Here is a 57,671-nt window from a genome sequence, read left to right as displayed (position 1 = left end):
TGGGGAAAAGAGTTTGTGTGGAGAGATTGAAAGATAAACAAACTATCTTACTTTTTTAATTCTGCTAAACAATTTTTGCAGATGTTTTTACCTTTGTAGTTAACAACATCTCTTGCATCACCACAGAATATGCAAGCTGGTTCATATTTCTTTAATATAATTTGTTCACCATCAACATATATTTCTAAAGCATCTTTTTCCGCAATATCAAGAGTTCTTCTTAACTCTATTGGGATAACGATTCTTCCTAATTCATCTACTCTTCTTACTACACCTGTTGATTTCATAATTTTTCCTCCTCATTTTACATCCTTCGACATATTTCTACTTAATACTAGCAAAGTTGTAATTTAAAGTCAATACTTTTCTGTATTAAATTCGCTCAAATTACAAATTTCTTACTTAATTAGCATCTAATATAAATATAATACCATTTAATTGAAATGTCAATAGTGTATTTTACTAAAAAATGTCAATAATAATGATATTAGGAAAAAGAGTCGTAATTGAAATAATGCCGCTAAATCGCTATGTTAAGCGATTTTCATAGAGTATAACATAGAAGGTGTGGGGTAAACGGTGATGATGAAAAAAATGTAACCATTTTACAATAAGAAGAAAAACATTGTCGAATTATTATAGTTATATCCATGAAATATCATATATATGAATTTCGATTATATTTTTGCCTAAAAACTAATGCGATATATTTTTTAAATTTGTTATAAAAGAAAAAAATGAAAATATTTAGTAATAATTCATTAAAAATTATTGACAATAAATACCTTAATATTAAATACATTTTACTAAAAATAAAATTTAAATAAATATCAACATAAAAAAGAAAAAAGTTGTAGTTATAATATGAATATTATAATATTTAAAGGTAATATTTTGTATGTAATAATATGAAATAATTAGTCACATGAATTCCACAGATAATAAACAAGTTAATAACAGCTAAAATGTTAATAATGTGGATAATTCTAAAATTTATAAAAATAAATCCACATTTTTCATAAACTTATCCACAATATATGTTGATAACCTGTGAAAAAATGTGGATTACCCTTTCAGGTATTATTTTCTAATAGGTTAGTAAATTAATAAAATATTAAAAAATATGTGATAACTTGTAAAGGGTTTAGCATTACTATATAATAAAATTGAAAGTGGAGATAATTATAAAATCGAGGTGTTTATATGAATAGTAACAAATATGATGATCAGTATATGATGTCATTAGCTCAGGAGATGTCAAAAAACAATATGGTTTCTTATGAAGAGTTCCCTAAATATGATTTGTTTTTATCACAGGTTATAGACTACTTAAATGATAAATTTACTGAAGATAAATATACAAACAATATAGTACAAAATTATGTTAAAAGTGAAGTAATATCTAAACCAGAAGATGGTAAGAAAAGAGGATATACAAAAGTACATTTAGCACAGCTTGTTCTACTAAGCTATATGAGACCAGTTTTAACAACAGAGGAGATTAAAAAAGTATTTAAGTTAGCATTTAATGAAATAAATGTAAGAACAGATGATATTATTTCTTGGGAGGATGCTTATAAGATTTTCTCAGATATTCAAAAAGAAAGTTTTAATGAGTTGATTACAGGGCCATTACTAAAAGATTCTAAATTGGATGGTATTATAAAAGATTTAAATTTAGAAGAAAAGGATGAAGAAAGAATTAAATTATTTTTACAAGTTATTTCCCTAATAGCACAGGCTAGTGTTATTAAGAAACTTGTTCAAAGATTAGTAAATGAATATAATGAGTAGAATAGTTGTTATAATATGGTTATTTATGTAATAAGTTATGTAAAAAATGAAGTTGAAAATATGTTATATATTTATTTATTGTAGAAAGTAAATCTTAAATGAGAAATTTAAGATTTACTTTTTTTTTAGATACAGTATTATTTTAAAGTATAGGCTAATTTAATTTTATAAATTTTGTTCACAAAACTATTAGTTAGATGTAGGGTTTGCATGATGAAATGATGAGGATGGATTTTAAAATGTTAAGGAATTATAAAAATGATGGGAAGTGATGAGAATAAATATGAAAAGAATTGACAAAATATATAATTATATTTTAGAAGAATCTAAAGCCTATACAATTGAAGATTTTAAGAGAATAAAAGGTTTTTCTGCTATAGAGATATCGGAAAAATTAGGGATACTTAGGAATAATGTAAGTAAAGAACTTAATGAACTGCATAAACAAGATTTGGTTATAAAAATAAAAGAGAGACCTGTTAGATACTTTAGCAAAAAGAGGCTTGAAGAAATGCTCAACCTTAACATAAAGGAAAAGCAATTAGAGATTAGAGATGTTTACAATCTTTTTGATAATGAAAGCAATGTGATATCGTCTCCATTTGATTATCTGATAGGGGCAGATGGTAGTTTGAAACAAGCTATTAATCAATCTAAAGCAGCAATAATGTATCCACCAAATGGATTACATACTTTGATCTTAGGTGAAACTGGTGTTGGTAAAACTTTATTTGCTAATATGATGTTTAACTATGCTAAGTTCTCAGGTAAATATAGAGAGGATGCACCTTTTATAGTATTTAATTGTGCTGACTATGGGAATAATCCTCAACTGCTTTTATCTCATATATTTGGACATACAAAAGGAGCATTTACTGGTGCAGATACCGAAAGAGATGGGATTGTTCAAAAGGCAAATGGAGGAATTTTGTTTCTTGATGAAATTCATAGACTAAGTCCAGAAGGACAAGAAATGATATTTTATTTTATGGATACAGGAACGTTTAATAAACTTGGTGAAAATGAAAGAAAAAGAGAAGCTAATGTATTGATTATTGGAGCAACAACTGAAGATCCAAAGTCTTCATTGTTAGCAACCTTCTTAAGAAGAATTCCTGTAACTATTACTATTCCTTCATTACAACAACGTCCGCTAGAAGAAAGAGTTCAATTAATAAAGCATATGTTTACAGCAGAGGCAAGCAGAGTTGATAAAAACATTAGTGTTTCTAGGGAAGTAATAAAAGCATTAATAGGTAGTTCCTATATGGGAAACATAGGAAAGTTAAAATCTAATATTCAGTTGATATGCGCTACTGCGTTTTTGAATTCATTGGATACTAAAGAGACTATAAGAATAGACCTGAATGATATTCCAGAGAGTATTCAAAAAGGTCTATTTGCGATATCTAATAATAGAAGAGAATTTGAAGAGTTATCTCAAGTTCTTGATAAAAAAGTTGTAGTAAGCCCACAAGGTGAAGTTAACTTGCTTCAAAATGATGATTATGAATTACCATTTAATTTATATAAAATAATTAAGGATAAATCGGCTATATTAACAAATGAAGGAATGAATAAAGAAGTTATTCATGACTTAGTTATGAAGGATATTGATGCTCAACTTAAAACTTTCTATAAGAAGATAAGAAAAGATAGTACTGTAAAAGAAAAGTTATTATCAGTAGTGGATAATGAAATCTTTGAATTTGTAAAGCATATCAAAGAATACACTGAAAAAAGTTTGGATATCAAATATGGTGAGAGATTTACTTATGCAATGAGTCTTCATTTAAGCGTATTTTTAAAACAGAGAGCAGATGATAATCTTACAAAAGAGAAAATAGAAAGAATGGGATATGTGATAAATGAAAAAAGTGATGAATATGAAGTAGCTGAAAAAATAGCTTTAAAGATTGAAAAAAAGTTTAAGGTAAAAGTTCCTAAAATAGAAATTGAATATTTGGCTATACTATTAGTGAATTTAGAGGAAGAAAATACTGTCGGAAAAGATGATAAAGTTGCTATTCTGGTTGTGGCTCATGGGAGTAGTACCGCCTTAAGTATGGTAAATGTCGCAATTGATTTATTAGGAAAAGAAGGTCCGATAGATGCTGTAGATATGCCGCTAGATGTTAGTCCCCAAAGTATTTTAGAAGATGTGACAGAAAAAGTAATTGAAATGGATCAAGGCAAAGGAGTTCTTCTAATGGTGGATATGGGATCTCTAGCTACTTTCGGAAAGATAATACAAGAAAAAACAAATATTAAAACTAGAACGTTAGAAATGGTAACTACGCCTTTGGTTATAGAAGCTGTCAGAAAGGGACATTTATTTTCAGAGGAACTAGATGAAATCTATTATTCATTAAGGGATTTCTCGGGTTACTCTAATATTGAGGATAACAAAAGTGATAGTCTGGATAAAGCAGTAATAACTATATGTTCTTCAGGACAAGGGACCGCTGAAAAATTGAAAGAAATAGTTAAAAATATCATAGATGATATAACAGTGGAAAATATCGAGGTAATACCTATTGGAATAAGAGGAGCCGAAGAGAAAGTAAAGTATCTGCAGGGGAATAAGAAAGTTCTTGCAATAGTTGGAGTTAAAAATGTTTCTCAAGAAATTCCGTTTATATCTCTAGAATCATTCATTGGAGGAAATGGAGCTAATGTACTTCGAGGAATTATATCAGGAGTTGAAGTTGAAGAAGAAGAAAGTAGGAATTTAGTTGTAAGAGAATTGTGTGAAGAAAGTTTGGAAGAATATTTAACCTTTCTAAATCCTAAAAAAGTTATTGGACTCCTTATGGAGTTTATAAGTGTATTAGAAAAGCAGTTGAATAAAAGATATAACAATGGTGAACAACTGAGATTGATTGTCCATGTAGCTTGTGCATTGGAAAGAATGGTGCAAAAACAAGGCTTAATCTATAGAGGAGAAGAGAATTTTGCAGAAGAAAGTGTAATGGCAATTGAAAGTGCTGCTGAAATATTCCAAAAAAGTATTAATATTAAACTGTCAAAAGATGAAGTGTATCATATTTGTGAAATAATTTGATACTGTATCAAAAATAAGTTTAATACTGTATCAAAACAATAAGTAAAGTGTATCAAAAATGCAGAATAAAATTAATTAAAGTATCAGAAAATAAAAATATTATCAATGAAATGGCTTACATTCATTGATACACTTTTTTTGGCATGATACTTGCTATAAGATATAGTGTCAGAAAAAACCAACGGAAATATTAAAGGAGGAGTTTAAATGACAGCAGTAATAGTTGCAACACATGGTAAATTTTCTGAAGAGGTTGTGAAATCCTCAGAAATGATTTTTGGAAAACAAGAAAATGTAGAGTATGTAACCTTCGTACCAGGTGAAGGCACTGAAGATTTAATAAGAAAATATAATGAAGCTATTGAAAAGTTAGATACAAATGAGGGAGTTTTATTCCTAGTAGATTTATTTGGAGGAAGTCCATTTAATGCTGCAAGTACCTTAGCTATAGCAAATGAAAAGATGGATATAGTTACAGGTGTAAATCTACCAATGCTTCTTGAAGTATATGGAGCTAGAATGATGTCTGATTTTGAAGAAGTAGTTAAAGCTGCACAAAATGCAGGTAAAGATGCTGTTAAGGCTTTCAAGGAAGGTCTTGCAATAAATAAAAATAACGACCTAGATGATGAGGAGGTATTATAAATGAAAATTGTATTAGCAAGAATTGATGACAGATTAATACATGGTCAAGTAGCTACAGTTTGGTCTAAAGTTTCTGGCTGTGAAAGAATAATAGTAGTAAGTGATGAGGTGGCAAAGGATGAGTTAAGAAGTACTTTATTAGTGCAAGTTGCTCCTCCAGGAATAAAAGCACACGTACTAAATATTGAAAAAGCCATTAGAGTATATAATAATCCAAAGAATGATTTTAAAGCATTGTTATTATTCACAAACCCTACTGACGTATTAAGATTAGTAGAAGGTGGAGTTAAGATTGAATCAGTTAACATCGGTGGAATGTCATTTAAAGAAGGTAAAAGACAGGTTACTGGAACTATTTCTGTAAATGAACAAGATGAGAATGCATTCAAAGAACTTAATAAAAGAGGAATAGAATTAGAAATAAGAGTTGTTGCATCAGACTCTAAGGTTCTATTAAAAGATAAATTGCCATTATAAAATTCTTATTAAAAGGGAGGAATAAACAATGAACGCATTACAAATTATATTAGTTGTAATTTGGGCATCTATTTCTGGTATTGGATCAGTACTAGATGAATTCCAAACACACAGACCATTAATATCATGTACAATTATAGGACTTATTTTAGGAGATATCAAAACAGGTATTATATTAGGCGGTACTTTAGAACTTATGGCTTTAGGATGGATGAATATAGGAGCAGCAATGGCACCAGATGCAGCAATTGCCAGCTGTATTTCTACAATCCTAGTAATCGTTTCACATCAAACAGTTGCAGAAGGAATAGCAATTGCAATCCCTCTAGCAGCAGCAGGACAGGTTTTAACAATATTCGCAAGAACATTATCAGTTGGTTTACAACATAGAGCAGACAAGTATGCTGAACAAGCAAACTTTACAGGAGTAGATCTTTGTCACTTAGGTGGTTTAGTAATTCAAGCACTTCGTGTAGCTATTCCAGTTTTAATAGTTGCAATGTTTGCAGGAACAGATCAAGTTAACAATATGTTAAACGCTATTCCAGACGTTGTTACAAAAGGACTTCAAGTTGCTGGTGGATTCATAGTTGTAGTTGGATACGCAATGGTTATCAATATGATGGGAGCAAAACACTTAATGCCTATGTTCTTCTTAGGATTCGTAGTTGCTTCATTCTCAACTTATAACCTAGTTGCTTTAGGTATATTAGGAACTATATTAGCTATCCTTTACCTACAATTATCACCAAAATATAATGGTGTAGTAACTTCAGCAGGCGCAGCATCTGACGATCTAGATGACGACGTATTAGATTAGTAAAGAGGAGGAAATAGCAATGAGTGAACAAAAAAAATTAACTAGAAAAGACCTAGTAAGTGTATTCCTTCGTTCAAACTTCCACCAAGGTTCTTGGAACTTTGAAAGAATGCAAGCTATAGGATATGCATATGCAATGAATCCAGTTCTTAAGAAATTATATACAACTAAAGAAGAACAAGTAGATGCTTTAAAGAGACATCTTGAATTCTTCAATACTCATCCTTATGTAACTGCACCTATATTAGGAGTTACATGTGCAATGGAAGAACAAAGAGCTAATGGAGCTGACATAGATAATGGAGCTATCAATGGAGTTAAGGTTGGTTTAATGGGACCTTTAGCTGGAGTTGGTGACCCAATATTCTGGGGTACACTAAGACCTGTTCTTGCAGCATTAGGTGCTTCTATAGCAACTGGTGGTAGTGTATTAGGACCAATATTATTCTTCGTATTATGGAATGTAATTCGTTTAGGATTCAGATGGACTACTCAATTCTATGGATATAAAGTTGGAGCTAATATCGTTAAAGATTTAGCTGGAAACAAACTTCAAAAATTAACAGAAGGAGCTTCAATCCTTGGATTATTCATTATGGGTGCATTAGTTGCTAGATGGACTTCAATAAAAGTTCCGTTTGTACTTTCAACTGTAACTAACGCTCAAGGTAAAGAAGTTACTACAACTGTACAAAGTGTTTTGGATTCATTATTACCTGGATTACTAGCATTAGGATTAACTTTCCTTTGCATGAGATTGTTAAGAAAGAAAGTAAGCCCAATAACACTTATATTTGGACTATTTGCTTTAGGTATCATCGGATATGCTATAGGTTTATTAGGACTATAGAATTTAATAAATATGTCAAATTAATCCCTGAGAATTCACCTCAATATGGTGGAGTCTCTCAGGGATTTTTTTATTAACTGATTTCAAATGAAACAATATTGATTTCATTTGAAAGAGAGTGTATAATTATATTAAAAATATAGCCAAGTGAGGTGATGTTATTTTGAATGAAAGAAGAAGCGAAATATTTAATATAATTTCAATAGAACCAAAGGTATCAGTAAAAGAATTATCAAATATTCTTGGGGTATCAGAGGTTACAATAAGAAAAGATCTTTCTGCATTAGAAGAAGAAGGGGTATTAAAAAGGACCCATGGTGGAGCAGTGCAAATGGCTTCAAGCTCTATTGAAAAAAGACTATTATTTAGACAAAATGAGAAGCAAAGAATAGCACAAGAAGCCTCAAAGTTAGTCCTACCTGGTGAGACTATATTATTAGAAGCAAGTTCTACAAATACGGTGTTAGCAAAAGAAGTTTCAAAAAAATCAGGCGTTCATATAATAACTAATTCTCTATATATTACCTATATGCTTAAAGACATCCTTCAAGTTAAGGTAACATTATTAGGCGGAGAATTACAAAAAGATTCAGAAGCAATGGTAGGTCCACTTACAAATTTAAGTTTAAGTAGAATTGCAGTTAATAAGGCTTTTATAGGAATGGATGGTTTCTCTGAAAAGTTAGGTTTTACCTGCGGAGATTTTTTTAGAGCTGAAGTTGGAAAGGAAATGTGCAAAAGAGCAGAAAAAACCATTGTTTTAGCTGATTCATCGAAATTTGATAATATAGGAGCTACTCCTGTTGTAGAACTCGATGATGTTTATATGGTAATTACAGATAAAGATATAACAAAAGAAAAGTTAGGTATTTTAAAGAAACATAATGTGAACACTATCATAGTCTAGTATGAAAAGGAGAGGATTAATATGAGTAAAACAGTAAATGTAGGGTTGATTGGTTATGGGGTTGCAGGGCAAGTATTTCATGCACCTATGGTATATAGCGTAGACGGGTTAAGGTTATATAAAATATATGATGGAAGAGTAGAGAATGAAGAAAAAATAAATTCTAAATATAAAGACGTTTTATTTACTACTAATATTGATGAAATATATAATGATGGAAATATAGATTTAGTTATAGTAGCAACGCCTAATACAGCCCATTATGAACTTGCAAAAAGAGCATTAGAAGCTGGGAAAAATGTACTTGTAGAGAAGCCGTTTACAGTAACTTCAGAAGAGGCTGATAAGCTAATCCAATTGGCTAAGGAAAAGAATAAACTCTTGACTGTTCATCATAATAGAAGATGGGATAGTGATTTTAAGACTATAAAGAGAGTAATTAATGGTGGGATACTAGGAGAACTTGCAGAATATGAAGCTCATTATGATAGATTTAGAAACTTTTTTAAGGAAAATGCTTGGAGAGAACAGAATACTCCAGGAGCAGGAATACTTTATGATTTAGGTTCTCATTTAATAGATCAAGCTCAAGACTTATTTGGGCTTCCAGAGGAAGTCTTTGGAGACTTGAACATACAAAGAAAAGGTGGAGAGACAATAGATAATTTTGAAGTAATATTAAAGTATCCTAATTTAAAGGTTACATTAAAGGCAGGAATGCTAGTAAAAGAAGATAGTCCACATTTTGTTTTATATGGGAATAAGGGAAGTTTTGTTAAGTACGGTATGGATGTACAAGAAGGAAACTTAAGAAAAGATTTAATACCAAAGTATACCCAAGAATGGGGAAAAGAATCGCAAGAACTATGGGGGACACTAAATACTGAGCTTAACGGACTTAATTTTAGAGGAAAAGTTGAAAGTGAAAGCGGAGATTATAGAGCATTATATGAAAATATATATAGAACAATAATTGGTGAAGAAGATATAATTGTAAAACCACAAGAGGCTAGAAATACTATAAGAATTATAGAACTAGTAGAGGAAAGTAATAATAAAAAAGCATGGGTAAAATTTAGTTAATTATTTGGGGGTATTTATGGATGCTAATGAATTAAAAAAAGAGAGTGCTAAAAGGGCATTAGGTTATATAAAGGATGGAATGATAGTTGGATTAGGAGCAGGAGGGAGCGTAGCATATCTTGTGGATTATTTAAGCGATGAGGTAAAGAATGGATTTGATGTGAGAATCGTGACTCCCTCTCGTTCGACTAAGTTATTATGTCATGAGAAAGGATTAAATGTATTAGATACTTCACTTGTAAGTAGTATTGATGTAGCCTTTGATGGATGCGATGAGGTAGATGCAAAATTAAATGCACTTAAAAGTGGAGGTGGGGTTCATACAAAAGAGAAACTAATTGGAACTATGGCGAAAAACTATATACTCTTAGTTGATGAAAGTAAATTTTCTAATACACTTACTTTTAAAGTACCAGTAGTATTAGAAATAATAGAAGAAGCACTGAGTTATATAATTGACGAGGTAAAGAAAATTGGTGGAGCACCTAAGCTTAGAAGTTCAAAAGAAAAGGATGGTTTTGTAATAACAGATAACGGAAACCTTTTACTTGACGTAAATTTTAAAAATGTTAATAACATTGAAAGCTTAGATAAAGCTTTAAAAGATATAAGAGGGGTTGTAGAAACTTCATTATTTGTAAATGTTGTGACAAAAGCTATAGTAGCATCTGAAAATGAAATAAAGGTCATTGAATAGTATAAACTCCGAAGCCTAAGTATTGTGCTTCGGAGTTTAGTTTATTATTTAAATGTCCATATCTTATTAATTATAAAATTGGCTGCAAAACCCAAAATGATAGCAGGTATTTGAGCGAGTGTTTTATTTGCACCAAGTAAGTGAACAAAGAACCAAAGAGTGGAACTATTAATTATAAACGATATAACATTGGTTATTAGAAATTTTACGCCTGTATCCACAGATGCTTTTTTCTTAAATACAAAGTTACTACTTAAAATAAAGCCATTTATGGTTCCTGCAACATAACCAATGGCATTAGCAATTAAGTAATTAACGTTTATATATATTAATAAATTATAAATAATAAAGGTAATTAATGTGTTAAGTACACCAACCACTGAAAACTTTAAAAGCTTATCCATTATTAAATACATCCTTCCTGGAATATTATTATATTTTGGACTTCATAATTTATATTATAACAATATAAAATGGTGATTCAATGGATATTATATGTGAATTTTATGGGATAACTCACATAATTAGCGGTAAAGATGCTTATAAAAAATAGTTCTAAGTAAATTTAGAACTATTTTTCAAAAGGTATGAGTACTTGAAGCTAAAAATCTTCTAATGGTATGTCTAAAATAGGATAATTATCAGCTTCAGAATCATCATAATGCCACCATTCAGTTTCTATGGTATCAAATCCATTCTTCTCCATTACTGAAGTGAGTAATTCAAGATTTTTTTTAGCAGTATCTGAGATGTTTGTATTAGTTCTGTAGGCACTCGTATTAAATTCATCGAATCCAGTAGGCATTTCAAGTTCTTTACCAGTACTATCCACTAGCGTGATGTCTACAGCTGCACCTCTATTATGTCTTGAACCACTAACATATGGAGAAGCAATAAATCGCCTATCTTTAACTAAATTCCACAGATTAACTTGTACAGAAGCTGGTCTATAGGCATCCCAAATTTTAATCTTATAACCAAGTTTCTTAAAATCATTATTAGCATTTATTAATTTATCTAAAGTTCCTTTTTGTAATAAGCAAGTGTCTACAGGATATATTTTTTTGCCAGTAAAATTATTAGTTGTTGAATATCTTAAATCTATTACGAAACTTTCATCATAATCGAGTACTGGTACTAATCCACTTTGGTCAGAAGTAGTATCTTTTGACATAAGGTACTTTTCACCAGCCAGATTAATAACAGATGTAGTGGTTGGAGTACCTTTGCTCTGTGAAAAAAAGGCACCAGCTCCAAGACCAGTTCCAATTCCTGCAGAAAATATTAATGCTAATATTATAAAAGTCAATAAATTTTCTTTCTTCACTAAAAGGCTCCTTTCTACAAACATACTAGTTACTAATTATTATTTCGGTTAAAATAGTAATTAGTTAATATTATACTATATAATTCACATAACGAGGTTTTAATATTTAGTAAAGATTTTTAAGTTCAACTAATAATTTATTCATGCCTGAAAATGTCCAGAAACTGATATTTTCAATCAAGAATAAATTAAGTTTCCTATAAAAAATCCTATAACAAATTAAATAAGAAATTATTTTTAGAAAGCTTAATGAGGTTCAAAATGGACAATGGAGGAATAAGAATTTCTGTTAGAAACTTAATAGAATTTATATTAAGAAGAGGAAGTATTGATAGTAGTTATATGGGTAACAAGAGAGCTCAAGAGGGAACAAGAGCGCATCAATATCTTCAAAAAGAGAATTCTAAGATTTATGAAGAATATAAAAAAGAAGTTTATTTTAAACATATTTTTGAAAGAGAAAGTATGTCAATTTCTGTTGAAGGAAGAGCAGATGGCATTATAAAAATAGATGACAGAATAATAATTGAGGAAATAAAAAGCACAACAAAAGAACTATTACTTATAGAAGAAGATAATAATATGCTTCATTGGGCACAAGTGAAATTTTATGGATATATGTATCTAATAGAAAATGATGAGAACTCCATAGAGTTGCAGCTAACATATATTCATCTAGATAGCAATGAAACAAAAAAATTTAATAAAGTTTTTGAATTACAAGAATTAGAGGAATTCGTTAACTTTGTAGTAGATGAATATATAAAATGGGCTCTTTTTACCTTGGACTGGGTAAAAGAAAGAAATGATTCAATAAAGAGTTTAGAATTTCCATTTGAAAGATATAGAAAAGGACAGAGAGAATTTGCAGTAGTGGTATATAACACAATTAAATCAAAAGGAATGCTATTCGCACAGGCACCAACGGGTATAGGTAAAACTATATCAACATTATTTCCAGCAATAAAATCCTTAGGAGAAGAATTATCAGACAGGATATTTTATTTAACAGCAAAAACTATAACAAGAACTGTGGCAGAAGAATCTCTAAGATTAATTAGAGATAAGAAAGTTAGAATAAAAAGTATAACTTTAACTGCAAAAGATAAAATATGCTTTAATAGTGGTTCTAGCTGTAGTGCAGAGGAGTGTCCTTATGCACAAGGGTATTATGATAAGGTGAATGAAGCTCTTTTTGATATTATAAATAATGAAGATGAATTTACAAGAGAAAAGATAGAAACCTATAGTAAAAGATATGGGATATGTCCATTTGAGTTTTCGCTTGAAATATCTAACTGGAGTGATGTTATTATTGGTGATTATAACTACGTATTTGATCCAAGAGTTTATTTAAAGAGATTCTTTGATGAAAGTTCAGAAAAATATACCTTTCTAATAGATGAAGCTCATAATCTAGTGTCTAGGGGAAGAGAAATGTTTTCTGCAACTTTGGAAAAGAGAGCTATACTAAACGCAAAAAAAATATTAAAAGGTGAAAAAAAATTAATTAAGTATTTAAATAAGATAAATACATACTTAATATCATTAAAAAAAGATGCTCAAGATAAAACTGTAAAGGAAATAATAGTAGATGAGCCAACAGTACTTTATGAATATATAAGAGGATACCTAAAAGAATGTGATGAATTCCTTGTAACTCATAAGGATTTTCCAGAGTATGAGCAGATATTAGATTTATATTTTCAATTAAATACATTTATAAATATTAGTGGGTTTTATGACGAAAATTATTTGACTATAGTTAAGTTAGATGGGGAAGAACTGATTTTAAAGTTATTTTGTATAAATCCAAGTAAAAATTTAAGGGAAGGGATGAACAGATCAAATAGCAAAATAGTATTTTCTGCGACACTTTCCCCGGGAAATTATTTTATAGAATTGTTGGGAGGAAGCGAGGAAAGTTATAAAATGAGTCTTCCATCACCTTTTCCAGAGAAAAATCTTTTGACATTAATTGCGCCAATATCCACGAGATATAAGCATAGAGAAGCAACTATAAATAAAGTAATTTCTATGATAATAGAATTTGTGAAGGCTAAAAGAGGAAATTATATGTGCTTTTTTCCATCATATAAATACATGAAGCTAGCTCAAGAAATTTTGGAAGCTAGAGGCGAAGATATAATATTTATTATGCAAAAGGACAATATGAGTGAGGAGGATAAAGAGGAATTCTTGAAAGAATTTAAAGAACCAAAAGATAAAAGTCAACTAGGCTTATGTGTTATGGGAGGAGTATTCTCTGAGGGAATAGATTTGACAGGAGATTCGTTAATAGGTGCAATAATTGTTGGGGTGGGCTTGCCTCAAATATCCTTTGAACAAGATCTGATAAAGGATTTTTTTAAGGAAAAGGGAGAAGGATATGATTATGCATATACTTATCCAGGAATAAACAAAGTTATGCAAGCAGTAGGAAGAGTTATCAGAAGAGAAGAGGATAAGGGAGCTGCGTTACTTATAGATGATAGATTTATTAGTAATAAATATTTGAGATTGATACCAGAAAATTGGAGAGATTTGAAAATAGTTAGAGATAAAAAAGATATAACTAAGGAAATGGATGATTTCTGGAACTAATTATAAATACTTAGGAAAGTACCATATTAAAGGTTATATGGTACTTTTTTCAGGACTTCAATCGTTACTATTGAAGTATATTAATTGATGATATATAGTTATATGTATTACTTAAAAATAGCCTAAGGGGGGGAAGGAATGTTCAATAAGTTTAATATATATAAGGGTCTACCAACAACTATATATATAGTATTTGCAGTGCAAATAATTAATAGATTTGGCGATTTTGTTATGCCATTTATGACGTTATTCTTAACTAAAAAATTAGGTATGTCATTAGGCCTAGTTGGTGTAATAGTAATGGTAACATCATTAATTACAATACCGGGATCTATGCTCGGAGGGATTTTCGCAGATAAATTAGGAAGAAAAAAGACGTATATATTTGCACAAACTGCATCAGCATTATTTCTCGTGCCTTGTGCATTCTTAGGCACATCATATATAGTAGTAGCATTTCTTATGATATCAACGTTCTTTAATGGAGCAGTAAGGCCAGCCTTGCATGCAATAATTGCAGATGTTTTGCCACCAGAAAAAAGACAAGCAGGGTATTCTCTGCAATACTTAGGAATAAATATTGGAGTAGCAATTGGTCCTATTGTAGCAGGGTTCTTATTTAATAATTTCCTTCCGATGCTTTTTATAGGAGATTCATTAACATCATTTATTGCATTAGGACTAGCATATATTTATATAAAAGAAACTAAACCTAATCTTACAAAAGGGGAAAATAATCCTAAAGAAAAGCCTAAAAATGATAATATGATAAAGATTTTATTAGGAAAACCAGAAATATTAATGTTTTTAACTATCTATATTGTATTTACAGTAGTATCAACTCAAAGTACTTTTGCATTACCACTGATGATTGATAAGGTATTTTCTATAGATGGCGCAGAAAAATATGGGGTTCTAATGAGTGTTAATGCAATTACTGTTATATTTTTCACAGTTTTTATTACACGATTAACAAGGAGAATACATTCATTAATTAATATTTTGATTGCAATAATGCTTTATGGAATTGGACTTGGAATGATAGGTATTATAAGGTCATATACACTATTTGTTATATCCACTGTAATATGGACTATAGGAGAAATTCTTATAGTTACAAATTTTGGGGTTTACTTGGCTAATAAAAGTCCTTCAGACTATAGAGCGAGATTTAGTGCTATCGGAAGCTTGAGTTGGGCGATTGGGGCTTCAATGGGTACTTCATTAGGAGGAAAATATATTCAAAAACAAGGAATTATAGAAGTATGGCCTTTAGCATTTGTTTTATGTTCTTTTTCAGCCTTTTTAATGTTTCTTCTTTATTTGCGAAGTACTAAAACAGAGGAAGTTAGAGCGGAATCATAAAAAATATAATTAAGAAGTAATTTATTTATTTCGGCAGAGTAGATTAGCTACCTGCCGATTTTTTTACATATTTTTATATTCATAGGGGATAATAAATTTTACAGTTAGAAAAATAAGGAGTGTGTGGAATGTTCTATATTTATATAATTCTTATATTATTCATAGCCATACTTGGGTTTTATCTATTTTTTAAATATAAAGGCAATGAAGAAAATAATTTAATGGAGGATGTTCCATCCATAAGTGTAAGTCAAGAAGACTTAGAAAAACATGCATTAGAAATATCTCAGCACTTTAATTTAGTAACAACTAGATCTAATTCTAGAAGAAAACTTTTGAAGAGCTTAGATAGAAGTTATAGGAATATTATCGAAACATATGAGTTTATAGATAATGAAGTGAAATATAAAAAAGAGGTTGTGGCAGCAGCAGAATGGATGCTCGATAACCTTTATTTAATTGAAAAAGAATATAAAGATATAAAATATAATATGCCTAATTCTTATTACAAGGGGTTACCTGTAATAAAAAAAGGAATAATGAAAGGATATCCTAGGATATACCATATAGCGGTAGAACTTATTTCCCATACAGATGGAAGAATATATGAAGATACAATAGAAACATTTATAAATGCGTATCAGAAAAACACAATACTTTCAATGGGAGAGTTATGGGCTCTACCTATTATGATTAGAATTGCATTAATTCAAAATATAAGCAAGATTGCTGAAAAGATTGTATATGCACAAAAGGAAAAGGAAAAAGGAGAATTATTAGCAGAAGAATTAATAAATGCTTATAACAATAACAGATTGAATGATAAGCTACAAGAATTAAATGATAATACAGTCTACAGCTCACATTTTATTGAGAAGTTTGTAAAAATTTTAAGAAATAATGGAATAGATAGCATTGAACTATATGAATGGCTAGATAGCAAGTTAGAAATTCAACAGACTACAACAGATAAAATAATAATTGAAGAGCATCAATTGCAGGCTGCTTTTCAAATGTCTATAGGTAACTCAATAACAAGTATAAGAGAAGTTGGAGGAATTCCATGGAGGGATTCATTTGAGAAGTTAAGTTTAGTAGAAGGAATATTAAAGCAAGATCCTATTAAAATATATACTTCAATGGATTTTGAATCTAGGGATAATTATAGGCATATGGTAGAAAAAATAGCTAAGAACAAGAATGTACCAGAGATTCTTGTTGCAAAAAAGGCTATTGAATGTGCAAAGAATTCTAATAATGTAGAGGAATATAGAAAACATATAGGATATTACCTTATCGATGACGGAATAAATGAGTTGAAATATGCTATAAATCCAAAAGCCACAATGGATAGAAAGTTTAATGAATATATGAATAGACATAAAGTTAAGTTGTATGTGGGTACAATTTTTATACTTACAGCATTATTATGCTTTTTGGTTTTAGCATTGGTTTCAAGAGCTGATAGGAATGTATCAGCAATTGTTTATATAGTAGAATTTTTGGCACTTATAATTCCCTGCAGTGAGATAGTAATCTCCATATTTAATTGGAGCATAAATAGAATATCTACTCCAAGATTTATGCCCAAAATTGAATTTAAGGATGGTTTACCAATAGAATGTTCAACAATAGTTGTTATACCAACACTATTAACAAGTAAATCTAGGGTAAAAGAATTAATTAGTGACTTAGAAGTTTACTATCTTGCAAATAAAGAGAAAAATATATATTTTGCATTATTAGGAGATTTTAAAGATAGTCTGTTTAAGGAAGAGATACAAGATGAAGAAATTGTTGAAACAGCATTAGCAGAAGTTAAAAAACTCAATGAAAAATATTCTGATTCAGGTGAAGATGTTTTCTATTTCTTTAATAGATATAGACAATTTAATGAAAAGGAAGGAATATGGTTAGGCTGGGAGAGAAAACGTGGAAAGTTAATGGAGTTTAATGCTCTCTTAAGGGGAGATAAAAATACTAGCTATAACATAGTAAGTGGTGATATAGAAAAACTTAAAAGTATAAAATATGTAATAACATTGGATGCAGATACTCAGTTACCACGAGATATTGGTAAAAAGTTAGTTGGAGCTATGTGCCATGTTCTTAGTAAACCACATGTAGATAAAGAACGTAAAAAAGTCTTAAGAGGATATGGACTTATGCAACCACGTGTCAGTGTAGGAACAATAGAAGCTAACAAAACTATATTTTCTAAGATTTTTTCAGGTGAAACAGGAATAGATATGTATACTAGCGCAATATCAGATGTTTACCAAGATATATTTGGTGAAGGAATTTTTACAGGTAAGGGAATTTATGATATTGACGTATTTAATTATATGCTAAAAGATGAAATACCTGAAAACAAGGTTCTGAGTCATGACTTGTTAGAGGGATCATATGTAAGAGCAGCATTATTAACTGATGTTGAGCTAATTGATGGATATCCAGCATATTATAATTCTAGCTCTAAGAGATTACATAGATGGGTAAGAGGAGATTGGCAAATTATTAGTTGGATAACCAAGAAATCTCCATTAAATTCATTATCAAGATATAAGATATTTGATAACTTAAGAAGAAGTCTTTTGGCACCAGCAATAGTATTATTAGTTGCACTATCATTTTGGTTATTCCCTTCCTCTGATAAAGGATTAGTTGTGGCATTATTGGCACTTTTATGTCCTGTAATATTTGATGTATCAGAAGCAGTGGTTTCACCAGTTAAAGGGATAAGTTTATCAGGAAAAATAAGTAATTGCATGACGGCTATTGAACAAATGTTTCTAATATTTTGTTTTTTACCATATCAAGCATATCTAATGTTAGATGCGATTATTAGAACTTTATATAGACTTATTATTAGTAAAAGAAATTTGTTAGAATGGCAAACAGCTGCTGATGTTGAAGCTAAACTAGGCAAAAATCTGAAAAGTTTTATTACTGCTATGTGGCCTGGAAGTTTAATTAGCTTAGTAATCTTAATATTGTCCTTTGGTGTTTCTACACAATCTGGTGTATTAATGATACCATCATGTGTTCTTTGGATTATAAGTCCAATAATTGCTTACTTTATAAGTAAGGAGATAAAACCTAAAGAGTATATTTTAAAACAAGAAGATATGAAACTGCTAAGAAGGTTTAGTAGAAAAACTTGGGCTTACTTTGAGGACTTTGTGAATGAGGATAATAACTGGCTTGCCCCTGACAATTTTCAAGAAGACCCTCCTAAAGGAGTGGCTACTAGAACATCTCCTACAAACATGGGAATGGGGCTTACTGCGAATTTGGTGGCTTATGACTTAGGCTATATTGGAATGTTAGAGACTGTCGAAAGGCTTGAGAAAATAATTGTTAGTATGGAAAGTTTAGAGCAGTATAAAGGTCACTTTTATAATTGGTATGATACTGTTAGCAAGGAGCCATTATTCCCTAGGTATGTCTCAACTGTTGATAGTGGTAACTTGGTAGGATACTTATGGTTGGTTTCTGAAACCTTGGATGAGTATAAAAAATCTTTTATGATTAACGTAAATAAAATTCAAGGATTATATGACACATTTAATTTGACTAATAAAGAAATAGAAGAACTAACAGGAATCAAAGAACTTAATAGTGAGGATATTAATGATATAAATGAGAATGAATTTGATATTATTACTTGGAAAAACATATTAAATAAATTCAGTAACAGAGTAACTGAAATAGGAAAATTACAAGATGGAAGACAATTATATTGGAACTCTAAAGCTAAAAAACTAATTGATGGATATAGTAGAGAACTGACAGAACTATTTCCATGGGTAGATGTGATAGATGGAGAGGAAAAAGATACATCAAGTATAGTACAAAATCTTAAAAACTTATTATCGCAAACACCACTTTACTTGATTAATTCTGAAATTGAAAAGATTGAAAATGATATAGAAAGAAACATGAGGAATGATAGCTTAGAAAGAAGTCAAAAGGACAAAATGAATAAGCTTAAAGCACTACTAGAAGAGAGTAAAGAAAGTGTTTATAAGTTTATTAATAAGATATCAGAATTAAAAGCAAGAATAGATAAAATGGCTGAAGATACTAATTTCACTATGCTATATCATAAAAATAAACATGTATTTGCAATTGGATATGATATTGAAAAAGATTCATTAAGCAATTCGTATTATGATTTACTTGCTTCTGAATCAAGGCAAGCAAGTTTTGTTGCAATTGCAAAAGGCGACGTTGAACAAGAGCATTGGTTTAACTTAAGTAGAGCAATGGCCTTGATAGGCAACAAAAAAGGTCTAGTTTCTTGGAGTGGAACAATGTTTGAGTATTTTATGCCATTGCTAATTCTTAAAAACTATCCAGATACTTTACTTCAAGAAACCTATAATAGTGTTATTTATGGTCAAAAAAGTTATTGCAAAGACAGAAATGTACCTTGGGGAATATCAGAATCAGCATTCTATACCTTCGATGCAGCTTTAAATTATCAATATAAGGCATTTGGAGTACCTGGAATAGGGTTAAAAAGAGGACTATCAAATGAACTAGTAATATCTCCATACTCAACAATTATGGCATTACAGATAGATTTACTAGATTCTATAGACAATATGAAAAGACTTATTAATGAAGGAATGGATGGAAAGTATGGTTTCTATGAAGCTTTAGATTATACAAAAGAAAGAGTTCCTAAAGAATTGAAAAAAGGCATAGTTAAGTGCTTTATGGTACATCATCAAGGTATGAGTTTGATGGCTCTAAACAATGTGTTAAATAATAATATCCTACAAGAAAGATTTCATAGAATTCCTAGAGTGAAAGCTACAGAGTTATTACTACAGGAGAAAATTTCAAAGAGGATAATCTATAACAGAAAACATCAATTTGAGCCAGTAGAGTTTAATATTGAAAAACAACCAATAGTAATTAGAAAATTTAATACTGCAAATACACAAAATCCAGAAACTAATATTATCTCAAATGGTAATTATTCAGTTATGTTAACTAATAGTGGAAGTGGTTATAGTAAGAGAGATGAATTGACTGTTTATAGATGGAGAGAAGACTTGACACTAGATAACACAGGAATGTTCTTCTATATTAAAAACTTAAATTCAAATGAGTATTGGAGTGCAGCATATGAACCTTGTAAAAAAGAGGGAGATGGCTACGAAGTTAAGTTTTCATTAGATAAAACTGAATTTAAAAGAAAGGATGGAAACTTAAATACTAAATATGAAATAGCAGTATCACAAGAGGATAATGCAGAAACAAGAAAAATATCTATAACTAATAATAGTGAGCATTCAAGAACCATCGAACTTACTAGCTATATGGAAGTTACACTAGCACCATATAATGCAGACATTGTGCATCCAACCTTTAGTAATCTATTCATAAGAACAGAGTATGTTGGGGAGCCAGCTTGTGTTATTGCAAATAGAAGACCAAGAGCTAAGGGTCAGAAAAAACCCCATGTGGTTCAAACAGTAGCAGTTCAAGGGGAATTGCTAGGAAATATTGAATATGAAACTAGTAGAGCTAATTTTATAGGTAGAGGTAATGATGTATCTAGACCCTTTGTAATGGAGAATAGTGCTCCGCTTACTAATACAACTGGAGCCGTACTAGATCCTATAATAAGCATGAGAGTAAGGCTGGAGATTAAGGCAGGTGAGACCGCTAAGGTAGCATTTACAACAGCCTTAGGAAACTCTAGAGAAGAGGTAATAGAATTAGCTAAGAAATATAGTCAAATGTTTAATGTGAAGAGAATATTTGAGATGGCATTAACCCAGACACATTTAGAAATGAAGTACTTGGATATTAAGTCTACACAAGGAAACTTATATCAATATATGGCTTCAAAGATACTATTTATTAATCAATCTTTGAGAGAACGTGAGAAGTACATTAAGGAGATTAGAAAAGCTCAGTCTTCCTTATGGCCATACGGTATATCTGGTGATTTGCCAATTTTACTATTAGTATTAAGGAATCAAAAAGATTTAGACTTGGTAAGGCAGTTGCTCAAAGCACATGAATATTGGGCAACTAAAGGGTTGAAGGTAGATTTAGTTATTTTAAATCTTCAAAATACAGTATATACCCAGCCGTTGCAAGATGGAATAAGGGATATGATTACTTCAAGTCATGCTAGGGATAAAGAAAATAAACCAGGAGGGGTATTTGTACATAGTAAAGGAACTATGTCTAACGAGGATGTGGATTTCCTTATAGCTATAGCAAGGCTTGTTATAGATGCTGAAAAAGGTAGTTTAATGGAGCAGCTTAAGATTAAATATCGATATAATCAAGAAGAAAAGTTACTACAAATTAGTAATAAAGAATATAATGCGAAAGCTTTCAGATTTGATGAAAGAAATTTAGAATACTTTAATGGATATGGTGGTTTTGATGTAGAGAAAGAAAAATATACTATCATATTGAAGGAACATAAGAATACTCCAGCTCCTTGGATAAATGTAATTTCAAATGGGGAATTTGGATTCCATATATCTGAAAGTGGAAGTAGCTACACTTGGTATAAGAATAGTAGAGAGAACAAGGTAACTACTTGGTCAAATGACCCAGTAACAGATCCATTAGCCGAGGCATTATATTTAAGAGATGAAGTGAATGGAAAACTATGGGGTATCACACCAAAACCTGTGCGAGATCAAGGAGAATATATTATTGAACATGGATTTGGATATTCAAGCTTTAAGCATGAGGCCAATGGAATAATTGGAGAAGTAACATATTTTGTTCCGGTTGATGAGAGCGTTAAGATAGGGTTAGTAAAGCTTAAAAATAATTGCGATGAGAATAGAAGGTTATCACTATCATACTATGCACACACTGTATTAGGAGTAGTACCTCAACAAACAGCTCAATATATATCTACATATTTGCAAGATGGTAAGTATATATATGCACAAAATCCTTACAGTGAACATTTTGGAAGAGCATATGCATATTTAACAATTGCAGGTGGAGAAGAAGCATCCTTCACAGGAAATCGTACTGAGTTCTTTGGAAGAGGGGGTATAATTGATAGACCAAAGGCCCTAAAGTATGAGAAATTCAGTAATTCTGTTGGTTCAGGTTATGATCCTTGTCTAGCATGTAATACAAAAATAGAAATAAATCCAGATGAAGAAATAGAACTTGTGATAATACTTGGTCAAAAAGAAAATATAGAAAATATTAATAAGATTGTTGAGGAATATAGCAAAATAGAAGTTGCAGAAACAAAATTAAAGGAAATTAAGGAATATTGGAAAGAATTGCTTCATAGGATACAGGTTAAAACGCCAGATAAAACAATGGATATACTGCTTAATGGCTGGTTAATGTATCAAACAATATCTTGTAGATATTGGTCTAGAACAGCCTTCTATCAATCTGGTGGAGCAATAGGCTTCAGAGATCAACTTCAAGATGTTATGTCCATTGGATTTTTAAATTCAGAATTTACAAAGGATCAAATTTTGCATAGTGCCACAAGACAATTCGTTGAAGGCGATGTTCAGCATTGGTGGCATCCAGTAGTCAATAGTGGAATAAGAACAAGATTTTCTGATGACCTTTTATGGCTACCATATGTGACAATAGACTATATTAAAAATACTGGCGATTATAGCATATTAGAAGAGGAAGCTGGTTACCTAGAAGATGAACCGTTAAAAGAAGGAGAAGATGAGAGATATAAAGTTACTCCAGAGTCAGATAAAAAAGGAAGTATATATGAGCATTGTGTAAGAGCTATAGAAATATCATTAAAATTTGGACCACACAATATACCACTTATGGGAAGTGGAGATTGGAATGATGGTATGAGTACCGTTGGAAATGAAGGTAGAGGTGAAAGTGTGTGGTTAGGATGGTTCTTATATAGTATACTTAATGATTTTAAGGAGATATCAAAGCATAAAGGTGATGATGAGAGAGCCAATAGATATGAAAAAATGAGAGATTTTATAGGAGAGAATCTTGAGGAGAATGCTTGGGATGGTGGATGGTACAGAAGAGCTTACTTCGATGATGGTACTCCATTAGGATCAATTGAAAATGATGAATGTCAAATTGATTCGTTGTCTCAATCATGGTCAGTGATCTCTGGAGCAGGAAGAGAATCTAGAGTAGAAGAGGCTATGGCAGCTTTAGAAAGATATCTCGTTAAAGAAAATATGGGAATGGTTCTATTATTAACACCAGCATTTAATAATTCTATATTAGAGCCAGGATATATAAAAGGATATGTACCAGGAGTTAGGGAGAATGGAGGACAATACACTCATGCAGCAACATGGGTTATACTTGCAATGACTAAGCTAAAGTATAATTCTAAAGCTTGGAGAATATTCCATATGATAAATCCAATTAACCACTCTAAGTCATATCTTGAGTGTGAAAGATATAAGGTTGAACCATATGTAATGACTGCTGATATCTATGCAACAGAAGGGCATGAAGGCAGAGGTGGCTGGAGTTGGTATACAGGTGCATCAGGATGGATGTATAGGGTTGGTATCGATGGAATACTTGGACTTAAGCTAAGAGAAGGAAAGGGATTTTCAATAGAACCTTGCATACCAGATGAATGGAATGGATATGAAATAAACTATAGAAAGGGTGGTTGCACTTATCATATTCAAGTGAAGAGAGGAGAAACCAAAGAAATATATTTAGATGGAGCTCCAATTAAAGATAATATGATACCGTATTTAGATGATGGTGAACATGAAGTTGAAGTAATAATATAGAACAAATAAATTAAGGTGACTAGGATATCTAGTCACCTTAATTTATTTAAATAGAAATGCCTAAGAAATGTTTTATGGCTACGCCTATGATAAATGCAATAAAAGAAACGCCTATACTTATAGAAGCCATTTCAAGAAAGCGTCTTTTGAATGGGGCATCTTGCGCAACAGAAATATAGTAATTAAAGGCTGCAATTATTAAAAGAGTAGTAAGTACCATAACAATAGTTGCTAGAATATATTCAGAGTCATTAAAGATTAAGAATGGTAAAACCAATAAGAGTACAGTTATTATATAGGATATACCTGTATAGGTAGCGGATTTTGCTGCATCATCTCGTCCTTCAGACTTAGAAGCTAAGTAATCAGATGAAGCCATAGAAATTGTAGCAGATATACCAGTAACTAAACCTAGTAATGCTATTATTTTTGTATTTTGAATAGCTAATATTAATCCAGCTAAAGTACCTGTTATTTCAACTAATGCATCATTTAATCCAAGGACAATAGAGCCCACATATTTAAGTTTTTCTTCATCAAGCATAGCTATAAGCTCATCTTCATGACGTTCCTCTTCTTGAATAATTTTTAATGCTTCAGGTATTTCTTTAGATATAATAGAATAATGTTTTGCTGATATTTCTTCACTTTTTTCCATAAGCTTAATAGCGAAAGTAAAACCTAGTATTCTGCTTACTAATGTATACCAGAAAACTTTTAGCTTACTTGGAGAAGCATCTTTATGTGTATATTTCATCCAAATAGCGCTATGCTTTTTTTCATCGTTAGCTATGTTTTCAAGTATTTTTTTATTACTTTCAGACTTAATTTTTTTAGCAATATTTTTATAAATATGATAGGCAGTGATCTCTTCCTTTTGTACTATTTCTAGTATTTCTTTTGTTTCATAAGTTAAATTTTTTACTTCTTTCATGATATACCCCCAATTTTAAGCTTGTATATTTTATTTAAACAATAGATAATTATTATTAATAAATAGTATATATCTATTATACCATGCTTTTATGCAATTGGAAATGAAGGATAGATGTTACAGAGAATAAAATAAAAAAATGGATAAACTATATAATGAAAAAATAAGGAGGGATATTTATGAATTATAGGAGACATCATTCTGGAGTAAGAGAAGGATTAATACCCACAGCACTAGGAACTGCTGTAACAGCTGGAGCTATAGCTGCACGTTGTATTGATATAAAGCAACACCATGGTATGAAAAGAAGAGATGTATTACCAATGGTAGAGACTGCAATTATAGGCTTTGGATTAGCACACATAGTACTAGGAGCTATAGATTTATTACAAGATTAATGGCTAAAACTACTAAAGTTTATCAAAAACTTTGGTAGTTTTTTGTATATTATTAATATGTATTTATTGACAAAAATCTACCTTTATAACAAAATAATAGTGTACTTTAAGGTAAAACATATAAAAGAAAGAGGAATATTACAAATGATAAGAAATTATTTAATCGAACTAGTAGTAACGTGCATACCACAAATGTTTCTAATGGCTATAACAATATATATGATAGCTAATAAAATTTTTGATAAGAAAAAGATACTTATTTCAACTGCAATTATGGGTCCAATAGGACTTGTTGTGCCTAAGCTTCCAATAAGTTTTGGGGTACATACAATAATTATGATGAGTATTTATTTAATCGTATTAATATCAATTAATAAAATAGAAGTTAGGAAGTCTGTATCTGGTCTTTTAGTATGTTTATTCATAATAATCATTTCAGAATTTATAAATTTTGCAATATTAGGAGTATTCGGAATAACGCCAGACAAAAAAGAGTTTATAACGCAGTTTTATATGATACCATCAACACTTATATATATATTAATAAATTTTGCAATATATAAGTTGTTTTATTTGAAAAGAAAAAATGTACAAGCTTAAGAATGAAAGATTAAGACATCTTTAAAGATATAAGGGGAAATTATGGGAAATAAGTACAGTGAGAAAAGCAAAAAAGTAGAAGATATATTATTAATAGTAAAAACTCTAGCGTTATTTGCTTCAGCTGCTGTAGTTTTCACCAAGTTTTCAGTTAAAGTAGATGCTTTGAGAGATAAAAGCAGTTTTATACCAGTGATGATTATAATAGCATCTATATTTATAATGGTTTATGTAATGTGGATGATTATGAATTTTAAAAGTAACAATAAAATTGTCTTAATGATAGTAAGACATTTAGAATGGATAATCTTTTTATCAATATTTACATCAATTTTGATAATTTCCAACGATAATGTGGTTCAATATAAACTATTATTTTTATTTATAATAATCACGACTACAATTCAATCAGGAATGATACCTGGATTTGAGATGGCAAGTCTAGCCTCTATTATAATATTAGGCATAGATTTGAAGTATGGCTCTCATTTGGTAATTAATACATATCTAGAAAATGACTTAATTATAATTACTACATTTATAGTAACTGCATTAGTATTAGGCTATTATGTAAAAACCGAGGAAGAAAAATTAGCAATTAGAGATGATGAATTGAAGTCTTTATCTCAAGAAATAAAGGAATATAACAATAAAAGAAAGTACATAGAAGAATTACTTATAAATAATGATTTTTGCTATAATAATTTGATTGAGAATTCTAAAAATATAATATTTATTCATAGAAATTTCAAACTAATATTTGCAAATAGGAGGGCTATGGAGCTATTTGGAATAGATTCTTATGAAGAATTACAGGGGAAAAGTTTTTTGGATTTATTTCATGAATCAGATATTAATAGAGTAAAAGAAGGTATTAAATCCTTAATGGAGAGAAAAACAAATGAGATTAAGTTTAAAGGAATAGTACTATCAAAGTCTAATGGAGAGAAATTAAAAGTTGAAGGCAGCTCAACTTATTTCTTTTATGAGGGAAAGCCAACTGTATTAAGTATTTATAGAGACATAACATACAAAGAGAAAGCTGAATCTCTACAAAAGGCTGTTAAAGAAAATGAAAAGTTATTGCAGGAATCTAAAGAATTAAATAACACAATGATTGAAATATTTTCGAATATTTCGCATGAATTTAAAACTCCAATTAATGTAATATCATCAGCTTCTCAAGTATTAAGTCTGTATGAGAGACAGAATTATCCTATAATAGTTAAAAAGCAACAGTATCTAGAGTCAATAAAACAAAATTGTTATAGGCTTACTCGATTAGTTAACAATCTTTTAGAATTGACAAAGGTAGATAAAGGAGCAATTAAATTAAATCTGCATAATCACAATATCGTTGTTATTGTAGAGGAGATAATATCCTCTATAGTGGCATATGTAGAAAATAGAGGATTAAGTATTATTTTTGACACAGATATAGAAGAAAAGTATGTATCCTGTGATGTGGAGAAAATAGAAGCGATTCTGCTAAACTTATTGTCTAATGCAATTAAATTTTCAAAAAGTGGAGATACAATATTTGTGCAAGTTTCAGATAATGATGAATATGTTGATATTTCTATTAAGGATACAGGCGTTGGAATTCCTTCAGAAAAGATGGACTTAATATTTGAAAGATTTGGACAAGTAGATAAAACTTTTAGAAGGAATAATGAAGGTACAGGAATAGGTTTAGCACTTGTAAAGTCTTATGTAGAAATGCATAATGGCAGTATAGAAGTTAATAGTGAATTAAATGTAGGGAGTGAGTTCATAATTAAACTAAGAGCTATAAAGGATAATAATATAGAAGAAACCTTTATCTATGAGCCTAGCATCGATATTATTAATATGGAATTTTCAGATATACAGTAAATGTTTAGCTTAGAATCAAAGGTAATAAAACCTTTGATTTATTTTTTGCTGATTATAAATTTATAATATCTTAAGGTTGAGGATAACATTATAAGTAATAAAAATATTTATGGAGGAAAATATGAATATTAAAGATTATTGTTTGACATTTCCTTATTCAGTAGAAGACTACCCTTTTGGCCCAGAGACATTAGTAATTAAGGTGAATAATAAGATGTTTGTATTATTTGGGGGCGATGATTCAATTTCATTAAAGTGTAATCCTTTTGCAGCCATAGAATATAGAGAAATGTTTAATGGGGTAAAACCTGGATACCATCTGAATAAGAAGTATTGGAATACTGTTAGCTTAAATGATGATGTAAATGAAGAAATGATAAAAGTGATGATAAAAGAATCCTACATTGAAGTAGTAAAGACATTCCCCAAAAGGGATAGGGATAAGTATCTTAGTAAATTATAAAACTGCTGGGAGGCATGAGGATGAAACCTTTATTAATTCCAATGAAAGAAGAAGAGTTTAAACAAGTATGTAAAATCAGAATTAAAAATATAATGCAAGGTATGAATGATTATATAAATGGAATTTTAGAAATTAATCATGACTTAGGTGAGAGAAAGACCTTTGAAAATTTTAATTTAAAATATGAAGATAGATTTATTAAGTTTATGGAGAAGATCTATGACATAAATAAAGAAACTCCAGTTGTAGTCGATCTATATTTAAAAGACGTTGACCCAGAAGGAATAATTGTTATATTAAATTCATTAGATTATCATGATCAAATAACTCTTATCAATCATGTTAAAAATATTAAAGGTGACGAGATTTACTTTAAGATAGATTCAAAAGAATTAATTCCCTTTATAACAAAACTATCAACAAGAGAATTACATTTTTGTACAATACATTTTACTAAAATCCCAGTTACAATCTGGGGAAATTATAATTTAGCCTTTCCTATTTTTTGTGAAAAGTTAGAGGATCTAAACTTTTATAAAAATATAGCAGAGGGATTTGGAATTATAATGGTAAACTAAAAATTAAATTCGAGCTTTAATTTTTAATTTGAAATTGATTAGTTTTCCCCATAAGATAAGCCAATTTTATAATTCCCTTTTCTTCTTTTGTCATTTTTCTATTGTACATCTTTTCAAATTGTTCTATTAAATGATAAGTATCAATTTTGCTCTTTGTGTTTTTTCTTTTTACGTTAGTATTCTTACTATATTTTTTTGAAACAATATTCTCAGTATATATTTTAGTAAAGACTTGGACAGTATAGCAAGCATCATTATAAGCATCATGAAATTGATTAATAATAGGGATATCTAATAATGTAGTAGCATTATTTAAGCCAATATTAGTTCCTTTTGGACAGTTAAAGTATTTAGAAGCGTAATGCTGGATATCTATATATTCTTTAGATATTAAAGAATCATCTAAATGAAAAAAGTAAATATTTCTAAACAATTCTCTAATATCTGCAGTTCCCCATACGCAAAGTATATTTTCATCCTTTCCTATAAAGTCAACGAATTCTAAATATACCTCATTAAAATTTTTTGAATTATTAAGTTCTTCAATTGTTAAGGAGGTCATCTCCTTAATAAAAGAATGAAGATTTTTATATATCTGAGGTTTGACTAACCTATTATAAGATGAAATAATGTTAAATTCACTATTTAACTTAACTGCACCAATTTGAATGATTTCAAAAGGGCAGCTAGGATTAATTGGTGAATCATCTTTTTTTGCATATTTATATCCTTGGTTAAATTCTAAATCAAATATTATATAATTCATTATTTCTCCTAAGTTTCATATATATATTAATTGTAGTTAGTATGTAGAAAAATTATAAAATAATACACAAACACAAATAACTAAGGTACTATATTTTAATTTTTACCTTAAAAAATATTTATATTTTTTCGAATTATTTAAGAGTATAAATTATAGATATTAGGGTGTGAAAAATGCTTAATTGTGGAGAAATTTTAAATAGAAAATATGAAATAGTAAAACATCTAGGGAATGGAGGAATGGGGACAGTATATTTATGTAAAGATATTAATTCTGGGGAATTTTATGCAATAAAAGAAATAAAAGAGGATAATGAATTTAAAATAGATGCAGTATCAGAAGTTAATATGTTAAATAGATTAAAACATTCTGGAATTCCGAGAGTCACAGATACGTTTTCTACCGATGGAAATCTATACATGGTTGAAGACTATATAGATGGGTGGACACTAAAAGAATACTTAACTGAAAAAGGAATGGTTGAAGCCGAAGAGGCTTGCCATATAATACTAGAATTATGTGATATAATAGGATATTTACATAGTTTCAATCCACCTATTATATATAGAGATTTGAAGCCAACAAATATTATGATTACAAAAGATGAGAAAGTACTATTAATTGATTTTGGAACCACGAAGGATTATAAATACAATAAAAACAGTGATACCGTGGTTATAGGAACAACGGGGTATGCTGCACCAGAACAGTACGGATTTGGACAGTCTTGTATTCAAACTGATATCTATGGAATGGGTGCTATAATGTATTTTCTTTTTACTACAAAGGAAGTATCAAGAACCTCTGAATTGTTTAAGGATGATAACTATACAAAAGTTAATCTTGAACTTCAAGGAATCATAAAAAAATGTTTGGAATTTGATATTGCTGACAGATATAATACTGTTGATGAATTAAGAAAGGATATTAACAGTTATTTACGTGACAGTACATTTGAGAAAACATCAATATTATTTAGTTCAAAAGATAATCATAACAAATCAACAAATAAACCTAGGTTAAGTAAGAATATACTCGGGTTTTTAGTGTTATCAATAGCATCTTTATTTGTAGTATACTCTCTTTTTACTAATAACACTAAAGCAGAAGACAAAAATAATGTAAGTAAACCAAGTAAAGATAGTAGTGTAGATACCTTACCTAAACCTGAAGATAGCCAGCCTATAAAAGAAGATAATGTTATCAATAATAGTGATCAGACTAAAGTTGACGATAGTAATTTCAATAAAGTAAACAATAATAAAGAAATATATAAAAAGCAGAATAAAAATAAAGGAAAAAATAAAAATAAGCACTAAATATGAGAACTATACTTACCTATATTCTACGATGTAAGTATAGTTCTTTGTTAATAAGAGTAATTTATAAATTACTTTGCAATTAGCTTAAAAATAGTATAAACTAATAGTAATTATTAAGAAATAATAAAATGGATTATTTCTTGAAAGTTGTTGATATGTAATAGAATTTATTAAAAGGTTGATTGTGGAGGTATAATTATGAAAGGGACAGTAGTGAGAACATGGATGAAAACATGTAGAAGGCTTTATAATGACGAATGTGTGGATAGAGCATTAGAGCTAGCTGGGTTTTCAAGAGATAAAGTTTTTTCACCATTAGAGGATGTTGACGATAGAAACATTAACAAAATAATACAAGGAATAGCAAAAGCTAATAATCTTACAATATCAAATTTATGGAGAACAATAGGTATAGATAATGTAAAAAGCTTTACTGGTGATTATCCAGCTTTTTTTAAACATGAAAATTTATATACATTTTTAAAATCAATGTATGATGTGCATGTAATAGTTGTTAAAAGGATACCAGGGGCAAAGCCGCCTCTATTGGATCTTAAACCAATATCAAAGAGACAAGCTATTTTTGAATACTCTTCTAAGAGAGGTATGTTTGATTATTTTCAAGGAATGCTGGAAGGGGCTAGTAATCATTTTAATGAGAAATTAATTGTCGACGAGATATCCAGGACAGAAGATAATTTGAAATTAAAGTTAACATTTGAAAAAGACATATATACAAAGAAAAAATATGGACTTAATAAGTTTATATCTTTAGGCTTTATAAGAAATATCGGCGTAAAGGTTTCTTTACTTACTACAGTAATTGTAGCAATAATAAATCTTGCGGTTTATTTTACTAATAAAGATTTACTTATATATAGTTCTATAATAAGTGGATTTATTGGAACACTTATTGCAAATAATCTATTACATAAACCAATGGGCTCAATAATAGAAGGTCTAAATAAACTTAAGGATAATAATTATGTAGATGATTTACAGATTGAAACAGGGGATTTCTACGAAGAATTATATAATTCAATAAGAGAATACAAGGACATAGTTACAAAAGATTTTGTGGGATTTAAGGGTGTAACAGATGAAATCAATACCTTTAGCTCAGAAGTAGGTAGTATAGCAAACAAGATGGGAAATACTTCTGGTGAGATAGGTGGAGTTGTAGAGCAGGTGGCTAATGCAGCAATACTACAAACTGCAGAAATTGAAGCATCTGTATCTATGCTAAGAGATAGTGTAAAGTCCATTGTATCTGTAACTGCAAAGGAACATGAAAATAAAGGTGAACTTGAAAAAGCAGTTGTAAAAATTAAGGATAGCTATGAAAATACGAGAAATACGTCTGATAAGTTAAATAATGTTCTTGAGGGATTTGGAAGTGTTAAAAGTAATAGTTTAGAGCTTCAAAATAGAGCTCGTGGAATTACTCAAATAGTTTCATTAGTATCCTCAATTGCAGAACAAACCAATTTACTTGCATTAAATGCATCAATTGAGGCAGCTAGAGCAGGGGAATCAGGCAAGGGATTTGCAGTTGTAGCTGATGAGGTAAGAAAGCTTGCAGAACAATCCCAAGAAGCAGTAAATAATATTACTGGAGGATTAAGTGAGTTTATAGGTGAAGTAGATGATATAGTTGGTGACATTGCAAAACAATTTGATATTTTGAAACAGGAAAATGAAAAGTTGAATACAGCTGTTACATATAGTAGTAGTGCAAATGACACAATAAATGCAGTTGCTAACAAAATGATAGAAACATCAAATAGATTAGAAGAAGAAACAAAAGCAATGACTAAAGTTTATGATAAGATAGAATCTCTAGTTTCTATAGCGGAAGAAAATACAGCAGCATCAGAAGAAGTAAGTGCAAGTGTTCAGATATATACAGATGATATATCTAAGCTTACAGAGAGCATAAAAGAATTTAAGAAGCTTACATATCAATTTAATGAAGATTTGGACAAGTATAAGATATAATAATAATCCCCATGATTTCTATCATGGGGATTATTATTATTATAATTTAAATCTAGATGTCATTTTATTTAAGTTTTCAGCTAGCATTGCTTGAGATTGAGCTGCTTTAGATACTTCTTCAATTGCGAAGGTAGTTTCACTAATGCTATTCATTATTTCATCTGAGCCAGCGGCAGATTCCTCAGCTGTAGCAGCAACAGTTTCTATAGCAGATGTAACTTGCTCGATAGTTTCAGACATTGACTTGCTACCAGCTGCAATTTGTTCTGAAATACTAGCTATAAATTCAGCATCCAACTCATATTGTTTTCCAGTGTCCATAAGTAATTCATAGGTTGGTTGAACATAATCTGTCATAAATTGAAGCATGCTTTGTCCACTACTAGATAGGTTATTTACAGCAATATCTATTTTCGTAACCATTTCCTGAATATTCTTTACAGATTCTGCAGATTCTTCAGCTAGTTTTCGTACTTCATCTGCAACTACAGCAAAGCCTTTTCCAGTTTCTCCAGCTCTAGCCGCTTCAATAGCAGCATTCAAGGCAAGTAGGTTAGTTTGTTCAGCAATATCACCTATTGATGAGGCTAACTCTTTTATTTCATTAACTACTTTACTTTCTTTAATAGCATTATTTATATCTGCTTCTTGTTTCTTATAAATTTCATTTCCTTCATTAATAGCCTTTGATGCTTTTTCCTTAATATTTAGTGCCCTTGTTTCAATAGCTTTGACAGAATTAAGAGCTTCTTTAGCCTTATCAGCTAAAGAATATGTAGTATCTCCAATCTGCTCAGAAGAAGCATTTATTTCTTCAGTTGTGGCACTAAGGTCTTGAGCTCCTTTTGCGATGTCCATAGTAGATTCATTTACTGTAAGCATTTTGGAAGATAATTCTTGCATTGTAGCCGATAATTCTTCACTTGATGAACTTATATTTTGAGCACTTGATGAAAGCTCAGAAATTAAGTATTTTGTATTTTGAACAGCATTATTTAAGGAATTAGCAAGACTTCCAATTTCGTCATTTGATGTAATTTCAATTGATTTAGAAAGATCTCCATCACCTAAAGCATGAGCAAAAGACTCTACCTTCTTCAATCTTTTTGATATATTGTTAGATACGGATATTCCACATACTAAAGCAAATAAAAAACCTACAATTGTTGAAACTACAATTAGGACATTTGATTTATTAGAAACATTTATGTTAGATGTATTAGCATCAGCAGCTTGAGATACATTGTACTGAATAAGCTTGTCAAGAGTATCTGACATAATGGCTCTTATTTTTGCAGATTCAGTTAACGCAGGAACTGCTTCATCATATTTACCACCTTCAACAAGTTTAACTACTTTATCACGTGCATCTCTATATTGAGCAAGTGTATTATTATAATCATTTAATAATTTCTTTTCATTTGAATCTAAATTGAGCTTACCAAACTTATCTAGTAAGGTGTTGTTTTGAGTCTTCAACCTATCCATAAGATCTTTTGTCTCAGCAAGTTTACTGCTATCCTTGGAATAAACTAAAAGATAGAACTGGGTTTGAAGTTGTAGTGAATTCCCTTTAATAGTATTTAATGCATCTAAGGATTGTAAACTATCTTCATACATAGAGGTAGCGTTATTGGAGATTTTCTTCATATTTTGCATTCCAATTAAACCAACTCCAACAATGAATAATGATACCAGGATGAAACTTAATATAAGCTTGTACGAGATTTTTGAGTTTTTTAATAATTTCATGATATGCCTCCTAGTTTAATAGTTTTCAGATATTTCTTTCCAATAAGTATTCCAATATTTATCAAAGTACTCTAAATCTTTAGTTCCATTGGACTCAATAATATCAATAGCAATAGATTTTATAAGAGTATTAAAAAAATCAATATGCTTGTTCAAACCGTAGTTTTTAAGTACCCCTTGTTCAATACCATCTATGAATATAGGTTTAACTTTTTCAATAACGATAGAATATTTCTCTATAGAAAATTCACGAACATCTTCATTTAAACTATAGGGAGGAAATATGAAGTTGCGCAATAAAAGGGTTGAATTATAGTGATCATTCTTATCAAAATTCACATAAAAAGCATAGATACCATAAAGCTGCATTTGTATAGATTTGTGACTATTATCATTAATAGTCTCATGAATAGATTTAATAAAATCATCCCATACAGTAAATAAGAGTGAAAAGAAAAGCTCTTGTTTTGATTTAAAGTGAGCATACAAAGCACCAGGAGTTATATTTAAAGAATTGGTAATATCTCTGACAGAAGTGCCGTCAAAGCCTCGTTCACAGAAAAGTACTTTGGCTACTTGTAGTATTTTATCCAAGGGTGTAACACATCCTTTCTAAACGAACGTTTATTAAGATAATACTACCATGAGTTTTAATAATATTCAATTTATTTCGACAAAAAACAACTGATTTTACAGTGGAAAAGGTTTGTATTTATGGAGTTATTTTAATAAGAATAAATAATTAAAGATAAATTTAAAAGGCTTTATATAAAGTTAAAGAATATAAAAATTTACTATTTTAAACTTAGAAGGTTGATGTTAAAATTATTTAGGTATATATAATGCATTAAAGAATTTATATGTCACTGTCCAACTCGTAGACGTTTCAACTAAGAGTTGGACTATGAGATGTAATATGATTTTTGCATTATATATAAAAAGTTTAAGAAATATGAATTGGAGTTTATATTATGAATAATAACAATATGGAAATGATGAAGAAATTAATAGAAGAAAAAAAGAAAAAAGGGTTAGAGAAAAATAGTGGCAATAGGGCTCATAAATCAATAGGTCAAAAGAGAAATGGTAGAAGCAATAAAAATGGCGGTGGGCTTTTTGATAAGTAGAACAAAAGAATACTACTTGGATAAGAAATCTAAACAATTTCTTATTGACAAAATAGACAGACTGGTCTAATATTTAGTTAGATAATAATTTAACAAGGAGGAGAAGGTATGGCTAAAAACACAAAAGGTGAGCAATCTAAGAATAAATTAATTGAATGTGCAGCTGAACTTTTTATGAAAAATGGATATAATGCAACAGGGATTAATGATATCTTAGCCCTGGCTGAATTACCTAAAGGATCATTTTACTTTCACTTTTCTAGCAAAAAGAATTTAGCTATAGAAGTATCTTATTATTTTGATAAAAAAATAAATGAGTGGATTATAGAAACTTCTAAAGGAAAGAAGTGGGATGAATTTATAACACAGCTAATACAACAAATGATAAGTAGTGCTGAGCAAAATAAGCATTATGGATGTCCTTTTGCAGTATTAGGGCTTGAGATAGCTTTTTCAGAACCAGATATCTCCGAATATTATAATAAGTCAATAAAAAGGTTAATTGGTGTTTTTAAAGATATATTTGAATTCTCAGGTATTTCGTCTGATACTTCTGAAGAAATTGCACATAAAGCGTTCGCCATTTATGAAGGATATTTAGTATATTACAGAATAAGCAAAGATGTAGATGTTTTAAAAAGAATGCTAAAAGATTTAAATAATATATACATTAGTTATAAAGAGGTGAATATATGAAGGAAGCAATAAGAAATTATATTAAAAGCCTAGGAGTTGATGATGTAGGGTTTGCAGCTGTGGCTGATTATGTAAGTCCCAATACTCCCCAAATTGAATCCTTTTTTCCTAAAGCAAAATCCATGATAGTAATGGCTTATAGAGAATTGTCCACTTGCGAAAGCTTGGATCCACAGCTAGCAATGAATGGAAGACTGGATAAAAAAGATGTAATGAGAGCTGATGCATATAAAATATGTCATTACTTAGAGGATGAGTTTAATGCAAAGCTTGTATCTATTCCAGAATCCTTTCCAAGGGGAGGGACCTCAGCAGTATCTCTTAGACATGCAGCAGTAGCAGCAGGTTTGGGGAACTTTGGAAGGCATAACCTTGTGATTCATCCGGAGTTTGGTACTAGAATTACCTTTGCAGCTATAGTTACAAATTTAGAATTAGAATCAGATGAAAAAATAAAAGAAAACTTTTGTAATAATTGTGGAATATGTGTGAATAATTGCCCAGCTAAAGCTTTAGATGAGGAAGGAAAAACTGATATTTTTAAATGTATGAAGTCATCTCAACCATATTCATTTATAGCTTATTTATCATTTCTAGATAAATATATAGAGGCAGACAAAGATAAGAGACAAGCTATGGCGATGGAATTTTTCCCTTATTATCAAGCGAATGCCTTTATAACACAATACTATTGTTTTAATTGCCTTAAACTTTGCCCAGCGCGTAAAAGAAGTAAGTAGTTTAAATTAAAGAATTTAAACTAAATTTTTAAGTTAAAAATAAACAAACCGGTCTATTAATATTTGTTAAAAAAATAACTAAGAATAATATTATTTTAGGAGGAATTTGAAATGAAGGATGTAGTAATAGTAAGTGCGGTAAGAACTGCAATAGGAGCATATGGTAAAACTTTAAAGGATGTAGCAGCAGTAGATTTGGGAGCTATAGTAATAAAAGAAGCTGTAAAAAGAGCGGGAATTAATCCTAAAGACGTTAATGAAGTAATCTTTGGAAATGTTCTACAAGCAGGGCTAGGACAAAACCCAGCTAGACAAGCAGCTATAAAAGGTGGTTTACCAGTAGAAGTACCAGCATTAACAATTAATAAGGTTTGTGGGTCAGGTTTAAGAAGTATAAGTTTAGCAGCTCAAATTATTAAGGCAGGAGATGCAGATATAATTATTGCAGGTGGAATGGAAAATATGTCAAGAGCACCATACTTAGCTGAGAATGCTAGATGGGGTTATAGAATGGGGAATTCAGAGTTAGTTGATGAAATGATAAGAGATGGATTATGGGACGCCTTCAATGATTATCACATGGGGGTAACGGCTGAGAATGTAGCAGAAAGATGGAATGTTTCAAGAGAAGAACAGGATGAGTTCTCGCTTTTATCTCAACAAAAGGCAGAAAAAGCTATAAAAGAAGGACGTTTCAAAGATGAAATAGTTCCTGTAGTTATCAAGACCAAAAAAGGTGAAGTTGTTTTTGATACAGATGAATTCCCAAGGTTCGGAAATAGTATGGAAGCATTGAGTAAATTAAAGCCAATATTTAAAGCAGATGGAAGCATTACAGCAGGAAATGCATCAGGAATAAATGATGGAGCAGCAGCATTAGTAATAATGAGTGCTGAAAAGGCAAAGGAATTAAAGTTAAAGCCTCTTGCTAAAATAAGTGGATATGATTCAGCAGGGTTAGATCCAGCTATAATGGGATACGGAGCATTTCATGCTACAAAAGGTGTACTAGATAAGTTAGATTTAAAGGCTGAGGACTTAGATCTAGTTGAAGCAAATGAAGCATATGCATCACAAAGTATAGCAATAGCAAAAGATTTAAATTTGGACATGAGTAAAGTAAATGTTAATGGTGGAGCTATTGCCCTTGGGCATCCAATAGGTGCATCAGGTGCTAGGATAGTAGTTACGCTACTGCATGAAATGCAAAAAAGAGATGCAAAAAGAGGGTTAGCTACTTTATGTATAGGTGGAGGCCAAGGAACTGCCTTGGTGGTTGAAAGAGAATAATTAAGTTTTTTTGGATTGTATCAGATGAAATTTTTGATACAATCCTTTTTTATTAACTAATGTTTCAATATTGTAACATTGGTGTAACTATAATAAGTATATAAAAATATTGAAGTTGTTTAAAATTATTTAAAATAGGGAAAATATCTAAGCAATTTAAAAGGAGTAGTGAGAATAAAATTTATTAACTAGGAGTGAAAAAATGAAGAAGGCAATTAATTTTGTACTAAAGAATGTTTTCGTTGTATTTTTAATAATTGCAATGATTACAGCTGGGGGACTTTATTCAGCTAAGAACATAAAGATGGAGGCTATGCCCAATATAAATATACCTATGATTACAGCAGTTTCTGTATATCCAGGAGCTTCGCCAGAAGATGTAGCAGAAAAGATTACAAGACCCATGCAAAAAGGAATTTCAAGCATTCAAGGAATTAAAGATGTAAGAACTATAAATAATGAGAATGTTGGAATTATAGTTGCAGAATTTGATTATAGCAAAGATATGGACAAGGCTGAAAAAGAAGTGTCTGATGCAGTAAATAAAGTGACATTACCAGATACAGCTCAGAAAGCTACAGTTTCAAGAATAGGCTTTGGAAGTATGCCTATAATGACATATGCAGTAGATGGTGGAACTGATAAAGATAAACTTACAAAATATATTAATGATACAGTAAATCCAAAGCTTACAGGAGTTGATGGGGTATCAAGTATATCTGTACAAGGAACTGCAAGTAGTAACACTTATATTAAGGTAAAGCAGGATAAGTTAAAGGAAAATGGCTTATCAATGGATGATGTAAAGAATGCGCTATCAGGAAATAATTTTTCATTTCCAGTAGGAGAAACAGATATAAATGGCTCAACAATGCCTATTAGATCTGAGGCAAAAATAAATAGTATTGATGAAATAAAATCTATACCAATTGTTGTTCCTATAAATGCGAATAAAGTTATGGCAGATCAAGTTGGTTCAGCAGTAGGACAACTAGGACAAGGAATGCAACAGATGGCAGATGGATTTTCACAGGGAATGGCTCAGTTGGGACAAGGTATGGGGCAAATGGGTGGTTTAGTTGGAGGAAACACTCAGGCTATTGCAATGCTAAACGCAATTCAAAAAATACAAATGGGAATATTATCTCAACAAAGTATTTTACAGAATCCCCAAGCCACAACAGCACAAAAGACTCAAGCACAAGTAATATTAACCCAATTGCAAGATAGTTTAAAACAGACTCAAGATGCATTAGATAAATCAATAAATGATACTATTGATAAGTCTAAAGGAATGGCACAATCACAATCATCTCAAGGACAGAAAAGCCAAAACGCTAGTACTCCATCCAAAAACACAACAAGTAGCTCTAAGAATGAGATTGAAGTTAAGGTAGTGTTTTTAGGTGATGTTGCAGAAATAACTAATACAACTACTGATAAGCAAATGAAAACTCGCTCAAACAATAAAGATGCAATAATACTAAGCGTTTATAAAACAGATGATGCAAATACTGTTCAAGTTTCTAATGACATTAAATCTTCAATAAAGGATTTACAAAATGCAAATTCAGACTTTAAATTCAGTTTGGTTAGTGATAGTTCAACTAGTATAAAGGATTCTGTTAATGGAATGGTTAGAGAAGGTGTTTTAGGTGCCTTATTTGCAATTGTTGTAATTGCATTATTCTTAAAAGATTTAAGAGCGACTATAATCGCGGTTGTATCTATTCCATTGTCTATATTAATAGCACTCATTCTACTTCCTAGGTTTGGAATAAGTTTGAATATAATGTCATTAGGGGGAATGGCTGTTGCGGTTGGGCGTATAGTAGATGATTCAATCGTAGTAATTGAAAATATATATAGGAGATTTTCAAGTGAAACACATAGAGATTCTGAGCTAATTAAAGAAGCTGTCTCAGAAGTAGCATCAGCTATAACATCATCTACAATTACTACTATAGGAGTATTCCTTCCATTATCATTTATTTCAGGAATGGTTGGAAAGATATTTTTCCCATTTGCAGCTACTGTAGTTATATGTATTTTAGCATCTTTACTAGTATCTATAACCGTAGTACCAGTTTTAACTAAAACAATGCTATTAAATAAAAAAATAAAGCATGTACACCATGAAGGAAAGATTACTATTATTTATAAGAGAATATTATCTTGGTCAATAAGTCATAGGGCAATTGTCCTAGTTTTATCACTAGTAATTTTAGTGGGTACATTAGGATTTGCCAAAAAGATACCAGTTCAATTTTTACCAGCATCAAATACAAATACTTTAAATGGTAAGTTGAGTATGACGCCAGGAACATCTACAGTAAAAACTAATGAATACTCTTTAAAGTTTGAGAAATATCTATCTGAAAGAAAAGATATTGAAACCTTTGTAAGTTCTGTTGGAGATAGTAGTGCATCAGGAAATGCAATGTCATCTCAAGGAAGTAATACAGCTACCTATACTATAGTTATCAAAGAAGGAGAAGATGTTAATAAGGTAACTAATGAAATACAAGAGGAAGCAAAAAAATTATCTACAGATGAAGGGAAGTTTACGATAAGTACTGAGTCATTATCAGGGCAGTCTGATAAAGTTCAAATAATGCTTTATAGTGACAAGGTTGAAGATTTAAATAAAGCTTCAGAGTTAGTAATGAATAAGTTAAAGGATTTTAAAGACCTTGGAAATTTAACTAGTTCTATTGAACAGAAGAAGCCAGAAATAGACTTAAAGGTAGATGAAAATAAGGCAGCAGAGAATGGACTAAGTTCTATTATGGTTGCAGGTACTGTTAGAAACTCACTTAGTTCAAATAAAGTTACAACAATTAAAAATAATGGGGAAAGCACTGATGTCTATTTAGGATATGAAGATGCAAATCTTGATAGTATAGACAAAATAAAAGACATGGATATAGTAGGCATGAAGGGGATTATAAAATTATCTGATGTTGCTGAAGTAACTCAAGGATATGGTCCAGTTAGTATTACAGAAATGGATGGGAAACAATATGTTTCAGTGTCAGCAGACATAAAAACAAAAGATACCAGTAAGGTATCGAAAGAGGCTCTTGCAGCAGTTGATGATATAAAATCACAACTACCTGAAAGTATTAGTTATGATAATAGTGGAAGTAATAAACAAATAAATGAAAGTTTTTCACAAATGGGAATGGCAATGTTAATAGCTATAGGCCTAGTATATGTAGTTATGGTTTTAGCTTTCGGTGAAGGTAAGACACCATTTGCAATACTTTTCTCATTGCCTTTTGCAGCAGTAGGAGCACTACTTGGATTATTAATTACAGGACAATCCTTATCCGTATCAGGATTAATAGGAATGTTAATGCTCATAGGTATAGTAGTTACAAATGCAATTGTTTTATTGGATAGAGTAAAGCATAATAGGGAAAAAGGATATGGGATTAAGGACGCTTTATTGGAAGCTGGATCAATTAGATTAAGACCAATATTCATGACAGCGTTAGCTACAATAATGGCATTAATTCCATTAGCATTAGGATTTTCAGAAGGTGCGTTAATCTCCCAAGGATTAGGAATAGTGGTCATAAGCGGTCTACTAGTATCAACATTACTGACCTTGATCATAGTTCCGGTAATGTATAGCATATTACAAAGAGAAAAGATATAATGAAGTTAAAACCGTAAGCTAAAACTTACGGTTTTAATTTAAGTGATGGGAGTTATTAAAGTGAAAAAAATATTAATTGTGGAAGATGATATAAAACTTAATAATCTCATGAAAGCATTTATCGAGAAATATGGATATGAGTGCGTTACTATTAAGGATTATCAAAATATAGAAAATGAATTTAAGGAGGAGAAGCCAGATCTTGTACTTCTAGATATAAATCTTCCTTATTCAGATGGATTTCAGTTATGTAGAAGCTTCAGAAGAGAATCTAATATCCCAATTATTTTTATTTCTGCAAGAAGTAGCGAACTAGAGCAAATAAGAGGAATTGAGATGGGTGCAGATGATTTTATTGTTAAGCCATTTAGTTTTGAATTACTATTAGTAAAAATACAAGCTGCATTTAGAAGAGTAGTTGATTATTCTCAAGATAAAAGGTTAATCTTAGCTTCTGATGGATTAATTTTAAATAAAAGCAATTTTCAAATTAGTTATAACGGTATGACCACAGAGCTTTCTAAGAAAGAATTTCAATTATTAAGTAAGTTGGTACAAAAAGAGAAAGCTGTAGTTTCTCGTGAAGAACTTCTTGAAGAACTATGGGATGAAACATTTTTTGTTGATGATCATACACTCACAGTAAATGTAACAAGAGTTAAAAATAAATTATCTATACTTGGAATTAATGATGCGATTAGGACTAAAAGAGGATTGGGATATATATATAGTAATGAATTAAACGATGAAAAAGAAAATAATAACTAATTTTATTAAAGATAGTTTAAGATACATTATAGCCTTTTATTTAAGTATAGGTGTAATAATACTATATTACTATATAACTGCAGATATAAAGGATATTATATACCCAATTGTAATCGCATCTACAATATTTCTAATTTTTATATTTATAGAATTTGTAAAATATTATAATTTTAACATCAATATTAAAGATTTAATTAATCTACAAAGAGATAAATTACTTGAAGAAACAAATCAACAGAAATATTTCATGCATGTATTAAAAGATATGCAGGGTGAATATCTGAAGGAAATCAGTAGAACAAATGCTGAGAATAATTCTTACAAGTACTTTGTATCTCAGTGGATACACAATATGAAAACTCCAGTTTCCATAATTAGCTTGGTGCTACAAAAGATAAAAGTAGAAAATATGAATACTGAAAGAAATTTAAGCCAAGAAGAAATTAGTAGCTTTATACAGGAAATAGTTGAAGAAAACACAAAGTTACAAAATGGTTTAGAACAATTGTTAAATATTTTAAGAATGGAACAGTTTGCTAAGGATTATGAGCCGGAAGCAGTTAATTTGGTTGACTCTATAAAAGAATTAATTAATTCAAAAAAGTCATTATTTATATATAACAATGTATTTCCACAAATAGAATGTGAAGATGATAATATTACTGTTTTAACGGATGAAAAGTGGAACAAGTTTATGATAGAACAAATTATAAATAATGCCGTTAAATATTCAAGTGAAAGAGATGTTAAGAAATATATTAAATTTAATATTATGAATAATCATGGTGAAGTTAAATTGAACATTATTGATGAGGGTATTGGCATACCTGAAGTAGATATGAATCGTTTATTTGAACCTTTTTTTACTGGCGCTAATGGAAGAAAGTATAAGGAAGCTACTGGGATAGGTCTTTATATTTGTGAACAATTAGCAAAAAACTTAAAACATAAAATTCATATAGAGTCAGAACAGGGCAGGGGAACTAAGGTTACAATAACATATTTTTTAAATTCACAATAAAACGAATCATTTAACCGTGCATTTAGGAGGAGTTAAAATTGGAAGTACTAAAGGCTAATAATATAGTTAAGAATTATAGTGGCTTATTTAATTATAGCTCTAAAAATATAATTAACGGATTAAATATTACCATAAATCAAGGGGAATTTACTGCTATAATGGGATCCTCAGGAAGTGGTAAAACTACACTTTTGAACATATTTAGTGGAGTAGATAGGCCTACTATTGGAGACGTTGAGATAATGGGGAGAAATATATCTAAGCTTAATGATAATGAAAGAGCAATTTTTAGAAGAGAAAACTTTGGAATGATATTTCAAAATTTTAATTTATTAGATGATCTTACACTTAAAGAAAACGCAGCTTTACCACTAGTTATTCAAGGGCAAAAAAAGGAGTATATTGAAGAGAAAGTAGACGAGTTATTTAAGCTTCTTAATATATATGAAGTTGGAGATAAATATCCTACAAGTGTTTCACAAGGACAAAGACAAAGGGCTGCTTGTTGTAGAGCATTAATAACTAATCCCAAAATTGTTTTTGCAGATGAGCCCACTGGAAATCTAGATTCGAAGGCTGCAAAAAAATTCATGAGTTACATAAAGTTAATTAATAAAAATAAAAAAGTAACTATATTATTAGCGACTCATGATTCTGTGGCAGCTAGCTACTGCTCAAGGGTAATTTTTATAAAAGACGGAACTATCTTTGCTGACATATACAATAATAACAACGATAATAATTTCCATAATAAAATACTAGATTGCCTTGCAATAATGGGCGGTGAAAACTAATGAACTATACAGTTGTTGTATGGAAAAATTTTAGGAGAAACATAAGAAAATTTGCGGCTTTCATTACAGCATGCACTATATCTATAACATTAAATTTTGTATATTCTACGTTAGTTAACAATAAAGAGATACTATTAATTGCCAAGAATAATCTAGTAGTAGCTACATTGAGGTTATCTTTTATTATTATAATTCTAATACTTAGTTTTTTTCTTGTATATTCATATAATTCATATATAAGATCAAGAGATAAAGAATTTAAATTACTTATGTTTATAGGACTAACTAAAAAAGAATTATTTAAGTTGGTATTGCTTGAAAACTTACTTTTAATAATTTTATGTTCACTGCTGGGGGCAATATTAGGAGGAGTTTTTTCAAAAATATCTTTCGTTGCACTAATTAAGTACCTAGGAGTGTCTTCGCTAACATATAATCTGGAGAAAATAAATTTTATGTCCATTTTGTTATTTTCTACAATTATATATTTGATAGTGCTAACTAGAACAAGGATTTTGCTTAGGAAAGTAAATATATATGAAGAAAGTAATACCAGTGGATATAGAGAGAGAATAAGAAAATATATTAACAGGGGATTTCTTATAGTAATTTTGATTACTGATATTGTCATGTGGATAGATAGTTTTAAAGATAAATCATTAATATACTTAAGTAATTGGTTAAATTGTGTACTTTTGATATATGTAATAGTGTTTTATTTTAGTAAGCTATGCCTATATTTTTTCAAAAAGAAAAAGGTTTTTTATAATGGTAAGTTTCTTTTATTTAAGGAGACCATTAGAAATTTAGAAAAAGGAAAGGTTTTTATATTTTATATAACGTTTTTTAGTTTTCTTTTTATAACTTATAACAGTATATATAACAATATAATATTTAATCAGGTGCAGATTACTGGAAGTGAAATAAAGATCTTAGAGTTAATTGCATTTTTTACAAAAGTACTTTTTTTCATTATCTTATCGAATATACTATACTATAAATCACAAATTGATTTAGAGTATATAAAAGAATATTTTCAGAAATTATATTTGATAGGGCTTACCAAAGATGAATTAAGGGTAACAGCTTCAAGGCTACTTAAAAGCATTTTTTTCATGAGCTGTACTTTAAATATGATTATAACTATAATTTATTCTTTGTGGATTAAGATGGACATGAGATTGATTCAATCAAATAATATTCTAATCGTATTATCATATATGTTTAACTGTATTGCATATATAAATGCTAAGAAAAAATATAAAGAAATTATTGATATACTATAAGTAGAATATAAATAAGGGGCTGTTGCATTTTGCAATAGCCCCTTATTTGGGAGAAAATTAAGCTGCTTTTTTTCTTGTTGCTATATCAACTCTTACAGCTATAAGTAGTATTAAGCCTTTAATTATATATTGATAAGTTAAATCTACATTCATTAAGCTCATTCCATTATTTAAGGTTGCCATAACAAGAGCTCCAATCATTGCTCCCATAACAGAACCTTCACCACCCATTGCACTAGCACCACCTATATAACAAGCAGCAATGGCATCTAGTTCGAATAAGTTACCTGCAGATGCAGTAGCAGAGTCAAGTCTACCAGTAAATACAATACCAGCTACCGCAGATAAAAAGCCCATTATTACAAATATAAGCATTGTTACTTTTTGGATGTTAATACCAGAAAGTTTAGATGCTTCTTTATTTCCACCAATAGCGTATACATAACGGCCAAGAGTAGTTTTAGTGGTTATAAAGGAGAATAGAAGTACAAGTCCAAGAACTAATACAATGCTATAAGGAATACCTCTATAACTAACCATAATTAAGAATAGTAAGGCTATCATAGCTGATACTGCTGTTAGCTTTGCTATTTCTAATGGAAGAGGAAGAACATTAAAGTTATATTTAGTTACTCTTATCTTTCTCTTTCTAATTTCAAGGAATAAGTATGCAACTATGATTAATACTCCAAGAGCTATAGTAGTATCATTTAGATTATCTGAAATCTTAGGTAGATATCCTTGTCCAATTGCTTTAAAAGCAGGTTTGGTTGGAGCAATAGTTTGACCTTTAGTTACAGCCATAACACCGCCTCTAAAGATCATCATACCACCAAGAGTAACGATAAAAGCAGGAACACCTTGGTAGGATACCCAGAAACCTTGCCAAACACCAACAGCAATACCAACTAAGATAGTAACTACTATAGTTGGGGCTGTTTCCCATCCATATTTAACTTGTAATAGTGCTGCTATTGCACCAGTGAATCCAGCTACTGAACCGACAGAAAGATCTATGTGCCCAGCTATTATTATAAGTACCATACCACAAGCAAGTATTGCAGTAGTAGCAGTTTGAAGTAATAAGTTTGATAAATTTCTAGAAGTTAAGAATGTTCCATCAGTTAGGAATGTAAATATCAAACTTATAGCAATTAATGCTATAAACATTGTGTATTGTCTTAGATTAGTTTTCATAGATTTTTTTAGTACGGATAATATGGAACCTTCATTTGTAACCTTGGTTTTATTTTCAGTTTGAATATCTGACATATTTATTTACCTCCTGTTGCGTAATGCATTACTTTTTCTTGAGATGCTTCTTTCCAGCCGATTTCGCCTGTGAATTTACCTCTGTTCATGACTATAATTCTATCACTCATTCCTAATATTTCAGGAAGTTCTGAGGAGATCATTATTACAGAAACTCCTTTATCTACCAATTGGTTCATTATGTTATATATTTCAAATTTAGCACCAACGTCTATACCTCTTGTTGGTTCATCAAGTATAAGCACCTTAGGATTAGTCATTAGCCATTTGGCTATAGCAACTTTCTGCTGATTTCCACCACTTAGATTTTCAACCTTTTGTTCTATGGATGGAGTTTTGATGTTTAATGCTTTAACGTATGAGCTTGTTGCATTAATTTCTTCGTTTGAGTTTATAACTCCAGAATGGCTTATGCTGTTAAGACTAGAGATGGAAGTATTATTCATTATGTCCATCATTAAAATAAGGCCTTTTCCTTTTCTATCCTCAGATAGATAACTGATTCCGTTTGATATGGCATCTCTAGGATTCTTTATAGCAACCTTTTTACCCTCAACAAATATTTCTCCTACAGCATTAACTCCATAGGCTCCAATAAGGCTCATTATAAATTCAGTTCTACCAGAACCCATTAGTCCAGCAATACCTAAAATTTCACCTTTTCTTGCCTTCATACTAACATTATTTATGACTTCCTTATCAGGTATTTCAGGATTATAAACTGTCCAATTTTTAATTTCTAGAACTACTTCCCCTGGAGTATGTTCTTTTCTAGGGAAACGTTGTGTTAATTGTCGTCCAACCATATGAGTAATTATTTTATCCTCAGTAAGTTTCTCATCTGGATTATGCATATCATTTGTGCACACTGTTTTTCCATCTCTTATGATGGTAACAGTATCAGCTATATCAATGACTTCCTCCAGTTTGTGAGAAATGTAAATACAAGTTACACCTTTAGAACGCAGCTCTTTTAGTATAGTAAGAAGGTTTTTTGAATCTGTTTCATTTAAAGCTGCAGTAGGTTCATCAAGAATCAATATTTCAACATTCTTAGAAAGAGCTTTAGCAATTTCAATTAATTGTTGTTTTCCAATTCCTAGCTCGATAACCTTAGTATCAGGATTATCTTCTAGTTTTACTTCCTTCAATATCTTTTCTGCTGACATATAAGTTTTATCCCAATCAATAATACCGTTAGAATTAAATTCATTACCTAAAAATATGTTCTCAGCTATGCTTAAATATTTTACTAAAGTAAGCTCTTGGTAAATTATCGCAATACCAACTTTTTCACTGTCTTTTATATTCTCAAAGCTTTGAGTATTTCCTTTTACTAATATCTCTCCAGTATAGCTATTATGAGGGTAAACACCACTTAATATTTTCATTAATGTAGATTTACCAGCTCCATTTTCTCCAACGAGAGCATGGATTTCACCTTTTTTAACTTTAAAACATACATCATCCAGAGCTTTTACACCAGGGAATTCCTTCGTAATATGATTCATCTCTAGAATATATTGATCCATAAATTATTGCCTCCCCGTCTGATTTTTCAAAACAGGGGGTATTACTAAACCCCCTGTTTAAAGCTTTTTATCTATTTTTTATAAACATCATCTTTCTTTAAGTAACCACTGTCTATAAGAACTTTGTCTAAGTTGTCTTTATCAACTACTTGAGCAGCAAGAAGTGAAGAAGGAACATCCATTTTACCATTGTTAACTTTTCCGTTAGATTCAACTGATTCACCTTTTGCAAATTTGATAGCTGCATCTATAGCTGCTTTACCTAATTCTCTAGTATCTTTGAAGATAGTCATTGATTGAGTACCTTGAACTATTCTTTGAGCAGCAGTAAGTTCTGAGTCTTGTCCAGTTACAGGAATTTTTCCAGCTAATCCTTGAGCAGAAAGAGCTTGAATTGCAGCACCTGCGGTACCATCATTTGGTGCAAGTATAGCATCTACTTTATTACTATTAGCAGTTAATGAGTTTTCTACAATTTTAAGTGCATTTGTAGGTTCCCAGTTATCTACTGCTAAATCAGTAACAACTTTTATATCTCCTTTATCAACTAAAGGTTGGATATATTTCATAGCACCTTTCTTAAATAGAGTTGCGTTATTATCTGTTGGAGCACCAGCCATTACGATGTAATTTCCTTTTGGAGCTTTTTTAGTTATATATTCTCCTTGAAGTTCTCCAACCTTTTCATTATCAAATGACATATATAAATCTAGGTCACAGTTAGCTATTAATCTATCATAGGATATAACTTTTATTCCAGCAGCATGTGCTTTTTCAACACTTTGTGCAGAAGCAGAAGCATCAGCAGGAGCAAGAACTAAAACGTCTATGCCTTGAGAAATTAAGTTTTCTACTTGAGATGCTTGTTGAGCAACGTCAGTATCAGCTACTTGGATTTTTAAATCAACACCTTTTTCTTTTGCATAAGCTTCCATAGTTTCTTTGTCTCTTACCCATCTTTCTTCTCTTTGAGTTGGTAAGGAAACTCCGATAACTAATTTCTTGTCACTAGATGCAGGAGCGTCTTTCTTTCCGCAACCAGCAAATAGAGCAGCTGCCATAATACCAGTCATTAGTAATGCGCACACTTTAAATTTTTTCATAAATTTAATCCTCCTTAAATTTGTAAACGATTGTACATATAGATATTAATATTTTTTAGAGAGAAAAACCCTACACATAATTATCTAGTAAATTAAATTAATTAACTTTTGTAATTTTCAGAAAATAAAGACAAGCATTTTTTTGTACTAATCTATATTTTTTTGATATATACATAATGCTTTAAAGAATTTTTATATAATAGGGAAGTGAGATGTAATATGATTTTTGTATTATATAATGTAAAAATCATATATAAAAAAAATGAACCTAAAGTTTATTGTGTTAAACTTTAGGTTACATGCATTAATTACCAGTAGGCCAGGAGTCTTTTGGCACATTCATATATATTTCATTGATACTATGAAAATTATCTTTTACAACAGTACTAACCATATTATTTTTATAAACGGTTATCGGATCTTCAACATAAAAAGGTATATCTGTAGTTCCATCGTATATTGTAGTCTTAATAGATAAGTGCTGATCTTTTGCTAACTTTACAGCATATTCTGCAGCTGTTTCAGCTAAAGGTCTAATTGGTTTATATATAGTCATAAGTTGGGTGCTCTCAACAACCCTTTGACATCCTCCTAAGGAGGCATCTTGTCCTATTACAGGAATAGTTCCTGCAAGCTTTCTTTCTGCTAATGCTTGTATGGCTGATTCAGCTAGTCTATCATTTCCACACATTATTGCATCTATTTTTTCTCCTTTTGATAAGGCTTCATCCACACATCTATACGCAACGTCCTCATTCCAACTTGTTGCCCAAACCTCATTTAATATTTTAATATTACCTGAATCTAAGGAATCTTTTAGAACTCTTTTAAATCCATTATTGACTAGATGAGTATTATAGTCTTCTTGCCCTCCATTTATTATTAAGTAGTTTCCTTTTGGTGCAGCTTTAAGTAACGATTCACCCATTAGTTCTCCTACTTTTTCATTATCAAAAGATACATATAAGTCAACTGAAGAATCTTTTATTAATCTATCATAAGCGATGACTTTTATACCTTTTCTTTTAGCAATGGTAAGTATTGTTTGAAAAGCAGAGGAGTCGTGTGGCACAATTACAAGTACATCGACACCTTGATCAATAAGAGATTTTACTTGTCTTATTTGCTCATTAGTATCATTATTAGCCTTTTCAACAAGTACTTTTGCACCTAATTGCTTGGACTTAGATACAAAAATATCTCTATCAGTTTGCCATCTTTCAATAACCAACGAATCTAGTGAAAGACCAATTTTAATTTGATGAGAATTAGTTGACTCATTTAGATTTTTGCTATAAATAGCCTTTGCCGTAAAAAGTGAAGCAATGGAAAAAGTAATTACACTGATGATTACTGTTCTTTTTTTAATTTTGGAGTTTTTATTCATGAAACTCCTCCCTTACTTAATCATAATACTTTTTAAATAGTCTGTCGGAGACACCTTTTGAACTTTCTTAAATAATCTACTAAAGTAATTAGGGTCATTGTAACCTATCTTATAGCATATCTCTTTAATACTTATATTTGAATTCTGCATAAGATCTTTTGCTTTATTTATTCTTACTCTTGTTAGATAGTCAATAAAGTTTTCTCCTGTTTCTTCTTTGAATAAACGACTAAAATAGTGTGGACTCACACAGGCCTCTTTTGCAATTTCGTCCAAAGTAATATCAAGACTGTAGTTATCAGAGATGTATTTTTTAGCATTAATAATTATTTTGCTAATATTTTTACGGTGACCTTTTCTTATTTCTACACATGAGGAACTTATTTTATCTCTAAACCAAAGTTCTAATTCATTTAAATTCTGTAGTTCTAAAATGGAATTTATATATTCGTTATTATAAAATATGTTAATATTTGAGTCTATCAGTGATTTATGAAGCACTACTAAAAGTTCAATAAGTGTTGTTTTAGCTTTCATTAAATTATTATTAAAATTCTTCTGAATCCAATTGAAGAGTTCATTAAAGTATTTAAGGGATTCATCTGTTTCCCCTAATGTACAAAATTCAATAAGTTTCTTTTCAACATCCTTTGGATAATCTGAAGAGTAAACGGATGTATTCTCTATATTATTTATATGACATATTGATTCATTAGAATTACTTAAACTTCTTAAAGCTATCAAAGATTCCTCATAAGATATAAATATCTTTTCTAGAGGTTTATAGCTACCTATTCCTATTTTAAAACTAATACTACTATAAAGAACACTCAGGTTCTTTATTATATAATTACCAATATCGGTAGTTGAGCTATTTGGCTCAGAATTTATCAATATAAGAATTCTGTTTAATACTAATGGACCAATTAGACATTTATACTTATATTTTAAAAGATCTCTCATACTATAATATATTGAAGGACTAATACTATTTGAATCCTTGCTATTTATATCTATTGCTACAAGATATCCACCAAGTTTATCTATATTAAGCAGCTTTTTATATTCTTCTGTAATTGTAAAATTCTTATTATCTACAATTAAGGAATATAAAAAATTATGTTCTAAAAGTGGAAGAGTAGTTTGAAATTTTTCTAGATTTTCTAACTCTTTAGCGCGCTTTTCACGTTCTTTAGTTATTTTATTAATTGCCTTCTCTATTGACGCAATTAGTGTGTTTTTATTCATAGGTTTAAGTATATAATCAATTACGCCTAATGTTAGGGCTTCTTTTGCAAACTCAAACTGCTCATAGGCAGAAATTACAATGAACATAGTTTCAGGAAAATTAACCTTTAGTTCTTTGATTGTATCAATACCATTTAGTCCAGGCATTCTTATGTCCATAAGAACTATGTCAGGCCTAAAGTAAGATGCTTTTTCAATAGCTTCTTTCCCAGAACGAGCGGATTCATATATTATATTTGGAAAGTTATTTTTTATAATAAAACTTATAGAGTCAATTACTATTTTCTCATCATCAACCATTAATAATCTATACATCCTCATTACCTCTTTTTTTAGGGATTTTTAAAATTATTTCAGTTCCTAATCCTTTTACTGAGTGAATATCTACAACATCATATTCATCATAGAATAATCTAATTCTTTGAATTACATTTTTTAGTCCAATCCCTGTAGTATGTCTTTTCGTTTTATCATTATGTTCTTTATTTATTGACTTTAAATTTAATATATTTGAAACGGTATCTTTGTCCATACCCTTACCATTATCTTTTACTATTATATTGATATTGGATAAGTTATCTATAATGGATAAAGTAATTCTACCTCCTGATTCCATATCACCAACCCCGTGAACGCAAGCATTTTCAAAAATTGGTTGAATTATCATTGAAGGAATAGGGTAGTCCAAAAGATTTTCATCTACTTCAACTTTAAACTCAATTAGATCGCCGAATCGTGTTTTTAGAATATAGATATAGCTATTTAAGTTTGCAACTTCTTCCTTAAGTAAGACAGATTTGTCCATTTTGCTTAGGTTATATCTAAAAAGGTTAGATAGGTTTTCTATAAACACACTAGTCCTATCTGCGTTTTCCATCATGGCTAATTGAACGCCTGCATTTAATGTATTAAAAAGAAAATGTGGATTTATTTGTGACTGAAGTGCTGAAATTTCAGCATTCTTTAAAAGATTTTTCATCTTTAAGTTATTCATTTTCTCTTCCATTAAATTAGACTCTATTTCTGCCTGTAATTTTAATTGAGAAATATAAGTTTTTATATTATTTTTCATTTTATTAAAAGCAAAGGACATTATTTGAATCTCCTTGTTAACGTTTACCGGAACGTCATTTATATCGAAATTTCCGTTTGAGATTTCCTCTGCAGCATGCGAAAGTATTGTTATTGGGTGAGAGATATTATTAGTGAATATAAATAGAATGATTATATTTATAATAAGTGTATCGATTATTATTATTATGTTTAGTATTTTTAAAGTATTAAGTTTGTCATACATATTAAAGTATGTTGAAGTATTATCTTGAAATTGGGTTTCATTTAACTTATTTATATAGGATTTTATATACTCAGAATATTTTTCGGAATCCTTATATTTCTGATTATAAAGAGCAATATTTCCAACTCTCCTTGCATTAATGGCAGAGTCAGCCTCATAAATATAGCTGTCAGTTATATTAGCAATATCCTTTAATATAATTTGATTCTTATCATAGGTTAATTTTCTGCTAAAGGTATCTAACTTATCTTTTAAATCATCACTTAGTCGTACATAATTATCATAACTATCAGAATTTTTGGTTGTGAGATAATTTAAAAGATTTGTATCAATTGCTTCTATATCTTTTGAAAGGTCTGTGAGAGTTTTGTTGCTAGAATACATAGTATTCATTTTATTTGAAAAGCTCTGAGCATTATAAAATGTATAAATACTAGTTACAAGCATTAGCAAAATAAGTATAAATGAATATAGAAGTAGACTTTTTCTTATACTGTCTATCTTAAATAAATTCAATAATCTCATTTGCTATCAGAACTCCCGTCTCTAATATTTTTTATATAAGCATTAACATTGTCTGAATTAACTATATTAATATGAGTTAGGGTACTAGTTGAAGTCCCACCCATCTGTTTTACTTTCTTTAAATTCTCTACACTACTTTTCCCAATCTCTAAAGGATCTGGTATAAGAGTACTAAATATAACTCCCTTTTGTATATACTTGAGTATTTCAGGAGAGTTGTCATATCCAATAACTGAAAAGTTACCTACCTTATTATATTCAACTAACTGTTGAGCTACGCCAATAGTGTCATTAGAACTTGTACAAACAATTGTATTTGCGTTAATGTTACTTGTCATAATGTCCGATAATGCATTTTTAGCACCTAAAATACCTAATTCAGAATTTTTTATTGCAACCAAATTAATATTAGCATTATCTTTAATTGCATTTTTAAATCCAGAAATGTATGTTGAACCATTATCATTTCTCTTGCTACGATCATTATCAAGTATTATAGCTACATTGATTTTATCATTTGAAGTTTTAACAACTTCCGTTCCAGCCTGAGATCCTAAATCAAAATCACTTGTTCCAACAAAGGAAACACGTTTGCTATTAGAACAATCAGAATCAATAGTTATAACTGGAATACCTTTGCTAAAAGCTTTGTCAATTAAATCAGAGAAATCACTAGTATCGTAGCCGCGAACAATAATTCCTTCAACATTAGAAGCTATTGCCATTTCAAGATCATTTAATGTTTCTGTATACTCGTCATCAGCACCAGTATAAATAACTTCCATCGCTATTTTTGAATCTTTTGAGGCTTTCATTATGCCGTTCTCAATATCTTGCCAATAGGATTCATCAGTTTTATGAATAATAGAAACAAAATGATATACTGGAGTTTCTTTATTTGAAAATATTGATGAATTTTCACTAACTAACTTGTTTAAGGAGCTAGAAGTATAAATTGACAATCCCAAAGAGAATACAAGAATAATTGAAAGAAAAATCAAAAGTATATAATATATTCTTTTCATATAAACACCTTACATAAAGATAAAATAATAAGTACATATCAATTATAAGTTTTTTTTATGCTCCATGCCAAGAAAATATTTCTAAATATTATAAATATTTTAAATATTACATTATACTTAAAAATTCTACATGTAAGTATAATTTATTATTGATTAAATTATTACTTAGTAAAATAAATGGTATAAATGATATAATTATACTATATTGGTAAATATATAATTTTGAAATGGGTGTAAGGTTATGAATAGTTTGAAGGGAAAGATTTTTACAATTAACTATATAATTTTTTTTATTATATTTGTAGTTTCGGCACTAAGTAATATAAGCAATGCGTTTGAGATTATGGCTATCAATAGTTTAATAGTATTGTCTATATGTATTAAAGATATTTGGTTTCTAAATGAAGATAGACAGGCTAGTACCTACTTGCTAGTTTGGATTCTATTTGATTTTATTGCTGTATTTATTGTTAACTATTTTTTTTATGCAATTATTCTAAAGCTCTATTATGTTTCACTAATGTTTTTATTAATTATGTATTATTCAGAATTTATTAGCTTTCTATTTATGTCGCTTGTATTAATATATGATGGAATATTCCTTAATATAAATAGAAGTTTAAATTTTCAAGGTATTCTATTATGGATAATGGTATATTCATTAGCATATTTAATACTATGGTTTTTAAAGCAGACACTAAAGCAAAATGATGAATTGATAGAAGTAAGACAAAACTTGATTGAAAAAAATATTGAAGTATTAAATTATAATTCATATTTAACGAAAGCATATGACAAAGTTGAAGAACTTTCAAAATCTCATGAAAGAATGAAAATAGGGAGAGAGCTACATGATAATGTAGGACATATATTAACAACTGCACTTATTCAAATAGAGAGTGGTGTCATGATATTAGATGATAATTATGATGAAGGAAGAGAAAGAATAGAAGTTGGTGCAACACAAGTAAGAAAAGGGCTCAAAGAAATAAGAGAAGCTGTAAGGTTCTATAGGGATGAAGAAACAGTGGATTATTATAAAGATATATTTTCTTTGATTAATGATACAAAAAAGTTATGTAACATAAATATTCTAGTAGATATATGTGATTTTTCTAGCGAAAGCTATGAAGTTCAAAAAACTATATATAGAATAGTTCAAGAAGGAATAACAAATGGAATTAAGCATGGAAAGGCAACAAGCTTTATATTAAACATAAAATATATTGAAAATGTATTAAATACAACATTGATTGATAATGGGAATGGTGCTTCAGTCATAAATAAAGGGTTTGGACTTATTTCTATGGAAGAGAGAATTCATTTGGTTAATGGAAAGATAAATTTTGTAAGCTCTAAAAAGCAGGGATTTGCCATAAATGCAAGCATTGGAGGTGTATTATAATGATTAAAGTGTTAGTTGTTGATGACCAGGGTTTAATGAGAGATGGACTAGCAACAATTTTATCCACTGACAAAGACATAGATGTTGTGGCTTGTGGAAAAAGTGGAGAAGAGGCATTGGAGCTTGTGGAAAAATTCTCACCAAATATAATTTTAATGGATGTGAGAATGGAAGGGATAGGGGGAGTGGAAGCCACAAGACTAATAAAGAAGAAATATGATAAGGTTAAAGTAATAATATTAACAACTTTTGATGATGAAGAATATATATTAAAGGGATTAAGCTACGGGGCAAGTGGTTATGTGTTTAAAGATATTGAGAGTAAAAAGCTCATACAAGTAATCAAAGATTGTTATAACGGGGAACTTATAATGGAGTCTAAAGTAGCAAAGGTTTTGGCAGAT

44 protein-coding genes (1 of these 44 running past the window's edge) are annotated in these 57,671 nt (G+C 30.0%); 30 read left to right on the top strand and 14 right to left on the bottom strand.

The genetic code is table 11. The features are described 5' to 3' along the window. Positions 1-47 precede the first annotated feature (47 nt). Positions 48-287, bottom strand: coding sequence for an AbrB/MazE/SpoVT family DNA-binding domain-containing protein (locus L1S47_RS08125; protein WP_024614332.1), 240 nt, complete (start codon positions 285-287; stop codon positions 48-50). A gap of 916 nt (positions 288-1,203) precedes the next feature. Between L1S47_RS08125 and L1S47_RS08120 the strand changes: the two genes are divergently transcribed. From L1S47_RS08120 to rpiA, 9 genes are all read left to right on the top strand, one after another. Further along, entirely contained in the window at positions 1,204-1,794 is a 591-nt protein-coding gene (locus L1S47_RS08120; RefSeq protein WP_202766850.1) for a DUF1836 domain-containing protein, read from the top strand. A gap of 283 nt (positions 1,795-2,077) precedes the next feature. Further along, on the top strand, positions 2,078-4,858 hold the full coding sequence (locus tag L1S47_RS08115; RefSeq protein ID WP_238883116.1) for a sigma 54-interacting transcriptional regulator: 2,781 nt from the start codon (positions 2,078-2,080) through the stop codon (positions 4,856-4,858). A 207-nt stretch (positions 4,859-5,065) separates the two neighbouring features. Continuing rightward, positions 5,066-5,503 carry a PTS sugar transporter subunit IIA gene (locus L1S47_RS08110; protein WP_238883115.1) on the top strand — a complete coding sequence of 146 codons (438 nt, stop codon included), beginning with the start codon at positions 5,066-5,068 and terminating at the stop codon, positions 5,501-5,503. Beyond that, complete coding sequence (locus L1S47_RS08105; protein WP_202766853.1) at positions 5,504-5,980, top strand: mannose/fructose/sorbose PTS transporter subunit IIB; 477 nt, start codon at positions 5,504-5,506, stop codon at positions 5,978-5,980. A gap of 28 nt (positions 5,981-6,008) precedes the next feature. Next, complete coding sequence (locus L1S47_RS08100; RefSeq protein ID WP_238883114.1) at positions 6,009-6,800, top strand: PTS mannose/fructose/sorbose transporter subunit IIC; 792 nt, start codon at positions 6,009-6,011, stop codon at positions 6,798-6,800. Between the two features lie 19 nt (positions 6,801-6,819). Beyond that, a complete protein-coding gene (locus tag L1S47_RS08095; protein ID WP_202766855.1) occupies positions 6,820-7,650 on the top strand; it encodes a PTS system mannose/fructose/sorbose family transporter subunit IID in 831 nt (276 codons plus the stop codon). A gap of 163 nt (positions 7,651-7,813) precedes the next feature. Further along, a complete protein-coding gene (locus L1S47_RS08090) occupies positions 7,814-8,557 on the top strand; it encodes a DeoR/GlpR family DNA-binding transcription regulator (RefSeq protein ID WP_238883113.1) in 744 nt (247 codons plus the stop codon). A gap of 21 nt (positions 8,558-8,578) precedes the next feature. Further along, complete coding sequence (locus L1S47_RS08085) at positions 8,579-9,640, top strand: Gfo/Idh/MocA family oxidoreductase (protein WP_238883112.1); 1,062 nt, start codon at positions 8,579-8,581, stop codon at positions 9,638-9,640. Positions 9,641-9,656: 16 nt separating this feature from the next. Continuing rightward, positions 9,657-10,337 carry a ribose-5-phosphate isomerase RpiA gene (gene rpiA / locus L1S47_RS08080; RefSeq protein WP_238883111.1) on the top strand — a complete coding sequence of 227 codons (681 nt, stop codon included), beginning with the start codon at positions 9,657-9,659 and terminating at the stop codon, positions 10,335-10,337. A 44-nt stretch (positions 10,338-10,381) separates the two neighbouring features. Here the strand turns inward: rpiA and L1S47_RS08075 are convergent, their stop codons facing one another. Both L1S47_RS08075 and L1S47_RS08070 read right to left on the bottom strand, forming a co-directional pair. Then, positions 10,382-10,741 carry a GtrA family protein gene (locus L1S47_RS08075; RefSeq protein WP_238883110.1) on the bottom strand — a complete coding sequence of 120 codons (360 nt, stop codon included), beginning with the start codon at positions 10,739-10,741 and terminating at the stop codon, positions 10,382-10,384. 197 nt (positions 10,742-10,938) lie between these two features. After that, the gene (locus tag L1S47_RS08070; protein WP_238883109.1) at positions 10,939-11,664 is read right to left on the bottom strand and encodes a M15 family metallopeptidase; all 726 of its coding nucleotides are present in this window, start codon (positions 11,662-11,664) and stop codon (positions 10,939-10,941) included. 261 nt (positions 11,665-11,925) lie between these two features. Here L1S47_RS08070 and L1S47_RS08065 point away from each other — a divergent pair, with 261 nt between their 5' ends. The 3 genes from L1S47_RS08065 (at position 11,926) to L1S47_RS08055 (ending at position 24,401) form a co-directional block, all read left to right on the top strand. Further along, entirely contained in the window at positions 11,926-14,268 is a 2,343-nt protein-coding gene (locus L1S47_RS08065; RefSeq protein ID WP_238883108.1) for an ATP-dependent DNA helicase, read from the top strand. Positions 14,269-14,406: 138 nt separating this feature from the next. After that, complete coding sequence (locus L1S47_RS08060; protein ID WP_238883107.1) at positions 14,407-15,633, top strand: MFS transporter; 1,227 nt, start codon at positions 14,407-14,409, stop codon at positions 15,631-15,633. A gap of 128 nt (positions 15,634-15,761) precedes the next feature. Next, complete coding sequence (locus tag L1S47_RS08055; RefSeq protein WP_238883106.1) at positions 15,762-24,401, top strand: GH36-type glycosyl hydrolase domain-containing protein; 8,640 nt, start codon at positions 15,762-15,764, stop codon at positions 24,399-24,401. A 46-nt stretch (positions 24,402-24,447) separates the two neighbouring features. On the opposite strand, the gene L1S47_RS08050 is transcribed toward L1S47_RS08055, so the two are convergent. Further along, positions 24,448-25,335, bottom strand: coding sequence for a demethoxyubiquinone hydroxylase family protein (locus L1S47_RS08050; RefSeq protein ID WP_238883105.1), 888 nt, complete (start codon positions 25,333-25,335; stop codon positions 24,448-24,450). Positions 25,336-25,514: 179 nt separating this feature from the next. On the opposite strand from L1S47_RS08050, the gene L1S47_RS08045 reads away from it, so the two are divergent. From L1S47_RS08045 to L1S47_RS08025, 5 genes are all read left to right on the top strand, one after another. After that, positions 25,515-25,733: an asparagine synthase gene (locus L1S47_RS08045; protein WP_238883104.1), complete on the top strand. Its 219-nt coding sequence runs from the start codon at positions 25,515-25,517 to the stop codon at positions 25,731-25,733. Between the two features lie 144 nt (positions 25,734-25,877). Further along, the gene (locus L1S47_RS08040) at positions 25,878-26,333 is read left to right on the top strand and encodes a hypothetical protein (protein ID WP_238883103.1); all 456 of its coding nucleotides are present in this window, start codon (positions 25,878-25,880) and stop codon (positions 26,331-26,333) included. Positions 26,334-26,375: 42 nt separating this feature from the next. Beyond that, positions 26,376-28,208 carry a PAS domain-containing sensor histidine kinase gene (locus tag L1S47_RS08035; RefSeq protein ID WP_238883102.1) on the top strand — a complete coding sequence of 611 codons (1,833 nt, stop codon included), beginning with the start codon at positions 26,376-26,378 and terminating at the stop codon, positions 28,206-28,208. A gap of 121 nt (positions 28,209-28,329) precedes the next feature. Further along, positions 28,330-28,671: an MmcQ/YjbR family DNA-binding protein gene (locus L1S47_RS08030; RefSeq protein WP_238883101.1), complete on the top strand. Its 342-nt coding sequence runs from the start codon at positions 28,330-28,332 to the stop codon at positions 28,669-28,671. 20 nt (positions 28,672-28,691) lie between these two features. Next, positions 28,692-29,249, top strand: a complete 558-nt coding sequence (locus tag L1S47_RS08025) for a hypothetical protein (RefSeq protein WP_238883100.1) — start codon at positions 28,692-28,694, stop codon at positions 29,247-29,249. Between the two features lie 16 nt (positions 29,250-29,265). Here the strand turns inward: L1S47_RS08025 and L1S47_RS08020 are convergent, their stop codons facing one another. Then, the gene (locus L1S47_RS08020) at positions 29,266-30,015 is read right to left on the bottom strand and encodes a 3'-5' exonuclease (protein ID WP_238883099.1); all 750 of its coding nucleotides are present in this window, start codon (positions 30,013-30,015) and stop codon (positions 29,266-29,268) included. A 173-nt stretch (positions 30,016-30,188) separates the two neighbouring features. On the opposite strand from L1S47_RS08020, the gene L1S47_RS08015 reads away from it, so the two are divergent. Further along, positions 30,189-31,334: a serine/threonine-protein kinase gene (locus L1S47_RS08015; RefSeq protein WP_238883098.1), complete on the top strand. Its 1,146-nt coding sequence runs from the start codon at positions 30,189-30,191 to the stop codon at positions 31,332-31,334. Between the two features lie 201 nt (positions 31,335-31,535). Further along, on the top strand, positions 31,536-33,335 hold the full coding sequence (locus L1S47_RS08010) for a heme NO-binding domain-containing protein (RefSeq protein WP_238883097.1): 1,800 nt from the start codon (positions 31,536-31,538) through the stop codon (positions 33,333-33,335). Positions 33,336-33,374: 39 nt separating this feature from the next. Here the strand turns inward: L1S47_RS08010 and L1S47_RS08005 are convergent, their stop codons facing one another. Continuing rightward, positions 33,375-35,087 (bottom strand): methyl-accepting chemotaxis protein, encoded by a 1,713-nt coding sequence (locus tag L1S47_RS08005; protein WP_238883096.1) that lies wholly within the window; start codon positions 35,085-35,087, stop codon positions 33,375-33,377. Positions 35,088-35,102: 15 nt separating this feature from the next. Further along, a complete protein-coding gene (locus L1S47_RS08000) occupies positions 35,103-35,681 on the bottom strand; it encodes a TetR/AcrR family transcriptional regulator (RefSeq protein ID WP_238883095.1) in 579 nt (192 codons plus the stop codon). 377 nt (positions 35,682-36,058) lie between these two features. Here L1S47_RS08000 and L1S47_RS07995 point away from each other — a divergent pair, with 377 nt between their 5' ends. The 9 genes from L1S47_RS07995 to L1S47_RS07955 all read left to right on the top strand — a co-directional run bounded on the left by L1S47_RS07995 (position 36,059) and on the right by L1S47_RS07955 (position 46,473). Continuing rightward, complete coding sequence (locus L1S47_RS07995; protein ID WP_238883094.1) at positions 36,059-36,214, top strand: hypothetical protein; 156 nt, start codon at positions 36,059-36,061, stop codon at positions 36,212-36,214. 108 nt (positions 36,215-36,322) lie between these two features. Next, positions 36,323-36,910: a TetR/AcrR family transcriptional regulator gene (locus L1S47_RS07990; protein ID WP_238883093.1), complete on the top strand. Its 588-nt coding sequence runs from the start codon at positions 36,323-36,325 to the stop codon at positions 36,908-36,910. Beyond that, positions 36,907-37,650, top strand: a complete 744-nt coding sequence (locus tag L1S47_RS07985; protein ID WP_238883092.1) for a 4Fe-4S binding protein — start codon at positions 36,907-36,909, stop codon at positions 37,648-37,650. The genes L1S47_RS07990 and L1S47_RS07985 overlap by 4 nt, the downstream gene beginning before the upstream one ends. A gap of 111 nt (positions 37,651-37,761) precedes the next feature. Next, a complete protein-coding gene (locus tag L1S47_RS07980) occupies positions 37,762-38,940 on the top strand; it encodes an acetyl-CoA C-acetyltransferase (RefSeq protein ID WP_238883090.1) in 1,179 nt (392 codons plus the stop codon). A 202-nt stretch (positions 38,941-39,142) separates the two neighbouring features. Continuing rightward, complete coding sequence (locus L1S47_RS07975; RefSeq protein WP_238883089.1) at positions 39,143-42,604, top strand: efflux RND transporter permease subunit; 3,462 nt, start codon at positions 39,143-39,145, stop codon at positions 42,602-42,604. A gap of 60 nt (positions 42,605-42,664) precedes the next feature. After that, entirely contained in the window at positions 42,665-43,372 is a 708-nt protein-coding gene (locus tag L1S47_RS07970) for a response regulator transcription factor (protein WP_238883087.1), read from the top strand. Further along, positions 43,350-44,393, top strand: a complete 1,044-nt coding sequence (locus tag L1S47_RS07965) for a HAMP domain-containing sensor histidine kinase (protein WP_238883085.1) — start codon at positions 43,350-43,352, stop codon at positions 44,391-44,393. The genes L1S47_RS07970 and L1S47_RS07965 overlap by 23 nt, the downstream gene beginning before the upstream one ends. A 38-nt stretch (positions 44,394-44,431) precedes the next feature. Beyond that, a complete protein-coding gene (locus L1S47_RS07960) occupies positions 44,432-45,187 on the top strand; it encodes an ABC transporter ATP-binding protein (RefSeq protein WP_238883084.1) in 756 nt (251 codons plus the stop codon). After that, on the top strand, positions 45,187-46,473 hold the full coding sequence (locus L1S47_RS07955) for an FtsX-like permease family protein (RefSeq protein ID WP_238883081.1): 1,287 nt from the start codon (positions 45,187-45,189) through the stop codon (positions 46,471-46,473). The genes L1S47_RS07960 and L1S47_RS07955 overlap by 1 nt, the downstream gene beginning before the upstream one ends. A gap of 57 nt (positions 46,474-46,530) precedes the next feature. On the opposite strand, the gene mmsB is transcribed toward L1S47_RS07955, so the two are convergent. The 7 genes from mmsB to L1S47_RS07920 all read right to left on the bottom strand — a co-directional run bounded on the left by mmsB (position 46,531) and on the right by L1S47_RS07920 (position 55,862). Then, the gene (gene mmsB / locus L1S47_RS07950) at positions 46,531-47,745 is read right to left on the bottom strand and encodes a multiple monosaccharide ABC transporter permease (RefSeq protein WP_238883079.1); all 1,215 of its coding nucleotides are present in this window, start codon (positions 47,743-47,745) and stop codon (positions 46,531-46,533) included. A 2-nt stretch (positions 47,746-47,747) separates the two neighbouring features. After that, positions 47,748-49,277, bottom strand: coding sequence for a xylose ABC transporter ATP-binding protein (locus L1S47_RS07945; protein WP_238883077.1), 1,530 nt, complete (start codon positions 49,275-49,277; stop codon positions 47,748-47,750). Between the two features lie 71 nt (positions 49,278-49,348). Continuing rightward, positions 49,349-50,380 carry a sugar ABC transporter substrate-binding protein gene (locus L1S47_RS07940; RefSeq protein WP_202766887.1) on the bottom strand — a complete coding sequence of 344 codons (1,032 nt, stop codon included), beginning with the start codon at positions 50,378-50,380 and terminating at the stop codon, positions 49,349-49,351. Between the two features lie 304 nt (positions 50,381-50,684). Continuing rightward, positions 50,685-51,767 carry a substrate-binding domain-containing protein gene (locus tag L1S47_RS07935; RefSeq protein ID WP_238883075.1) on the bottom strand — a complete coding sequence of 361 codons (1,083 nt, stop codon included), beginning with the start codon at positions 51,765-51,767 and terminating at the stop codon, positions 50,685-50,687. 12 nt (positions 51,768-51,779) lie between these two features. Beyond that, entirely contained in the window at positions 51,780-53,330 is a 1,551-nt protein-coding gene (locus tag L1S47_RS07930; protein ID WP_238883073.1) for a response regulator, read from the bottom strand. Next, positions 53,323-54,837 (bottom strand): sensor histidine kinase, encoded by a 1,515-nt coding sequence (locus tag L1S47_RS07925; protein ID WP_202766890.1) that lies wholly within the window; start codon positions 54,835-54,837, stop codon positions 53,323-53,325. The genes L1S47_RS07930 and L1S47_RS07925 overlap by 8 nt, the downstream gene beginning before the upstream one ends. Continuing rightward, a complete protein-coding gene (locus L1S47_RS07920; RefSeq protein ID WP_238883071.1) occupies positions 54,834-55,862 on the bottom strand; it encodes a substrate-binding domain-containing protein in 1,029 nt (342 codons plus the stop codon). Before L1S47_RS07920 ends, L1S47_RS07925 begins: the two co-directional genes overlap by 4 nt. Positions 55,863-56,103: 241 nt before the next feature. Here L1S47_RS07920 and L1S47_RS07915 point away from each other — a divergent pair, with 241 nt between their 5' ends. Together L1S47_RS07915 and L1S47_RS07910 are read left to right on the top strand one after the other, a co-directional pair. Next, entirely contained in the window at positions 56,104-57,267 is a 1,164-nt protein-coding gene (locus tag L1S47_RS07915) for a sensor histidine kinase (protein ID WP_238883069.1), read from the top strand. After that, positions 57,267-57,671, top strand: the 5' portion of a protein-coding gene (locus L1S47_RS07910) for a response regulator transcription factor (RefSeq protein ID WP_238883067.1). It continues 234 nt past the right edge of the window; only the first 405 of its 639 coding nucleotides appear in the window; its start codon is at positions 57,267-57,269; its stop codon lies off the right edge, out of view. The genes L1S47_RS07915 and L1S47_RS07910 overlap by 1 nt, the downstream gene beginning before the upstream one ends.

Source organism: Clostridium sp. YIM B02551 (assembly GCF_022324735.1).
GTDB classification, from domain to species: Bacteria; Bacillota; Clostridia; order Clostridiales; family Clostridiaceae; genus Clostridium_T; species Clostridium_T paridis.
Note: the sequence above shows the minus strand (reverse complement) of the source record. Positions and strands in the feature narration are given on the sequence as shown.

Bases quoted from the DNA above. Each gene is read 5' to 3' on its own strand.
- L1S47_RS08115 (WP_238883116.1), top strand. From the start codon at position 2,078: ATGAAAAGAATTGACAAAATATATAATTATATTTTAGAAGAATCTAAA.
- L1S47_RS08095 (WP_202766855.1), top strand. From the start codon at position 6,820: ATGAGTGAACAAAAAAAATTAACTAGAAAAGACCTAGTAAGTGTATTC.
- L1S47_RS08015 (WP_238883098.1), top strand. From the start codon at position 30,189: ATGCTTAATTGTGGAGAAATTTTAAATAGAAAATATGAAATAGTAAAA.
- L1S47_RS07935 (WP_238883075.1), bottom strand. From the start codon at position 51,767: ATGAATAAAAACTCCAAAATTAAAAAAAGAACAGTAATCATCAGTGTA.
- L1S47_RS08110 (WP_238883115.1), top strand. From the start codon at position 5,066: ATGACAGCAGTAATAGTTGCAACACATGGTAAATTTTCTGAAGAGGTT.
- L1S47_RS07930 (WP_238883073.1), bottom strand. From the start codon at position 53,330: ATGTATAGATTATTAATGGTTGATGATGAGAAAATAGTAATTGACTCT.
- rpiA (WP_238883111.1), top strand. From the start codon at position 9,657: ATGGATGCTAATGAATTAAAAAAAGAGAGTGCTAAAAGGGCATTAGGT.
- L1S47_RS07915 (WP_238883069.1), top strand. From the start codon at position 56,104: ATGAATAGTTTGAAGGGAAAGATTTTTACAATTAACTATATAATTTTT.
- L1S47_RS08040 (WP_238883103.1), top strand. From the start codon at position 25,878: ATGATAAGAAATTATTTAATCGAACTAGTAGTAACGTGCATACCACAA.
- L1S47_RS07965 (WP_238883085.1), top strand. From the start codon at position 43,350: ATGAAAAAGAAAATAATAACTAATTTTATTAAAGATAGTTTAAGATAC.
- L1S47_RS07985 (WP_238883092.1), top strand. From the start codon at position 36,907: ATGAAGGAAGCAATAAGAAATTATATTAAAAGCCTAGGAGTTGATGAT.
- L1S47_RS08020 (WP_238883099.1), bottom strand. From the start codon at position 30,015: ATGAATTATATAATATTTGATTTAGAATTTAACCAAGGATATAAATAT.
- L1S47_RS08005 (WP_238883096.1), bottom strand. From the start codon at position 35,087: ATGAAATTATTAAAAAACTCAAAAATCTCGTACAAGCTTATATTAAGT.
- mmsB (WP_238883079.1), bottom strand. From the start codon at position 47,745: ATGTCAGATATTCAAACTGAAAATAAAACCAAGGTTACAAATGAAGGT.
- L1S47_RS08045 (WP_238883104.1), top strand. From the start codon at position 25,515: ATGAATTATAGGAGACATCATTCTGGAGTAAGAGAAGGATTAATACCC.
- L1S47_RS08030 (WP_238883101.1), top strand. From the start codon at position 28,330: ATGAATATTAAAGATTATTGTTTGACATTTCCTTATTCAGTAGAAGAC.
- L1S47_RS08065 (WP_238883108.1), top strand. From the start codon at position 11,926: ATGGACAATGGAGGAATAAGAATTTCTGTTAGAAACTTAATAGAATTT.
- L1S47_RS08010 (WP_238883097.1), top strand. From the start codon at position 31,536: ATGAAAGGGACAGTAGTGAGAACATGGATGAAAACATGTAGAAGGCTT.
- L1S47_RS07925 (WP_202766890.1), bottom strand. From the start codon at position 54,837: ATGAGATTATTGAATTTATTTAAGATAGACAGTATAAGAAAAAGTCTA.
- L1S47_RS08100 (WP_238883114.1), top strand. From the start codon at position 6,009: ATGAACGCATTACAAATTATATTAGTTGTAATTTGGGCATCTATTTCT.
- L1S47_RS08105 (WP_202766853.1), top strand. From the start codon at position 5,504: ATGAAAATTGTATTAGCAAGAATTGATGACAGATTAATACATGGTCAA.
- L1S47_RS08050 (WP_238883105.1), bottom strand. From the start codon at position 25,335: ATGAAAGAAGTAAAAAATTTAACTTATGAAACAAAAGAAATACTAGAA.
- L1S47_RS08025 (WP_238883100.1), top strand. From the start codon at position 28,692: ATGAAACCTTTATTAATTCCAATGAAAGAAGAAGAGTTTAAACAAGTA.
- L1S47_RS07990 (WP_238883093.1), top strand. From the start codon at position 36,323: ATGGCTAAAAACACAAAAGGTGAGCAATCTAAGAATAAATTAATTGAA.
- L1S47_RS08060 (WP_238883107.1), top strand. From the start codon at position 14,407: ATGTTCAATAAGTTTAATATATATAAGGGTCTACCAACAACTATATAT.
- L1S47_RS08035 (WP_238883102.1), top strand. From the start codon at position 26,376: ATGGGAAATAAGTACAGTGAGAAAAGCAAAAAAGTAGAAGATATATTA.
- L1S47_RS07995 (WP_238883094.1), top strand. From the start codon at position 36,059: ATGAATAATAACAATATGGAAATGATGAAGAAATTAATAGAAGAAAAA.
- L1S47_RS08120 (WP_202766850.1), top strand. From the start codon at position 1,204: ATGAATAGTAACAAATATGATGATCAGTATATGATGTCATTAGCTCAG.
- L1S47_RS08085 (WP_238883112.1), top strand. From the start codon at position 8,579: ATGAGTAAAACAGTAAATGTAGGGTTGATTGGTTATGGGGTTGCAGGG.
- L1S47_RS08075 (WP_238883110.1), bottom strand. From the start codon at position 10,741: ATGGATAAGCTTTTAAAGTTTTCAGTGGTTGGTGTACTTAACACATTA.
- L1S47_RS07975 (WP_238883089.1), top strand. From the start codon at position 39,143: ATGAAGAAGGCAATTAATTTTGTACTAAAGAATGTTTTCGTTGTATTT.
- L1S47_RS07920 (WP_238883071.1), bottom strand. From the start codon at position 55,862: ATGAAAAGAATATATTATATACTTTTGATTTTTCTTTCAATTATTCTT.
- L1S47_RS08125 (WP_024614332.1), bottom strand. From the start codon at position 287: ATGAAATCAACAGGTGTAGTAAGAAGAGTAGATGAATTAGGAAGAATC.
- L1S47_RS07955 (WP_238883081.1), top strand. From the start codon at position 45,187: ATGAACTATACAGTTGTTGTATGGAAAAATTTTAGGAGAAACATAAGA.
- L1S47_RS07945 (WP_238883077.1), bottom strand. From the start codon at position 49,277: ATGGATCAATATATTCTAGAGATGAATCATATTACGAAGGAATTCCCT.
- L1S47_RS07940 (WP_202766887.1), bottom strand. From the start codon at position 50,380: ATGAAAAAATTTAAAGTGTGCGCATTACTAATGACTGGTATTATGGCA.
- L1S47_RS08055 (WP_238883106.1), top strand. From the start codon at position 15,762: ATGTTCTATATTTATATAATTCTTATATTATTCATAGCCATACTTGGG.
- L1S47_RS07980 (WP_238883090.1), top strand. From the start codon at position 37,762: ATGAAGGATGTAGTAATAGTAAGTGCGGTAAGAACTGCAATAGGAGCA.